The sequence below is a fragment of the Virgibacillus halodenitrificans genome (genome assembly GCF_001878675.1).
GTDB classification, from domain to species: domain Bacteria; phylum Bacillota; class Bacilli; order Bacillales; family Amphibacillaceae; genus Virgibacillus_Q; species Virgibacillus_Q halodenitrificans.
The window spans coordinates 979,310-1,036,980 of record NZ_CP017962.1 but is presented as its reverse complement, the minus strand read 5'-3'; the positions used below and the strand labels follow the sequence as shown (position 1 = coordinate 1,036,980).

The 57,671-nt window shown below is 37.2% G+C and carries 66 protein-coding genes (2 of these 66 running past the window's edge); 9 read left to right on the top strand and 57 right to left on the bottom strand.

What is annotated here, in order from left to right:
* From BME96_RS05320 to BME96_RS05290, 7 genes are all read right to left on the bottom strand, one after another.
* Positions 1 to 236, bottom strand: the start of a protein-coding gene (locus tag BME96_RS05320) for a hypothetical protein (RefSeq protein WP_071648507.1). 289 nt of this gene lie to the left of the window's left edge; the window shows 236 of its 525 coding nt (coding positions 1-236); the start codon lies at positions 234 to 236; the stop codon falls past the left edge of the window.
* 233 nt (positions 237 to 469) lie between these two features.
* A complete protein-coding gene (tnpB, locus tag BME96_RS05315) occupies positions 470 to 1,603 on the bottom strand; it encodes an IS200/IS605 family element RNA-guided endonuclease TnpB (RefSeq protein ID WP_071648506.1) in 1,134 nt (377 codons plus the stop codon).
* 10 nt (positions 1,604 to 1,613) lie between these two features.
* Positions 1,614 to 2,012: an IS200/IS605 family transposase gene (tnpA, locus tag BME96_RS05310; RefSeq protein WP_060678139.1), complete on the bottom strand. Its 399-nt coding sequence runs from the start codon at positions 2,010 to 2,012 to the stop codon at positions 1,614 to 1,616.
* Between the two features lie 82 nt (positions 2,013 to 2,094).
* Positions 2,095 to 2,655 (bottom strand): GNAT family N-acetyltransferase, encoded by a 561-nt coding sequence (locus BME96_RS05305; protein WP_231478672.1) that lies wholly within the window; start codon positions 2,653 to 2,655, stop codon positions 2,095 to 2,097.
* A gap of 51 nt (positions 2,656 to 2,706) precedes the next feature.
* Entirely contained in the window at positions 2,707 to 3,270 is a 564-nt protein-coding gene (locus tag BME96_RS05300; RefSeq protein WP_077357093.1) for a GNAT family N-acetyltransferase, read from the bottom strand.
* A 66-nt stretch (positions 3,271 to 3,336) separates the two neighbouring features.
* A complete protein-coding gene (locus BME96_RS05295) occupies positions 3,337 to 4,191 on the bottom strand; it encodes an alpha/beta fold hydrolase (RefSeq protein ID WP_231478671.1) in 855 nt (284 codons plus the stop codon).
* Between the two features lie 52 nt (positions 4,192 to 4,243).
* Entirely contained in the window at positions 4,244 to 4,633 is a 390-nt protein-coding gene (locus BME96_RS05290) for a glyoxalase/bleomycin resistance/extradiol dioxygenase family protein (protein WP_071648504.1), read from the bottom strand.
* 363 nt (positions 4,634 to 4,996) lie between these two features.
* Between BME96_RS05290 and BME96_RS05285 the strand changes: the two genes are divergently transcribed.
* Positions 4,997 to 5,866: a DMT family transporter gene (locus tag BME96_RS05285; protein ID WP_071648503.1), complete on the top strand. Its 870-nt coding sequence runs from the start codon at positions 4,997 to 4,999 to the stop codon at positions 5,864 to 5,866.
* Positions 5,867 to 6,090: 224 nt separating this feature from the next.
* On the opposite strand, the gene BME96_RS19765 is transcribed toward BME96_RS05285, so the two are convergent.
* The 22 genes from BME96_RS19765 to tnpB (BME96_RS05195) all read right to left on the bottom strand — a co-directional run bounded on the left by BME96_RS19765 (position 6,091) and on the right by tnpB (BME96_RS05195) (position 23,208).
* Positions 6,091 to 6,261, bottom strand: a complete 171-nt coding sequence (locus BME96_RS19765; RefSeq protein WP_189777346.1) for a hypothetical protein — start codon at positions 6,259 to 6,261, stop codon at positions 6,091 to 6,093.
* 38 nt (positions 6,262 to 6,299) lie between these two features.
* On the bottom strand, positions 6,300 to 6,728 hold the full coding sequence (locus BME96_RS05280) for an RDD family protein (protein ID WP_071648502.1): 429 nt from the start codon (positions 6,726 to 6,728) through the stop codon (positions 6,300 to 6,302).
* A gap of 98 nt (positions 6,729 to 6,826) precedes the next feature.
* Positions 6,827 to 7,240: a hypothetical protein gene (locus BME96_RS05275; protein ID WP_071648501.1), complete on the bottom strand. Its 414-nt coding sequence runs from the start codon at positions 7,238 to 7,240 to the stop codon at positions 6,827 to 6,829.
* Between the two features lie 244 nt (positions 7,241 to 7,484).
* Positions 7,485 to 8,087 carry a DedA family protein gene (locus BME96_RS05270; protein WP_060678647.1) on the bottom strand — a complete coding sequence of 201 codons (603 nt, stop codon included), beginning with the start codon at positions 8,085 to 8,087 and terminating at the stop codon, positions 7,485 to 7,487.
* Between the two features lie 56 nt (positions 8,088 to 8,143).
* Complete coding sequence (locus BME96_RS05265; protein WP_060678646.1) at positions 8,144 to 8,608, bottom strand: VanZ family protein; 465 nt, start codon at positions 8,606 to 8,608, stop codon at positions 8,144 to 8,146.
* A gap of 95 nt (positions 8,609 to 8,703) precedes the next feature.
* Positions 8,704 to 9,003 (bottom strand): TIGR04104 family putative zinc finger protein, encoded by a 300-nt coding sequence (locus BME96_RS05260; protein WP_071648500.1) that lies wholly within the window; start codon positions 9,001 to 9,003, stop codon positions 8,704 to 8,706.
* A gap of 117 nt (positions 9,004 to 9,120) precedes the next feature.
* Positions 9,121 to 9,648, bottom strand: a complete 528-nt coding sequence (locus BME96_RS05255; RefSeq protein ID WP_071648499.1) for a GNAT family N-acetyltransferase — start codon at positions 9,646 to 9,648, stop codon at positions 9,121 to 9,123.
* A 152-nt stretch (positions 9,649 to 9,800) separates the two neighbouring features.
* Positions 9,801 to 10,409 carry an MOSC domain-containing protein gene (locus BME96_RS05250; protein ID WP_071649959.1) on the bottom strand — a complete coding sequence of 203 codons (609 nt, stop codon included), beginning with the start codon at positions 10,407 to 10,409 and terminating at the stop codon, positions 9,801 to 9,803.
* Positions 10,410 to 10,602: 193 nt separating this feature from the next.
* Complete coding sequence (locus BME96_RS05245) at positions 10,603 to 11,049, bottom strand: effector binding domain-containing protein (protein WP_071648498.1); 447 nt, start codon at positions 11,047 to 11,049, stop codon at positions 10,603 to 10,605.
* A gap of 383 nt (positions 11,050 to 11,432) precedes the next feature.
* On the bottom strand, positions 11,433 to 13,427 hold the full coding sequence (locus BME96_RS05240) for a beta-N-acetylhexosaminidase (protein WP_071648497.1): 1,995 nt from the start codon (positions 13,425 to 13,427) through the stop codon (positions 11,433 to 11,435).
* Positions 13,428 to 13,712: 285 nt separating this feature from the next.
* The gene (locus BME96_RS05235) at positions 13,713 to 14,966 is read right to left on the bottom strand and encodes an aminopeptidase (protein WP_071648496.1); all 1,254 of its coding nucleotides are present in this window, start codon (positions 14,964 to 14,966) and stop codon (positions 13,713 to 13,715) included.
* Between the two features lie 375 nt (positions 14,967 to 15,341).
* A complete protein-coding gene (locus BME96_RS05230; protein WP_060678640.1) occupies positions 15,342 to 15,863 on the bottom strand; it encodes a GNAT family N-acetyltransferase in 522 nt (173 codons plus the stop codon).
* Between the two features lie 204 nt (positions 15,864 to 16,067).
* A complete protein-coding gene (locus BME96_RS19520) occupies positions 16,068 to 16,226 on the bottom strand; it encodes a hypothetical protein (protein ID WP_156035950.1) in 159 nt (52 codons plus the stop codon).
* 56 nt (positions 16,227 to 16,282) lie between these two features.
* Positions 16,283 to 17,125, bottom strand: a complete 843-nt coding sequence (gene xerA / locus BME96_RS05225; RefSeq protein WP_071648495.1) for a site-specific tyrosine recombinase/integron integrase — start codon at positions 17,123 to 17,125, stop codon at positions 16,283 to 16,285.
* A gap of 146 nt (positions 17,126 to 17,271) precedes the next feature.
* The gene (locus BME96_RS05220; RefSeq protein ID WP_060678638.1) at positions 17,272 to 17,505 is read right to left on the bottom strand and encodes a YczI family protein; all 234 of its coding nucleotides are present in this window, start codon (positions 17,503 to 17,505) and stop codon (positions 17,272 to 17,274) included.
* 470 nt (positions 17,506 to 17,975) lie between these two features.
* Positions 17,976 to 18,254 carry a hypothetical protein gene (locus BME96_RS05215; protein WP_060678637.1) on the bottom strand — a complete coding sequence of 93 codons (279 nt, stop codon included), beginning with the start codon at positions 18,252 to 18,254 and terminating at the stop codon, positions 17,976 to 17,978.
* A 377-nt stretch (positions 18,255 to 18,631) separates the two neighbouring features.
* A complete protein-coding gene (locus BME96_RS20145) occupies positions 18,632 to 18,691 on the bottom strand; it encodes a hypothetical protein (protein ID WP_408068411.1) in 60 nt (19 codons plus the stop codon).
* 236 nt (positions 18,692 to 18,927) lie between these two features.
* Positions 18,928 to 19,401 carry a hypothetical protein gene (locus tag BME96_RS05210; protein ID WP_060678636.1) on the bottom strand — a complete coding sequence of 158 codons (474 nt, stop codon included), beginning with the start codon at positions 19,399 to 19,401 and terminating at the stop codon, positions 18,928 to 18,930.
* A 135-nt stretch (positions 19,402 to 19,536) separates the two neighbouring features.
* The gene (gene tet(L) / locus BME96_RS05205; RefSeq protein ID WP_031944040.1) at positions 19,537 to 20,919 is read right to left on the bottom strand and encodes a tetracycline efflux MFS transporter Tet(L); all 1,383 of its coding nucleotides are present in this window, start codon (positions 20,917 to 20,919) and stop codon (positions 19,537 to 19,539) included.
* Between the two features lie 33 nt (positions 20,920 to 20,952).
* A complete protein-coding gene (locus tag BME96_RS20140) occupies positions 20,953 to 21,015 on the bottom strand; it encodes a tetracycline resistance efflux system leader peptide (protein WP_013762478.1) in 63 nt (20 codons plus the stop codon).
* Positions 21,016 to 21,188: 173 nt separating this feature from the next.
* Entirely contained in the window at positions 21,189 to 21,620 is a 432-nt protein-coding gene (locus tag BME96_RS05200; protein WP_157360424.1) for a hypothetical protein, read from the bottom strand.
* A 415-nt stretch (positions 21,621 to 22,035) separates the two neighbouring features.
* Positions 22,036 to 23,208 carry an IS200/IS605 family element RNA-guided endonuclease TnpB gene (tnpB, locus tag BME96_RS05195; protein ID WP_071648494.1) on the bottom strand — a complete coding sequence of 391 codons (1,173 nt, stop codon included), beginning with the start codon at positions 23,206 to 23,208 and terminating at the stop codon, positions 22,036 to 22,038.
* Positions 23,209 to 23,293: 85 nt separating this feature from the next.
* Here tnpB (BME96_RS05195) and BME96_RS19760 point away from each other — a divergent pair, with 85 nt between their 5' ends.
* On the top strand, positions 23,294 to 23,443 hold the full coding sequence (locus BME96_RS19760; RefSeq protein WP_019379196.1) for a ribbon-helix-helix domain-containing protein: 150 nt from the start codon (positions 23,294 to 23,296) through the stop codon (positions 23,441 to 23,443).
* Positions 23,444 to 23,594: 151 nt separating this feature from the next.
* Here BME96_RS19760 and BME96_RS05190 read toward each other — a convergent pair whose 3' ends face one another.
* From BME96_RS05190 to BME96_RS05095, 20 genes are all read right to left on the bottom strand, one after another.
* The gene (locus tag BME96_RS05190) at positions 23,595 to 24,194 is read right to left on the bottom strand and encodes a hypothetical protein (protein ID WP_071648493.1); all 600 of its coding nucleotides are present in this window, start codon (positions 24,192 to 24,194) and stop codon (positions 23,595 to 23,597) included.
* A 64-nt stretch (positions 24,195 to 24,258) separates the two neighbouring features.
* Positions 24,259 to 24,546 (bottom strand): TIGR04104 family putative zinc finger protein, encoded by a 288-nt coding sequence (locus BME96_RS05185; protein WP_071648492.1) that lies wholly within the window; start codon positions 24,544 to 24,546, stop codon positions 24,259 to 24,261.
* 11 nt (positions 24,547 to 24,557) lie between these two features.
* On the bottom strand, positions 24,558 to 24,773 hold the full coding sequence (locus tag BME96_RS05180; protein ID WP_071648491.1) for a glycosyl transferase: 216 nt from the start codon (positions 24,771 to 24,773) through the stop codon (positions 24,558 to 24,560).
* Positions 24,774 to 24,906: 133 nt separating this feature from the next.
* Positions 24,907 to 25,767, bottom strand: coding sequence for a hypothetical protein (locus tag BME96_RS05175; RefSeq protein WP_071648490.1), 861 nt, complete (start codon positions 25,765 to 25,767; stop codon positions 24,907 to 24,909).
* Positions 25,760 to 26,701 carry a WD40/YVTN/BNR-like repeat-containing protein gene (locus BME96_RS05170; protein ID WP_071648489.1) on the bottom strand — a complete coding sequence of 314 codons (942 nt, stop codon included), beginning with the start codon at positions 26,699 to 26,701 and terminating at the stop codon, positions 25,760 to 25,762. Before BME96_RS05170 ends, BME96_RS05175 begins: the two co-directional genes overlap by 8 nt.
* A gap of 383 nt (positions 26,702 to 27,084) precedes the next feature.
* Positions 27,085 to 28,596, bottom strand: a complete 1,512-nt coding sequence (locus BME96_RS05165) for a malate:quinone oxidoreductase (RefSeq protein ID WP_026041349.1) — start codon at positions 28,594 to 28,596, stop codon at positions 27,085 to 27,087.
* Positions 28,597 to 28,842: 246 nt separating this feature from the next.
* Positions 28,843 to 29,250, bottom strand: a complete 408-nt coding sequence (locus BME96_RS05160) for an NUDIX hydrolase (RefSeq protein ID WP_071648488.1) — start codon at positions 29,248 to 29,250, stop codon at positions 28,843 to 28,845.
* Positions 29,251 to 29,307: 57 nt separating this feature from the next.
* Entirely contained in the window at positions 29,308 to 29,808 is a 501-nt protein-coding gene (locus BME96_RS05155; RefSeq protein ID WP_071648487.1) for a hypothetical protein, read from the bottom strand.
* Between the two features lie 435 nt (positions 29,809 to 30,243).
* On the bottom strand, positions 30,244 to 31,596 hold the full coding sequence (locus tag BME96_RS05150) for a tripartite tricarboxylate transporter permease (protein WP_071648486.1): 1,353 nt from the start codon (positions 31,594 to 31,596) through the stop codon (positions 30,244 to 30,246).
* A complete protein-coding gene (locus BME96_RS05145; RefSeq protein WP_019376574.1) occupies positions 31,596 to 31,835 on the bottom strand; it encodes a hypothetical protein in 240 nt (79 codons plus the stop codon). The genes BME96_RS05150 and BME96_RS05145 overlap by 1 nt, the downstream gene beginning before the upstream one ends.
* 143 nt (positions 31,836 to 31,978) lie before the next feature.
* Entirely contained in the window at positions 31,979 to 32,530 is a 552-nt protein-coding gene (locus tag BME96_RS05140; RefSeq protein WP_019376573.1) for a hypothetical protein, read from the bottom strand.
* A 195-nt stretch (positions 32,531 to 32,725) separates the two neighbouring features.
* Entirely contained in the window at positions 32,726 to 33,862 is a 1,137-nt protein-coding gene (locus tag BME96_RS05135; protein WP_071648485.1) for a Ger(x)C family spore germination protein, read from the bottom strand.
* Positions 33,859 to 34,941, bottom strand: coding sequence for a GerAB/ArcD/ProY family transporter (locus tag BME96_RS05130; protein WP_071648484.1), 1,083 nt, complete (start codon positions 34,939 to 34,941; stop codon positions 33,859 to 33,861). The genes BME96_RS05135 and BME96_RS05130 overlap by 4 nt, the downstream gene beginning before the upstream one ends.
* Positions 34,934 to 36,478 (bottom strand): spore germination protein, encoded by a 1,545-nt coding sequence (locus tag BME96_RS05125; protein ID WP_071648483.1) that lies wholly within the window; start codon positions 36,476 to 36,478, stop codon positions 34,934 to 34,936. Before BME96_RS05125 ends, BME96_RS05130 begins: the two co-directional genes overlap by 8 nt.
* Before the next feature lie 440 nt (positions 36,479 to 36,918).
* Positions 36,919 to 38,361 carry a glycogen synthase GlgA gene (glgA, locus tag BME96_RS05120; RefSeq protein WP_071648482.1) on the bottom strand — a complete coding sequence of 481 codons (1,443 nt, stop codon included), beginning with the start codon at positions 38,359 to 38,361 and terminating at the stop codon, positions 36,919 to 36,921.
* A 12-nt stretch (positions 38,362 to 38,373) separates the two neighbouring features.
* Positions 38,374 to 39,480, bottom strand: coding sequence for a glucose-1-phosphate adenylyltransferase subunit GlgD (gene glgD, locus BME96_RS05115; protein WP_019376568.1), 1,107 nt, complete (start codon positions 39,478 to 39,480; stop codon positions 38,374 to 38,376).
* Between the two features lie 21 nt (positions 39,481 to 39,501).
* Complete coding sequence (locus tag BME96_RS05110; RefSeq protein ID WP_071648481.1) at positions 39,502 to 40,659, bottom strand: glucose-1-phosphate adenylyltransferase; 1,158 nt, start codon at positions 40,657 to 40,659, stop codon at positions 39,502 to 39,504.
* Between the two features lie 12 nt (positions 40,660 to 40,671).
* Positions 40,672 to 42,582, bottom strand: a complete 1,911-nt coding sequence (gene glgB, locus BME96_RS05105) for a 1,4-alpha-glucan branching protein GlgB (protein WP_071649958.1) — start codon at positions 42,580 to 42,582, stop codon at positions 40,672 to 40,674.
* Between the two features lie 407 nt (positions 42,583 to 42,989).
* On the bottom strand, positions 42,990 to 44,042 hold the full coding sequence (locus BME96_RS05100) for a glycoside hydrolase family 15 protein (RefSeq protein WP_408068406.1): 1,053 nt from the start codon (positions 44,040 to 44,042) through the stop codon (positions 42,990 to 42,992).
* 166 nt (positions 44,043 to 44,208) lie between these two features.
* Complete coding sequence (locus tag BME96_RS05095) at positions 44,209 to 44,808, bottom strand: hypothetical protein (protein ID WP_019376564.1); 600 nt, start codon at positions 44,806 to 44,808, stop codon at positions 44,209 to 44,211.
* Positions 44,809 to 45,025: 217 nt separating this feature from the next.
* Here BME96_RS05095 and BME96_RS05090 point away from each other — a divergent pair, with 217 nt between their 5' ends.
* The 4 genes from BME96_RS05090 to BME96_RS05070 all read left to right on the top strand — a co-directional run bounded on the left by BME96_RS05090 (position 45,026) and on the right by BME96_RS05070 (position 48,497).
* Positions 45,026 to 46,636 (top strand): FAD-dependent monooxygenase, encoded by a 1,611-nt coding sequence (locus BME96_RS05090; protein WP_071648479.1) that lies wholly within the window; start codon positions 45,026 to 45,028, stop codon positions 46,634 to 46,636.
* A gap of 352 nt (positions 46,637 to 46,988) precedes the next feature.
* Entirely contained in the window at positions 46,989 to 47,528 is a 540-nt protein-coding gene (locus tag BME96_RS05080; protein ID WP_060680061.1) for a GNAT family N-acetyltransferase, read from the top strand.
* Positions 47,519 to 48,055 carry a GNAT family N-acetyltransferase gene (locus BME96_RS05075; RefSeq protein ID WP_231478670.1) on the top strand — a complete coding sequence of 179 codons (537 nt, stop codon included), beginning with the start codon at positions 47,519 to 47,521 and terminating at the stop codon, positions 48,053 to 48,055. Before BME96_RS05080 ends, BME96_RS05075 begins: the two co-directional genes overlap by 10 nt.
* Before the next feature lie 64 nt (positions 48,056 to 48,119).
* Positions 48,120 to 48,497: a VOC family protein gene (locus tag BME96_RS05070; RefSeq protein ID WP_019376559.1), complete on the top strand. Its 378-nt coding sequence runs from the start codon at positions 48,120 to 48,122 to the stop codon at positions 48,495 to 48,497.
* A 132-nt stretch (positions 48,498 to 48,629) separates the two neighbouring features.
* On the opposite strand, the gene BME96_RS05065 is transcribed toward BME96_RS05070, so the two are convergent.
* Together BME96_RS05065 and BME96_RS05060 are read right to left on the bottom strand one after the other, a co-directional pair.
* The gene (locus BME96_RS05065; RefSeq protein ID WP_060680059.1) at positions 48,630 to 49,643 is read right to left on the bottom strand and encodes an NADP-dependent oxidoreductase; all 1,014 of its coding nucleotides are present in this window, start codon (positions 49,641 to 49,643) and stop codon (positions 48,630 to 48,632) included.
* 128 nt (positions 49,644 to 49,771) lie between these two features.
* Complete coding sequence (locus tag BME96_RS05060) at positions 49,772 to 50,602, bottom strand: glycerophosphodiester phosphodiesterase (protein WP_060680057.1); 831 nt, start codon at positions 50,600 to 50,602, stop codon at positions 49,772 to 49,774.
* 205 nt (positions 50,603 to 50,807) lie between these two features.
* On the opposite strand from BME96_RS05060, the gene BME96_RS05055 reads away from it, so the two are divergent.
* Positions 50,808 to 51,257, top strand: coding sequence for a hypothetical protein (locus BME96_RS05055; RefSeq protein ID WP_060680056.1), 450 nt, complete (start codon positions 50,808 to 50,810; stop codon positions 51,255 to 51,257).
* Positions 51,258 to 51,339: 82 nt separating this feature from the next.
* Here BME96_RS05055 and BME96_RS05050 read toward each other — a convergent pair whose 3' ends face one another.
* Positions 51,340 to 51,621 carry a hypothetical protein gene (locus BME96_RS05050; protein ID WP_060680053.1) on the bottom strand — a complete coding sequence of 94 codons (282 nt, stop codon included), beginning with the start codon at positions 51,619 to 51,621 and terminating at the stop codon, positions 51,340 to 51,342.
* 30 nt (positions 51,622 to 51,651) lie between these two features.
* On the opposite strand from BME96_RS05050, the gene BME96_RS05045 reads away from it, so the two are divergent.
* A complete protein-coding gene (locus BME96_RS05045; protein ID WP_060680051.1) occupies positions 51,652 to 52,185 on the top strand; it encodes a GNAT family N-acetyltransferase in 534 nt (177 codons plus the stop codon).
* 195 nt (positions 52,186 to 52,380) lie between these two features.
* Entirely contained in the window at positions 52,381 to 53,937 is a 1,557-nt protein-coding gene (gene abc-f / locus BME96_RS05040) for a ribosomal protection-like ABC-F family protein (protein ID WP_060680049.1), read from the top strand.
* Positions 53,938 to 54,219: 282 nt separating this feature from the next.
* Here abc-f and BME96_RS05035 read toward each other — a convergent pair whose 3' ends face one another.
* The 5 genes from BME96_RS05035 to BME96_RS05015 form a co-directional block, all read right to left on the bottom strand.
* Positions 54,220 to 54,627, bottom strand: a complete 408-nt coding sequence (locus tag BME96_RS05035; protein ID WP_019376552.1) for a KGG domain-containing protein — start codon at positions 54,625 to 54,627, stop codon at positions 54,220 to 54,222.
* Between the two features lie 92 nt (positions 54,628 to 54,719).
* Positions 54,720 to 54,899, bottom strand: coding sequence for a YjzC family protein (locus BME96_RS05030; protein WP_019376551.1), 180 nt, complete (start codon positions 54,897 to 54,899; stop codon positions 54,720 to 54,722).
* Between the two features lie 142 nt (positions 54,900 to 55,041).
* Positions 55,042 to 56,430 (bottom strand): OmpA family protein, encoded by a 1,389-nt coding sequence (locus BME96_RS05025; RefSeq protein ID WP_071648478.1) that lies wholly within the window; start codon positions 56,428 to 56,430, stop codon positions 55,042 to 55,044.
* Positions 56,431 to 56,464: 34 nt separating this feature from the next.
* On the bottom strand, positions 56,465 to 56,803 hold the full coding sequence (locus BME96_RS05020) for a hypothetical protein (RefSeq protein WP_071648477.1): 339 nt from the start codon (positions 56,801 to 56,803) through the stop codon (positions 56,465 to 56,467).
* Position 56,804: 1 nt separating this feature from the next.
* Positions 56,805 to 57,671, bottom strand: partial view of a DUF6792 domain-containing protein gene (locus tag BME96_RS05015; RefSeq protein WP_071648476.1) — the end only. Its footprint extends 981 nt past the window's final position; only the last 867 of its 1,848 coding nucleotides appear in the window; the start codon falls outside the window, past its right edge; it ends in the stop codon at positions 56,805 to 56,807.

The window sequence follows — 57,671 nt, the reverse complement described above, 5'->3', positions numbered from 1 at the left end:
TTTTTAATAGAACAAAAGCCAACATATGCCCACTTAATACGGAAATCCATCCTACCAATATGAAACGTCTTTGTATTACTCGGCTCAATTGGACCAAGAAAAACCATTGCCCGCTCTTTTGAAATCAGTATGCCACCAATTCCATGCCCAATCTCGTGAAGTAACGTAGTTAATGGTAGAACCACAATCCAGAATATAACTATTAGTACGATCTCTATAGCATCAAATCCCATCATGCTTCCTCCCCCTCAGTCCTCCACAGTCAATCTAACACCAAATACGTAACAAATCAGATGAAACGACAATATCTCAAGGAATTGAACTACTCACCACTTAACACCCCCTTTGGGTTGTTTGAAGTGGGAGATTCTTGGGAATAGAGCGTACTTATTGACGTATTTCTTTGCCAACAGAGGTTTCTCTTATTGACCAAGCTATCCCCGTAGATTCCTACGGTTTTGTATTTTATTCACGCCAAAACCAAGGTTCTTAAGCCTTCAGCTAGGATATTTTTGCTGGCATTTATATCTCTATCGTGATGTTTATGACAAACAGAACAAGTCCAATCTCTTATTTCAAGAGATTTCTTGCCATCTTGGTGTCCGCAATCGGAACATACTTGACTAGACGGGAACCACCTATTTATTTTCACGATTGTTTTACCGTACCAATTCGCTTTGTATTCTAATTTAGACACAAAAGCAGACCATGACACGTCAGAAATTGATTTTGCTAACTTATGATTGCGTAACATTCCTTTGGTATTCAAGTCTTCGATACAGACAATATCGTGGTTTTTGATTATTTCCGTACTTAACTTGTTAAGGAAATCGTTACGTTGGTTCATTACTCTTTCGTGTAACCTAGCAACTTTACGTTTTTGCTTCTGATAATTTTTAGCATCAAAAAGGTTAATACCATTGTTTTTAGCATTTAATGCACGTCTTGACAGTTTCCTCTGTTCACGTTTCAGTTTCTTTTCTATTTTTATTGTGAACTTATTGTTGTTAATCCTGCGACCATCGGAAAGAATGGCAAAATCAGTAATGCCTAGGTCTATACCGATAGATGATTCCGTTTTCTCCAGTGGCTGTACGTCTGTTTCGGCTAAAATGGATACAAAGTATTTGCCACTAGGATTTCGTCTAACAGTAGCATTAAGGATACGACCATGTACTTCACGACTTTTAGCAAAGCGAACAAGACCAAGTTTAGGTAACTTGATGCTATTGTCTACAATAGCAATATTATTATTTGTTTCTTTAGTCGTGTAGGATTGTACGTTATTCTTTTTAGACTTGAAGCGTGGTGCTTTATTTTGTTTCTTGAAGAACCGTGTATATGAATCAGCTAGATTTTTAAGTGAGGATTGAAGGGCAATGCTATCAACTTCTTTTAGCCATACCAATTCGCTTTTTAATTTTGTTAATTCGGAAGAACAAGAATTATAAGTTAATCCTTTGCCTGTTTCTTTGTATGTATCGTTCCATTGCCCTAAAAAGCGATTGAATACGAAACGACTACATCCGATTGTTTTAGCAATTAGAATTTCCTGTTCTTTGGTAGGGTAGATACGGAATTTGTATGCCTTGTTGACTAACATTGTTTTCACCTCATTTCATTCCTTGATTTTCAATATATTTCTTAACTACATTGATGGGAGAACCGCCAGTAGTTAGTAAGCAAAAACTTCTTGACCAAAACATTTCTTTCCACAACTTTTTTCTAACTTGCGGAAAGTCTTTTTTGATTAATCGTGAACTAGCACTTTTATAAGCATTAATGAACTTTGATAATTCCGTGTTAGGATGTGCTTTGAACAGGATGTGCACATGGTCTTTATCATGATTCCACTCAACTAGAGAGATATTATATTTTTCGCCTAGCTTTACAAACATATCTTTAGCAAAGTCAGATACTTTGTCATCAAAGACTTCTCTACGATATTTCACAACTAGCACAAGATGATAATACATCGAGAATACTGAATGATTATTACTGTCCAATTTCATTTTACTATCAGCCTTTCATTTATATAAGACTGATTATACTATTAAGGTATGAAGCAAGCAAAAAAAAACCTTAGGCTATCGCCTAACCGACATTCATCTCCCACCTATCGTTGAGCTTCGTCATACACACGACTGAGGAGGGAGTCTTCTGTCGGAAAACGATAAAATTTCCCCCTTCTTCATTTCCGTATCCTTGTTTTTCAAATTGGAAGGTAAACCCTTTTGCTTCATAAAAAGGGATACCCATTGTATTTCCTTTTTGGACGGAAACCCATTGCTTCATGGCTCCAAAACTTTTCTGTTGCGCAGTAATCGCATTCAATATTTGCGTGCCAATTCCTTCATTTTTCCTATCGGGATCCATATATAATACATAGACCTCTCCAGTAGCCTTATCAATCATGCCTCCACCACCAGCGCCTAACACCTTGTCACCATCGACAGCGACAAAATAGCCACCCCAATATCTGTTAGTTTCCTTCACTTCTTTTAAAATGCGATTTGTATTATAAAACTCGTCCACGATTCTATGTATGTAACCCTCAGGGTGTGAAGAACCATACGTTGCCCAGTAACCATCCATACATACTTTTGCTATTCCGTCAACATGGCTTTCGTTTGCTTTTATAACTTCTATTGCCACTTTTTCCACTTCTTTCTATCAATAGTTGGGAAGCCATCTACCACACCCTGCTTATTTTGCATTCAGAAAATAAACCAGGTTGTCTGTCCACTCCTCGAATTCATAGATAAACCCTTTTCTAGTACATTCAAATTCCATTCCTGCACTTTCCGCTAATTTGATGGATGGTTGGTTATCAATATTTATATGTGCTTCTACTCGATGAAAATGAAGTTCTTTAAAAGCAAGACTCAATGCTTCTTTAACTGCTTCCTTACCATAGCCGTTTCTCCAATATTGATTATGAATGGTGTAACCAAGAAGTCCCCATTGGAATTCGTCTCTCATTATGGTACTTAGCTCAACCTTACCAATATGCTTCTGATCAGATTTTCGAAAGACACCAAAAACATAAGCCTCATCTCGATCAGCTAATTGTTGAAGCTTGGTAATTACATCTTCATTAAATTTTTGTGGCGTCCAACCATGCATATCCATTTTATTTCCATCGTATTTATGCTGGGAAGGAAGTCTGTTTCGAAAACCTTCCATCCAGCGTTCATAATCCTGGTTTTGAAGTGGTCGAATTATCAATCTATCTGTTTCTGATTTAATATTGTGTATTTCTGGCTTCAATAAAACATCTCCCTAGTGTGAATTTCTCTATAATTCCCCTTTTAAAATTTCCTTTTTTAAACAAAACTAATTTAAAAACCCTTTTATATCCGCTAAAAGAGATTGATCGCTCCAATGTACGTAATGGCCACTTTTCACTGGGCGATAAATGATTGGCAATCGATCATTTCTTTGAATCTTTTTTATGTATTTACATGTATTTTCTTGCTCCTCCATATCAACACCTGTAAATGTGGCATATGCCAAATAGGTAGGTACCTTAATATGTTTAAGCAATCTCGGAATATTAAGATTGTAGTAACCAAACAGAAGATTTAATCCATCTGTCGTCATATTTACGTTTTCTTTCAGAGCTTTTCTCACATAAGAACTTTCATCAATAGCAACCAGCTCACAAAACTGTTTCACACGTTTATCAAAATCTTCATCTTCCTCATTTGAACTTGCAAACAATGGTCTCAGTAGTTTTAGAAATGAATTTCCAAATAGTGCCGCCATGACGTTTAATACAGGAAAGGAATAGGCAAAAACACCAAATTCTGTCTTAGGGATTCTTGGCATAGGCTTGTGACCTTGATCAAGCAGAACAAGCTTCTTTATTTTTTCTGGATAATGTTTTGCAAATGCTAACAGAACCCCTCCTCCCAAGGAATGGCCTATAAAGCTTGCTTTATCAATATTTTTTTGATCCAAATACCCTTTTAACCATTTTGCCATAGCTAGTGAAGTGACTCTACCTTGTATCCCGAGTCCCCTGCCAAACCCTGGCAAGTCCAACATATGGGTCTCGAAATTATCTTGCAGATAGTCAGCGATAATAAGCCCTTCATTCCCTGTAAAACCAGCTGCAGGAAGAAAAATCAATTTATCTCCCTTTCCTATTATTTCTGAATAATAATCATACAAAATAGCATTTTCCATCCTTATCTGACCATCTATTTAACAGTAATTTCCCTAATTTTTTAACCTACTTCTATATTTTTTCATAAATTTCGATTAGTGAGCCTGCAGGATCTCTAAAGTGAGCTACCTTAATCCCCCATTCCTTTTGATCCGTAGGTGTTGTAATAAACTTCACCCTGCTATTCAATTCTTGATATGTCTCTTCAACGTTTTTTACTTTAAAAATTAGAGCTGTTCTATCAACCTGCTCAGCATTCGAAGTATAATCCTCTCCTAAGGCTTCTACCATCTGTTTACAATCAAAAACACCCAGGGTAGCACTATTAAATTTGAAGTCAGCATAATTAGAATTTTCGTCTCCCCAAGTGACCTCAAATCCTAATACATCTCTATAAAACAAAAAGCATTCTCTGTAATTATCTACAAGTAACCGAGTGTGGGTAAATTCCAATAAAAGCACCTCATCTTTTTTACATTCATTTAAATTAGACCTTATAACGAAGAGGAAAAATTTTTGTTCATGTCCCTGTTTTCAATGAAATTTTTAATTACTATACTATTAATTTAACTTTAACATAAAAGGTAATATTTAGAATCCGCATTAAATCTTATACTTCTTAGAGATAATTTCCAAATACAGGTTAAGGATCTCCTCTTTACCTCGTTACTTATTATGTGACTGTGACATTGTAGGTTTAGGTATCCGAATTAAAAGGAAACACTTTTGTACACTTTTATTAACTATGCTCAAATTCAACCGTCGATTTAACCTATTTTAGTTACATTCTATTTCTAATAGAAGAACAATCGAAGGAGGTACAAGATGAAATACACGGGTGTAGGATTGGTTATGCTGGCAGCTATATGCTGGGGCATAAGTGGGGGAATTGCCGATATTTTAATGACGAGAGGCTGGAATCCTATTGTAATTTCATTTTACAGAGGAGCTATTGGGTTTATATGCTTTTTCGCATGGTTTATCTTTCGTTTTAGAGAAAATAAGAGCACATCCAGTCGTCTATACTTATGGTCCATAGTTGCTGGTATTGGTGTAGCAGGAAATTTCACGCTTTATTTTCTAAGTATCGAATCTTCAAGCGTGGCCGTTGCAGCTACATTAATGTACACTGCACCTGTGTTTGTTCTTTTAATCTCTTTTTTACTACGTATAGAACGTTCCTCTTGGTTTAAATGGGGATGCATTTTTAGTGTGCTTATAGGAATAATTTTACTTACAGGCACCTACAATACCAATTCAGGGACAGTAAGTTTTCTCGGATTGGCAGCTGGGCTTTCTGCGGGTCTATCATATACTTTGTTTATATTCGGTTTTAAAAATGCCTCTTCCATAGGTAAAACGCAGACTACGTTAACCCTCGCCTTTTTTTCATTTTGTCTCATTCTTTTTCTATTTGTTGATAAAAATGAAGCCGCTACTGTATTGACGTCTGGCGATATAGGTTGGTTTCTTTTACTTGGAATCTTGGGTGCCGGAATTTCATTTATATTTTATGTAATTGGGATACGTAAGACTGCCCCTACAACTGCTTCAATGGTTGCCATGGTAGAACCAGTAACAGCTTCATTATTTGGTGTCTTGCTGTTAGGAGATCAACTGACTCTCATTCAATTTTTTGGAATGGTAATTATCCTAGCTACAATCACTATCCTTAGTGTAAAACAGTCTAATTGAGGGAGTCTAAAAAGTGTAAGTACTTACTTAACAACTTATAATCTACACCTCACTTAGGGGGAGCTGAGCCTATATTGCAACAGCTTTGCAACAGACTTAGCCAATCTCCACTTTCTAAAGGCCTACTTTTTCAGCACAATCGGCTGTTTATTTCTCCGTTCCATGTAAAAACCTCGCTGTATGAATCGTTATGCATCTATGCGTATCTGCAATATCCTTCCCATCTATCGGTCTTTTTCTGGCAACTTTTCCATCAACACTAATATAAGCGTTGCTAATGGACCAAGCAATAAAGAAATGAAAAACCAATTCAGACCCGATCTATTTTTACCTTGTGCCAACCCAGCATTAATAAGCATTAGCGTTCCCCAACCAACGAAATATTGATCTTCCACTGTATTCCTCCTCTGGCTATTCTTTTCTGAAGCTTTTACTATTGGCGCTTTTTAGGTGGCTCTGTTGTTACATAGGTCTGTGCAATTAAATCATGAATGGTACGCTTATCTTCTCTTATACCGATCATAAACGCACTTATGATTAAACCTATTCCCAATGTTAAAATGTAGATGATACCTCCCAAAATATCTCTTAGTAGCATCGTACCAATACCGACCCTTTTTCCATCTACCCTAACAATACGATTGCCCGCCATTCTTCTACCTAGAGTGTATCCATACCAGATGATGGGTAATAAAATACCATATATTAGCCCTGCATAATCAATTGGATAGATGATTTCAGAATCATAGAATTTCCCATAAATAAAGTACGAAATAATTCCAACACCTATAAAAATAATCAGTGAATCTAAAACTCTAGCTAAAAATCTATTTTGAAAGCCTGCTGGATTAGTAATAGTCATATCTATATCTTCCTCCTTTTTCCCATAAAAAGGAATTGGTAGTCGCTTACAATTTAAAACTTGTTACTTACAAACATCACTTAATGAAACTAAACTGCTTACTCACTAGAAAATTCAATGGTTTCTTCAAAGCTTTCACCTGCAACAGTCTCCCACATCACTGTAATTGTTATGTCCTCGACTTTATCAGGTAACACATCAACATTGTCATCAGGAAGACTAACGGACAATTGGAAAGTGGTCTCCTCTTCTTTTATATTTCTTCTATTACCAGATCCACCTACACTAAATGTTTCGGGATAATTGATTTCATAAGAAAGACTCTTCAGTTGCTCACTGCCAATGTATTCCATTTCCCCCTTTCCTACTTGCTCGTGCTCACCTATTTCATAAGCTATCCTGGAGCTCCAATTTTGGCTCTCTCCCTGAACATTTATCACCTTCTGACCAGAGCAACCGACGGTGAATAACAGGGTTAGTAATACAAAAGTTGAAATTAATTTTCTACCCATATCCAAACCTCCTTCAGGTTGATTAGATAATAAAGTGTTCTCTTATCTTAAAAAAGTTACCGGGTAATAGTTAACATTTTAAATAATCAGATATTTAACATTATGTTTAGCTATTTTTCTTATATACATAGCAATGATTCAGCCTGATATATAGAGTGGGCTATTTTAGCCGTTGTTCATCACTAAATATAGCCCTTAAAAATACTTACGAAATTTTCCAGTAAAAGGTTTCACTAATTAAGCCTTACCTTCTTCTTTTTATAAATAGGTACAATAAAATAGCAACAAGTAAAAGCAATACAACGTAAATCACTTTGGAGTAGATTCCCATATATTCTACGACTACTTCCCAGGAATTGCCTAGAGACGCACCTAAATTCACAAGAACAATATTCCAAATCAAAGTACCTAGCGTAGTGAATAAAAGAAACAAACCAACATTCATATTTGACATCCCAGCAGGAATAGAAATCAAACTTCGTATTAATGGAACGAAACGGCAGAAAAAGACTGTCCAAGGACCGTATTTATCAAACCATCTATCCGCCTTATGGATATCCTTTTTTGTTATTCGAAGAACGTGCCCCCATCTATCAACAATCTTTTCTAACTTTGCGACATCAAGTTGCAGACCTATCATGTACAGAATAATAGCTCCTACGACCGAACCAGCCGTTGCTGAGGTAATTACTCCTATTACGCTCAGCTTAGAGGTGGTTGTCATAAAGCCTCCGAACGTCAATATGACTTCAGACGGGATTGGGGGAAAAATATTTTCAAGGGCGATGAGAAACATAATCCCCATATAACCAAATTCACTCATAATATCTGTTAACCAATTTTCCATACGCTTCCCCTTTTACATTACTCCTCGTGCATCCGATTTTTTAGTTTACTCCAATGCTAGTTTAGTAGTTTTTGAATATATTTCGTCTTCCATATTGCAAAGCCAATTAAAGCTCCAATCATATTCAGGATAAAATCATCGATATCAAAGCTTCCTCTTCTTGTTACTAATTGAATCACTTCAATGAAAAATAACAAGACAATCATGGAAAGGACAAATCTACCTAGTCCTGCTATTTTCTTAATAAGAAATGGCAGGTAAATACCCATTGGCAAAAACATAAATAAATTACCAACGAGGTTTTTAATCGGAATATTCCTATTCATACTATTATCAACGAACGCCGTAAAATATGTATTAATCGTTTTAAAGGGAACAAAATTTGAAGAGGTTTTCATGTATTCCAAAAGCGTTAGGTCTGTATACAAATAACCTCTGTTCCCTATAAACAACAGTATTACCAATGCAACTAGATAAAACATAAAGCTAATTTTTAAAATAACCTTTATGAACTTTTCCACTTTCTTCCTCACTTCTATCTGAATTATAGTTGATTTATTAATAACAATTAATGTAAAGCTCCAGCTTCATACTTTTTTTCCTGCCATGCCCATTCTTACAACGTGGTTTTTGTATTAGAAAGAGAAGTGATGAAAGGGCGAACGAGTTGCTGTACCGTAAAGATTCCCACTGCATATAAAAAGATGTTAACGAGTGATGGCTGATCCATATTTTTACCAGTCACTAATGTAAAAATAAGAACTAAACTTATGATCACGTCTATTGCCTGGCTTTTTTTAGTAGAGTATTGTTTTTCATGACAATTGGGACATCTCATCCCTTTCCTAAGCCTAAGCTGTTCTATGGTTGTTTGGCCATACGTCCATTTATAGTTACAGTTCTCACATACAGGCATATGTATCCCTTCTTATCTCAATAATATCTACCAAATTGTCTGATCCTCAAGAACTTATTTAATTAAAAAGTGCGTCCAATTTTTGAGAAATTGTTATTATTGACGTTATTTAACTTATCATTTATTTAAATCTGTAAGCAACATCCCATACACAATGCTATCTGTCCATTCCCCTTTATTCCAAAAATCTTGTATAAAATGAGCTTCTTTTCTCATACCTATACGCTCACATAATTTTTTTGACGCTACGTTTCTAGCATCAAGGTTAGCTTGTATTCGATGAACATTAAATTCATTGAATAGATTTTCGGCTAAACTTCTTGTGGCTTCAGTTGCATAGCCCTTACCTGACACTGTATTTAAAAAACTGAAACCAATTTCAACAGTATCCTTCATATCGGTGTACCATACTGATAGATCACCAATTACTTTAGTACCATTTACAACTGCCAAACTCAATACTGATTCCTTTGTTAGTGCACTATTATCTAACTTCTTATTAAACTCTTTCTCAAGATTTTCGACTGTCCACCTATCATGCAAAAGATATTTACATGTATTATTGTTATTGTAAATATTAAATACATCATCTATATCATTACTTTCAAATGGCCTAATTAATAATCTTTCAGTGTAAATCTTCAAAGAAACTCCTCCTTTGAATGTGAAATATTTAGTGACTTAGCCGCCTCTTTAGTCTGTTAAATATCATACAATAGAAAATCCTGGGCTCTTTTTATTCAAATGTAGGCCCGGTGAGTCCTTCCCAGTATGTAAATTAAACCATTCGTATATTCTTAGAGATGGACAAGCTTACTTAATCGGCTTTCGAAGGTTTCTTTTAACTCTGTCGCCAACTCCTCTACGGCTAAAACCTTTCTCATTCCTTCCACATTCTTTTGGCTTCGGAAGTAAATCTCATTGCTATAAAGAACAGATACCTGTTTTGGATGAGGATCCAATAATGTAATTCGAGAATCCTGACGCACAATGCCTTCTTCTAAAACCCGGCATAAATAGCCGGTAAAACCTGTTTGTATCATTCTCTTTAGTAGAGAAGGATTATTCGTTCTCTTTGTAATCGTACTGCATGGAATTCTGCTTTGAGTGATTTGGATGACTGCCTCTCCAATACGAAAAATATCCCCTAAATGTACATCTTTTTCAAGCATATTCGTAACAGTTACATTTTCACCAAAATTCGCTTGAGGCAAGGGCTTTCCAAATTCCTTTTCCCAATGCGCATAATGTTCAAAGGGATATACACATACGGCACGATCAGGCCCACCATGATACCGCAAGTCTGCAACATCATCTCCATAGAAGCCCCCCTTGTGTAAGAATGCTTCATCTGTTGCTTGTTTACAAATTCCCGTTTTTATTTCTTTATCCTCCTCGTACTTCATTACTTTCGGTAAACCAATAGAAAAACCCTTTAACTCTCTTACTAAAGTATCTTGCAATTGCTTGCACACCTCCAGATTAATAGTTTATTGCTTGTTCCCATAAACGCGCCATCTAATTGAATAACTCATCAGCTTCTTAGCTACTCTGCTTAAAAAGTAAGAAACTCATAAAATTAATACATTTAGATATTATCTATAGATGTATTGGTAAATAAATTACTACTTCCTCATCACTATTATCCATAGGATGATAGGTTTCCACAATATAAGACTCTAAATTCCTTTTATAACCCTTGTCATATGCCCCCTTTAATAAATATCTATATAGGTTATCAATATTAATTATTTTCCCCTTGGTCGTGAGATATGTTTGGGAGGTTTCAATATAATCCATTCCAACTGGAATATTTTTCAGAGGCTCATTAACAATAATTCCAACATAATAGTGACCTTCCAGATGTTTAGCATCCCTTTTCGGTTCAAAAAGAGCTATTTCAGTACCCGAATGATTTTCAACTTCATCTAAACGAGTTAGAAATTCCCGGGCAAGTTTTGGAACTTCTGTATCGAGGTTGGCATAGACTCCACTACCTTTTATACCTACAACTCTAAAGATTTCGTTAACCTTTCTGCATTCCATCGGTATCCCCCATTTTTTGTAAATATTCAAAATATGATTATTGCAAAAATCATAAAATTTATTATAACTTCGTTTTACTTAATAGGTTTCCTGAACAAAATGGCTTGATTCAAGCATACCTTTTATTTCATAATTTGTACTTACCTATTCTGAAAGAACATTTATTTAATCTTATAAAAGCATATGCACAAAGGCTTACAATCTAAGTTTCCTCAATTATAACATTTCCCGTGTTTACTCCAATGTTTATATTTTGGCATCCATTTTCGCTTTTCCAGCCTCGCCCCAGAATCTCCCTCATGAAAAAAAGCTAACATTCTTTTTCAGAATGCTAGCTCCAAAATATGTTTGAAAAACCTCGGGAAATAAAAGATGCCCAATAACTATTCCCATTCTTCTATTAAAGCATCGGTATTAGCGATTAAAGTGTTGTATGCATTTTCGAATAGTAGTGTCTTTTCCTGCATACGACCAAGCAATGACTTATAGTCTCTTAAGTGCTTGACGATTTTATCACCGAATTGTTTATCCTCGAAATGACTCACTACTTTCAGGTGAACTGTAAGCTGGTGAACAGCTTTACGGTCAATCTCCCCTTTATCAAATAGTTGCTCTACGAGTGCCTGTAAATCGGCAACATTTTCCGCTTTTTCTATAGGTTTTACAGATTGTACGTCAGGCAATTCACTTCCTTTTTCAAAACCAGCAACGTTCCCAAGTTTTTCATAGTTTTCTTGGAAAGCAACAAAATTCTCAATGTCATTGCTCGAGGTATTCCAGGACTTAGAGGCTAAAGAACGTAATTCATCGGCAATATCTTCAGTGATAACGTCCTCTCCAACCAAATCCGGATTATCACTCCATATTGCTAATGCTGCACCTTTAATAAAAGGTGAATCATCATCCACAGTATTTGCTTGGAATTTTCCAGGTGTCCATTCTTCATATATTCTTTTATCTTGATTTAGATAATCAAATGAATGTTGCTTACGTCCATCATCTGGTTTTTCATTCCTTAACACATAATAGAAATAACTTGCATTCATATTGTATATATCTTCATGACCTCTTTTCACAAATGCGCTTAGTGGAGCAATGCTGCGATTCCAACCCATTTGTGACCAAAAATCAATTCCTATATAATCGTGCATATCTACTTTTTGCTTTGGTTCAACTGGTTCCCACGAATTTTTATCTGTTTCTCCATAGTAAATGGCATCATTAAAAATTCTCGGCTTGAATCCACCCTCATACACGTGGGCTGCTATATCATTAATGTAGTTAGCCATTGCGTCTTTCCATATATAATTTTCACCTAATGTTTCCTTTGCATACTCATTTAAAACTGGCTTATAGTCTGAAATAAATGGGTACCTATCGAATTCCATATATTCATCAGCGCCTATATGGAAATCAGTACTACCCTCAAATAGATCCATGTATTCAGTATAAAGCTTTTTGACATACTCTACTGCTTCGGGATTTGTAATATCTAAAGCGACCTTGCTATGGTTTCCGTATTTATCAACTTGTCCAAACTCAGGATGAACTTTTAAAATATGCTCTGTATGCCCTGGTGTATCTAAAGAAGGGATGATTTTAATTCCATATTTATTGGCTTCTGCTATAATTTCTCTGATTTCATCTTTTGTTAAATAGCCATCTTTTGAAACGATTGCAGGATCTGTTTCACTTTCTATTCTAAAGCCCATATTTTCCGAGAAGTGAAGTTGAATCGCATTCATTTTAAAATAAGACATTTCTCTTATATGTTGGATAATCCATTCTTTGGTTATATATTTTCTTGCCATATCTAAATGAACTCTGCGTTCTCTTAATTCAGGATAATCAATAATTGTGCCAGAAACCAGCGTATTGTTGTTCGTAATCATTAAATGCTGAATTGTGCGTAAAGCATGCAACGCGGCATTTTCCGAAGCAGCTACTATTTTTACGCCATCATCGTCAATTTCAATCTTATAGGCTTCTTCACTATTACTTTCTTCTGTAATTTGGCTGTTGTTCGCTAATGTTATAACAATATCTTGGGGTGTTACTTCCGAATTCTCAGCATATACTTTCTCAATTTCTGATTTTGCAGGAATTCCTTTTTCTAATAACTCAGCTGATACTAATTCTACAACTTCTTTAAGTCGTTTATTTTCTATGTATTTATCCGTAGCTGGAATTACAAATCTAGTAGATTCATCCATTTTCCAGGTCGAATAATTGGAATCGGTTTCATACGATTGTAGAATTGGTAATACTGAGCTTGCTAATTCCTCATTTAGTGATTTTTCCTCCTCAGCAAAAGCTGGGGTTACAAGTGTAGAGAAGATAAGGAAAAATGACAAAACAACCATTGTAATATTTCTCAAAGTAATTCCTCCTAATTTTTTTGAGAATTCATCCTCATTTAGTACAAACCATGTACAAAACAGCGAACGCTTCTACAGTAGCTTTATACTCAATTCACCACCTCTAATTTGAAATACATAACTAAAAAAAATTTACTTGTCAGCATGTCCATTCGAACTAGTAATATGTAAATTAGTATAATTATTTTAATGTTAGCACTCCATTGTGGGGAGGACAATGGTCATTTTAACTCATTATTTTCACACTCACCTTCATCTCTTAGTTAATACTAAAGAAGAGCAAAATTAGAATTGAAAATCACCATCTTGCATTAGCAGGATTTCAGTCCCATCTTTTTTAATTCCCGTAACTTCCATATCTTCGCTCCCAAAGGTAACATTGACTAACAAGATTGAAGTATTAAGTCCTGCTTCCTTCAACTCTTTCTCTGATAGGTTGCTGCCATTTTGAAGATTGGATGGGGAGGCGTTGCCGATTCCAATATGGCAGGCTGTATTTTCATCGAATAAGGTATTGTAAAAAAGAGTATCTGCCTGGCCAAGAGGCGATTTATTAGAGACTAAGGCAATTTCACCTAAATAATGTGAACCTTCGTCTGTTTCGATAAGATTCCGTAACACTTCATCTCCCTTTGCGGCATAATAGTCGGTAATCCTTCCATCCTTAAAAACCAGGTAAAAGTCATCGATGATGCTTCCCTCATAAATAAGTGGTTTTGTGCCCACTAGCTTACCGTTCACCTTATTTTTATGGGGTGCAGAAAATATTTCTTCCGTAGGTATGTTTGGAAAGAAAGGGAGCCCTTCTTCATCTATAACCCCACCACCGATAAAGCAATGATTTTCAGGCATGCCAATTAATAAATTAGTTCCTAGACTATTTTTAAAATGCAATGCTTCAAATTGGTTGTCATTTAGAAATTTTTTCCGGGACTCAAAAGCTCTGTCATGATTTGTCCAGTCTCTTATTGGATTTTCTCCATCTGCCCGAGCTCCCTGTAAGATCACTTGCCATAAGGATTGTAGCGCTTCTTCTTTACGCAAGTCGGGAAATACTTTGGTTGCCCATTGGAGAGATGGAACAGTTAGAAGACACCAACGCAACTTGTGAGATCTAATCTTTGCGTGATGCTCCTGCAATTTCGTACGTGAGGCCTTTTGGAACCGACTCATTCGTTCTGTAGAGACATCCTTAAAGACATCTAGGTTTTCAGAAATAATATGGATGTAAGCAACTCCAGCATCGTCCCACTCATTAAAGCGGGCAGCCTCCCAGTCAGGAATATGGTCGATGGCATCGTCTGCTGCATGTAGATAAAATTCTTTAACAGACTGTTCATCTGTCCAATCCATCACTACATTAGAAGCTCCTGCCCCATATGCTGCTTTTTGGATTAGATGTACAAAAGGGGCATTTTTAATATCACTATGAATAATGACTAATTGATTCTTCTGCACATTTACACCAGCACGCACAGCTAGCTGTGCGTATTTTTTCAACTGTTCTTCGCTTACAAGCTCATATATTCCTTTAATCATCACACATAGCTCCTTACTTTTTTATTGCATACAAGCCATCTGACTAAAAATCGCATTATTAAAATAACTTTTTACACCCAGAGCTCCAGATCCTGGCCCTTTTTTAAACAATGTAAGTTAATAATAATGATATAACTAAACTTTGTATAACCACCACAAGAAAAGTTTTTTTATCGAGTCTAGTTCTATTTACAATTAATCTTTGTCCTATGTAACTTAGAATTAAAACTATAAAAAAAGTAATAATTAAACTGAAAAGGAATTCCTGTAACAAAGCTAACTCTCCGTACTTTTGTATTCATTAGAATTACCCAAAAAAGCTCTGTTAAGGAGCAATCCTCATACAACAAATGCGAATATGTTGGAATTTGCTCTTTATAGATACTTCTCCATTCGGATATCTGACCACATACTCCCTTGATAATAGGTGAAATCTTTTATAAGTCCAATCTGCTTATAACCAAGCCTCTGATATAATTTCTGACCTGCTTTGTTAAATTCAAACACACCTAATTCAATACGTTTAAGCCCTTGTGCCTTCATCTGTTTTTCCAAATATTGAATCGCTGTATAACCTATGCCTTTCCCCCGGCCATCCGATTCACCTATCGTTATTCCTAACCATCCAGTTCCAGGAACCTTTCTATAAAGATGGCTTGGATCAATCATATAATTCATCTCACCGATCAAATAGTCATTATCGTATATTAGATAAATATATTGGTGCTTTAAACGATTTTCCAAAGCTTCTAACGTAAGGGGTTCTTGACGTTCTAATTCTGATTGATCTTGGTTTGGCCGAGTTAAGTAAACTAAATCAGGATCATTTTCCCAACGATTAAAAACATCTACAATTGCTGGAGATGGTTTTGTTAATTTTATAAAATTAATACCCATTGTACACTTCCTTTACTGATCAACCAAAAAATCTTAAATAATCGTTGTTTTATGGTTTTCTATGACATAGGACGTTCTACGGAAAAAGGATTATCATTAAATTACTTTGCAATTCCTTATGCTGCAATACCACTAGTTAGGTAAAGATGGGCTCCTTATTTAACTTTGATATTAACAGGGACAAGTGAAAATAGATATTAGATGCTACAAAGCCCACCAGGAGGAATTTCCGCCTAGTAAAAGAGCATCTTTAGCCATATATTTTTCTTTAATTTTGTCGAGCACCTTTTTCCTATCTTCTTCACTCAACATATCAATTTCCTTTATAATTATTTCGGGGAGGGGCATATAACGCACCTCCATTAAGTTTTGCTCTTATTTCCCCTTATATGTTCGGTAACATAAATGTTCCTGTGGTTCTAAAAATATTTACTATAAAAGTCATGTCTTAATTTCCCACTAAGATGCGCATAGATCCTTGTTGTTTCACTTTTTTCATGCCCAAGAAGACTTTGAATCACTTCGAGTGGAGCGCCATTATCAACCATATGCGTTGCATAGCTGTGCCTCAATTGGTGTGGGTGAATCGTTTTTTTGATACCAGCCCTATTGGAAATACGTTTAATAACATATCTTAGTGAATCCACACTCATACGACTCTTGGGGTTACGTTCAGTAACGAATAAACAATCTTCCTCATCATTGCGTTTCTCAAGATACCTTTTCAACCAAATACTACAGCGTATATTAAAATAAACTTCCCTTTCTTTATCTCCTTTCCCGTGTACGATGACGGAATTTCCTGGGAAATTAATATCTTCCCTGTTTAACTTTGCAACTTCTCCAATTCTGCAGCCAGTTGAGTAGAAAAACTCGAATAAAGCATTTTCCATCGGAGTGTGACACCCTTCGCGAAGATGTTCAATTTCAAGTTTGGAAAGAAACTTTGGAATTCTTTGACCTAGCTTAGGTTCTTTAAGTTTTGCAGCTGGATTCTTCGAAATATACCCTTCCTCATGGGCCCATTTAAATAACGACTTAATGAATCGTATACGATGCCCTAAACTAGAGGGTTTTAAGTGTTCTCCTGCTTCAATTAAGTATTGCTTCAAATGATCTGTGTTAATTTCATTCATTCTACTATCTCCGAAATAACGCTTTAAAAGGTTACACTGAAACCTGTACATTTTCAAAGTAAGCGAAGAATAGCCTTCAATTCTCTTATCAGAATGATACTTCTCCCATGCTTCAGACAACAACAATTTTCCACGCCTCCATACTATGAATCAATTAAACTGATTCTAGTATGGTCTACTTAAACATCATTTATTCAACAATAGAAGCAACATTCCTAGATTGATGGTGAAAATTCAGTTTAGGCGCCTTCTCTATTTAAGATAAGCGCCCATTAACTTAATAAGAATCCTTGAACTGTAACGAACAAAGTAAATAGAGAAGTTACCAAGAGTAGCCAACCATACGCCTTTCTATCTTCTTTAAATTCCTGAATACTCATTACTAGAAACATTAGACCTAAGGACAACATCATATAATTTTGGAATTGAAAATTTCCTGTAATAAGTCCATATGCTGCAAAAGCAATGCCTAATACAGCAAATATAAATTGTAGAATTCTTAGCAACAGATCACCCCTTCTAATTCACCAAACTGGTCCCAACAATGGCAAATGGGGAGCTATCATTTATTACAGACCGCCCTTTAGCTAAACAAAATTAACGTTTCTCTAAGCCTTTTTCTTTTCTAATTCCAGTCTTTTTCGTTCCAACTCTAATCTTTCTTGTTCTTTCACCTTAAAATGTTTGTTGGTAGAGTAGATGCCCATTATCAAGCTAACTACCACCACAATTGCTATCAGTATAATAAATAATTCCAAGCTTTTAAAGCGATTTTCAACGAACCATTTAAACATCTTCAGTGATTGGAGTATAATGCAATCGGGCACAAATCTTAAAGAAGCTGCTGCCTATATTGTAAAACAGGCCCAGATTGTGAAGTAGTTCGTGTCTGAAAGTAGTGGGTTAGTTATTATTGGGGGTAGGATATGTAAGGATATTACTCAATTCATCAAGAGCAGTTTGTGACCAATAGACATTATAAGTTTTGCTCACTTTCGAACTCCCTAATTGTATTCCGAAGATATTTTAGTCCTTGCTCTTGATTGTAAATACGTCCATTTATGCGATCTTCTTGACTTTTCTGTACTTGGCGGATGAGTACCTTATCCCCGGTAAATAGGTCTAAATCAAATTGATCAATGGCTTCTTTTTCTCGTTTCATGTTTAGATATCCAATAAAATCATATACTTCAGCTGCATCTTCTTCGTGAATATTGTCAATTAACTGTTTTAACTCTTCACGATTAACGCTCATTTTAAACACCGCCTTGTATTTACTAACATCATTATATCATGTGAATGCATCATTTACATAACTCCTTCTAGTGTCTAAATTTCCTCCCCTTTTCCTATGTTTAAACTGAATTACTTGTAACTTCAACATAATGGTTCAATTTTGCACTTTATACGATAATCGTACCTTTTCTGGAATAATTTTATTAAATGATAAACTCAGATGTTTTCTTTTTGTTGAAAAAAGGGTATAGTAAGATTAGATGTTGAATAAAATGAAAATGACCGAAGATGTGCAACCATCTCCGGTCTAACAATAGCTTGATTCCCTACAAGGGGGATCGGCACTGTTAAGAATGGAAATCCACCCAAAATGAGCCGTACACTCAAGGGTGGATTTTATTTTTTGTCATTTTTGTCTGACATAATTGCAACTATTAACGCTCCGAAGCTAATCATCACGATTAATCCCTCTGCAACTGTCATTAGCACCACCCCCTTTCGGGAGTGCGCCGATCCACCCTTGATTCAATCAATTATGCTATTGTTCTTTAATTATAGCACCGAATAACCTACACTTGAATTATTTGTTAAAAATAATAAAGCATATTCCTAAAATATAGAAGTTACACTTACGATTTCCCGCAACTGCACCCTTTTCTGGAATAATATTATAAGATCTAGATGTCCGTTAGTTAAACAAGTTCATTTAGACGACAATTTAAATATCCTTCAATATCTGGTGCACCTGTTGGATTGTTTAATATTTGATCCACCCAACTATCTCTCTCAAAACTAAGCACCTTTAGGTCCCAACAACAGGCTATCAGTCCTTTAGGAGTAACATATTCAAAATTACCAGGTTCCTCATGTGGTCCAACATAAACATGGTGCATTAATTCATTTTCATTTGTCCACCAATCAATAAAAATAAAACTTGCACCCTCTCCTTCATGAACACCGATAAAACCTGCTCCATAGTGTGTATTAGTTACACTTGGAACGGGGAGTATATCCATTGCTGTCTCCTTTGCCCTTTCCACAAGTTTTTTCCTCGGATAATCTCCTGTAGACGAAATGCCATACACCTTCATTTTCCACCCTTCATACTCCCATAATTCCAAGAAACTTATAGGCCTAGGAGTGTACGCTTCCTTTAAATCAATCAAAATCTCTCCATCCCCCTTTTTATTACCAGGATCCGTTATTCCAAAAATGGCCCAATTCAGGCACAGTGGTGGTTATTCAACAACTGCGCCCGATTGCTTAAGAAAGCGAGAAGTCATTTAATTTATCTCTGGTATTCAACTTTTAAATTGAATTTGTCTTCGTTTATATACATTCAAGGTGATCAGCCAACTAGTGACAACGACTCCTGTAAAAAGGAATAGCATATTACTATACAAGTAAGTGGATTGATCAAGGTCCATAGGTAGCAACTTCTGATTCAGCAAGCGTACAGATAATAAACCACCAACAATTGCAATACCTGTTCCCTCTGATAAAAAGCTGGTAAAATTAAGCAAACTCATTCCGGCACCAGCTTCCTTTTGTTTCAAACTACTTGAAACAATTGTAGATATAACTGTTTTGGTGAATGACAGCCCACCAAAAACAAAAACTAATATAATTGTCAGTAACCATGGTGTTACTTCTAAAAAAAAGGCAGCAATTAAAAAGCTAACGGAAAGAAATGTAACTCCAATGGTTAACACGTACAATGGACCTTTTCTATCAACAAGTAATCCACCAATGTAACCGAAGATAATAACGCTCATTGTTCCAGGGAAAATAATCACACTGCCAATTGCAGCAGTGCTTAGTTGATGTACATCTTTCATCATGTAAGGAACCATAGAGATAAACCCTGCTACTGTACCAAATATAAGTCCTCCACAAAGGACACCAATTATAAAAGAAATATTTTTCCCCAGTGCAGGTTCAACAAAAGGTTCTGTTACTTTCCTAATATGTTTTACAAATATCAGGAATGACAGAATACTGATGATCAGAAAAGAAATGTTATAAGATGTTGTAAACAACATAAAAAATACAATGCCTACAGACATTAGTATAATTCCTTTGATATCAAAATGACCTTTTATCCTTACTTCTTTCTTTAATAATTTCATAAGAAACGGAACAGTGATAATTGTTATCATAGGAATGAGTAGAAGATAGGACCAATGAATATAATGGGCTATCATTCCACCAATCGCTGGACCGACTCCTTCTCCCATGGCTACTATCGATCCAATAAGACCAAATGCTTTACCCCTATTTTCCTTTGGAATATAGCGCGCAACTACAACCATTACGAGTGCTGGAAATGCAGCTGCACCAGCCCCTTGAATAAAACGAGCCATAATAAGTAAGGAAAAGAAAGAATGGCCAACAAACCCAATTACCGACCCGAAACAATTTATTATAATTCCAAATAGGAGTAACCTTTTGATGCCTAATTGATCAGATAGCTTTCCATATACAGCTGTTCCAATGGAAAAGGTTAACATAAAGGCTGTGTTCACCCAGTTTGTACTCGCAGGTGGTTTATTAAAATCATTTGCAATATCAGGTAATGAGACGTTCAAAACCATTTCATTTAATACGCTAAAAAAAGATAGAACGCAAAGCCAAATTAAAATTTGGTTGTGTCGTAAATTTGATTGTGAATAAGACGTATTCACATTTCGCCCTCCAATAATGAGGGTAGACGCAGTTTATAGGGCTAATGATACGTTTCCCTCTTTTAATTGAACCCTGTTACATTCATTGCACTTCATAATTAATGCCTCCTAATCTTGATTGAAACATTTTACCACATACAGACTAAGTTTTAAATTCAGTTTTCATCACTTATTCCGTTAAATGGCCCGTTTGTTGCACAATAGACTTTTAATAACTTACCATAATTCATACCTTTTTTCACAAGCATTTTACCCGTTATTCTAGATTCCTACTTCAAATCATCAGTAACTTTAAATACTGCACTATATATACCTTGAACATTATCTCGTATAATTTCACTATCCTGGATAGGGTAGGAAAATTTCCAACTACGGTATTCTTTCTCTCCGCCTACATACAAAATTCCAGAGATAAAATTTTGTGTATCGTCAATTTTTTCAGCTGTTTGCTCGTAAGATTCCGGATTCTCCATTTTTATAAAAGGAACGTGACTTGCTTTTGATTCTACAAAAAAGAATGGCATTTCTTTATCTCTGTACATTTCAATATATTTTTCTTTGGACGCTTCAGATAAATGCTCCTTCATAATAAAAACTGCATCGTATTTATCAGTTGGAGTGTTATAGAGTTCTTCTAACGATATTTCACTAAAGTTTAACTGTTTCTCTCTCACATCAGGTTCTTTGCCGACCACTGCCAATTCTAATGATGTCCCCTCATAAGGTTCTTCCATGTTTTTAGCATGTGTTTGACAAGACACCAAAAAAATAACATTTAGCAGCAGAACTACCTTATATAGTTTATGGATAATTAATCCTCCTTTTCAGTTCTCCGCAATTACCTAATCCCATGTTATGGCATAGAAGTCCACCACTAATTTTCATCCTTTTTCTTATACAAACTTATTCCCAATATAAAAAGCAAAATAAGAAATACAATTGTAGTAAGCAAGCCAATGTTATTCCAATTTATTTCACCTGAACGGATTATATCCTAAGCGATCATACCTACAAATACGCCTAACATTGCAATTGAACTACCCACCACTTATCGACCTTACGGTGTGATTGAAGTGGGAGATTCCTAAGAACACCAACCTAACGGTTAGTTTTGGATTAGGCTATCCCCGCAGTTCCTGCGGTTAATCGTAATGCTTCGTTACGAAGATTGATACTTGCGTTAATATCTCTTTGGTGATGCGTTTTGCACATCGGACACTCCCATTCACGCAAAGCAAGTTTTTTAACGTCTTTATGCTTGTGACCACAATTGGAACACAGCTGACTTGAAGCAAAATTTTTAGCTGCAGTCACAACTTGTTTTCCGTACCATTTCGCTTTATATTCAAGCATCTTTCTGAACTCGGACCATGAGACTTCACTAATCGCCTTTGCAAGATGTTGATTCTTTAACATATTCTTAATATACAAATCTTCAATCCCAATGATGTCGTGGTTTTTGACAATATCAGTAGAGATTTTATCCAACATATCTTTTCTAGCATTTGCTATCTTTTCGTGAAGTCGAGCCACTTTTGTTTTTTGTTTTTTCCAATTCGAAGAACCAACTTTTCGCCTTGAAAGCACACGCTGAGCTCTTACTAACTTTTCTTCTAACGAACGGAAAAACTTTGGATTTGCATATACGGTTCCATCTGAAAGCGTAGCAAAATCTTTCAACCCGACATCAACACCGATTGCCGAACCCGTCTTTTCAAAGACTTCAACTTCTGTTTCAGCTAAAATCGAAATGAAATATTTGCCCGAAGGATTACGTCTAATTGTTGCGTTCATAATTCTGCCTTCCACTTCACGACTTTTAGCAAAACGAACAAGACCTAATTTCGGCAATTTAACATGCTTATCCAAAACAGCAATATTTCCATTCACCCATTTCGTTGTATAGGATTGAACAGGATTCTTTTTGGATTTGAAACGAGGTTCACCGTTTTGCTTTTTATAATATCTTGTGTACGAATCGTTAACGATTTCCACCGATTTTTGAAGGGCAATACTATCCACTTCTTTTAAAAATGAATAGTGCTTCTTTAGTTCGCGAACAGCTTTAATGGATTGGTTTTTATTGAAAAACTCCCCTTTCCAATTGTTTTCAGTGAGTTGACCGTTCTGCACCATTTCATTGGCGATATGCCAATAAGCGTCTTTGGTTTTTTGCTTCCCAACAAAATAGTTGTAGACAAAGCGGGAACATCCAATTGTTTTGTTAATCAGTTCCATTTGTTTTTTGGTTGGATAGATGCGGAATTTGTACGCTTTTTTTGCTAACATTGATTTTCACCTTCCTTTCATGTATTATTTTAATATACAATAAGTATACTATATATTATTTTAATAACAACATAGGAGGTTTAAAATGTCACAGGTTTTAAATATGCGTTATCCAAAAGCACTATTGAAACGAATTGATGATTTTAAAGAAAAAAAGGGGTTTACGACTCGTACCCAAACGATTATCTACCTCATCCAATACGCTCTCGAACAGTCGGACAATCGAGATAGCTGAAGCTATCCCTTGTCCGAAGGCGATTCACCCCCCCACTTACTCATTGGGATTTGCCCTTCACATTCCTTGAAGATGGGGGTTTTCTCGCCTATTTTAGATAAAAATGTTCTTAATCTTTTGTACAACTAATCCCTTCCTTTTTCAGCTAAAATTAATTTCTCCTTCGTTTTAATACCATCCTGTACCCGCCACCCAGCAACAAGAACATTATTGCCAAATAAATAAAAAACCCTAGATTAGTACTCTCATTAGATTCATCGTTCACATTGACAGATACTTGGTTGGTTGGCTTCTTTCCATCACCTAGTTCTGTCAAATCCTCTGTGGCCTCTGTTAACGCGGTAGTTCTGGAGCATAAGCTGACATGAAGCTTATCATCCTTTTTCGTTGCATATACTAGATACGAATTGTTTACTTTAAATTCAAACCCACAGCTTGCCGAATCTCTCTCTGTATAAACAATCACTTCTGTTTCATTTATTCCTTTCCACGTCATATCTACTTTAAGAACCGTGACAATTTGATCTGCTGATGATTGAATTAGATTATTTTCGTTTTCATCTATTTGTTTGATAACTTTACCAGAGAACACTGCTGAACTGCGTTTTAGTTCTTCTTTTGGGGGGCCGGGCTCCAGACATGAGCATGCATCACTAGTTGTCGGATAAATAGATAATGCAAAAATAAAAATTATCAGATAAGTAATTGCATGGAAAGACAATTGTAGCTTTCTTTTTCTCCTCTTCAACATAAATCTCCTTCCTCTATTTTGTCTAAAGAATGGAAAACATAGCTTTCCAACCATCTCATGGCACTTACCAATAGGGTTCCTTCTCATTAGACAACTCCAATATAAATGGATAACAAGCAAGTATGATAGCTACTAATAAGAAAGTTGTAATGGCTATCATTACAAACGAAAGCTGGAACCAGACATTAATTGGTAATAGAAGTAACGGGATAAGCATAAACATACTACTTTTCATTCTAGAAGAAGCAGACTCGTATTGTTTTACTCCACAATAAGGACATGTTAATTTAAATAATGTTTTGATCGTTTGACCCCAGGACCACGGCTTTCCACAGTTTTGACATGCCGGCATATTGGCACCTCCTATCTTTCTGTATTTTTTCTTAGTTCAATAAGACCAATACTGAATACAAGTGTACCAATCAGCATAAAGGAATGGATAAATCCGTTAAGGATAGATGGATATTCACCAGTAAGAGACTGGTCTAGATACACTATATCAACCATTTTCTCTCCTAAAGTCACACTTAATAATATAATAATTAACCCTGAGATAAAACATGAGAGTTGTTTACTCATCATATGTCCCCCCTCTAAGAAAGTAATTCAGCAGAAATTCACATTTCGAATGATATACTCCTTCATATTAACATAATATTCCATTATTAAGTTTAATTTCATAAAAAAAGATCATCACAAAGGATGACCTTTTTTATTCATATTCACCTTGATACTCCAGCAAAATTGGTTCACTTTCCTCTAAGGATGCTTTATATAGCACGATATTTCCTACTGTTTTCTTGGAAGCATCTGCATGTACCTCGAAATTTTCCTTTAAGGCAATTGTCCATACAGCTTCATGATCTTTTTTCAGAACAATAGCCAGGGTTCCGAATTGTTCGATATAATCCCATTCAAATACTTCCGTTTCACCATTATGAGTAATTGAAATACCTTCTTGATTATTTATCACTTTTGTATCCTTGGCTTGCCAGACTCCGTGTGTTTGTCCTCCTACATAATAGTAAGACGTCCCACTGCCTCGATCTCCATATGTTGCAATAAATTGCTGAATGGATTTGTCTGTTGCTTTGTACGTAAATGCTGCCACATCCTTGGCTAACCATTCTACTTGATATTCTCCATCTATTTTAAAAGATAAGCGTTCTTTTGGTCGTGCCAAAATCCCATAATAAGAACGATAATATACAGCTTCCTTTGTTTGCCCATCCTGCTTAATGGAGAGTACGTGCTGCCAATTTGGTGAAACGCTTAAAATATTTTTTGTGTCTTCCATTCTGTTCACAAGCAATATACCATTAGCAATAACAAACAAACCAAAAATAATAGTGAAGCTTATCGTAATTTTTTTCGTTGGTTTTAGTAAAAGCCAAATGGAAAGCATAAGACAAATAACTATAACCATATTTAAAATATAAAATAACCGATCATCTACGTAGGAAGCATCATAGCGTGCCTGGACAAACAAGCTCCCCATTTGCAAACAAAAAAATCCCAACGTGATCAGTAGAAGTACCCAGCCAAACACCTTCCTGCTTTTATTTTTATTCATTTGGCTGCACCTCCTTAGAAAAATCCCATGTCTTCCCATTATCTTTGGAAATAAATTTACCTTTGACCTTTCCTCCCAAATAATCTCCATTCGGCCCTTGATTTACTAATATGGCTAAATGATCTTCCTCCTTAACAGGCATTTCTGCTGTAACAAATACAGGTTCATATTTTTCTGGCATTTGAAAGCTTGCCATTTCCCACGATTCACCCGCATCCTCTGTAACATAAAGGTCCGGTTGGTCAGGGTTAATCGTTCCATAAGATAGAAACCCTGTTTTTTCATTTATAAACGCTCCGTCGGATACCAGCCTTGTTGTTCCTGGTGTATTTGTCTGGTACCAAGTCTTTCCGCCATCCTCGGAAATATATGGCTGTGTGCCCTCCTGTGACATGGTTCTTCCACCAGACAAAATGACGTAAGCAAATTGATCATTTACAAAGTCTACTTTTCTAAATCGTAAAGCTGGAAAGGACTCAGTGACAATATTTTTTTCCCATGTCTTCCCCTGATCCTCAGAATAAACGATGCCAACCGTTTGGGCTTCCCAGTTTGTGCCTTCTGCGTAAAGGAAAGCAGCCCGCTTCTCAGTAAGTATATAGCTGGTGTCAATGAGTGATTGCTTGTTTCCATTGTATTCTCCTGCAAACAGTTTATCTTTTTCCACCGGGACGGTAACCCAGCTTTCTCCCTTGTCATAGGTAATATGCAGCTTTTCATTTTGCAAGGAATAACTTATCTCATCTCCATCTACTGGCCACAAATCTTCTTGTTGTGGTTCTGTTTGTGTAGTTGCGTTGGAGCTATCTTCAGGTTCTCCCGTATCCATTTGGTATTGAGGGAGTGTGTCCTCGTCTCTGTTTTCATATATAAACATTCCTGCAATCAAACCGATCAGTATGATACTTCCCAAACCTATAATTAGTGTTTTCATGAGACCTCCCCTTATTTTTAAGAATTAGTTGATGTTAGAGAAAAATACTTATATTATTTTAAAAACTGAAGTAGTGGTGTATCGGCAGTAAATGAAGATTATCCGCAGAAACCTGGTTATTTCAGCAGTAGAGGAGATTAATCTTCCGCAGGTAAAAACAATCGGCCGTAGAAAAAATTAATCCGCCGTACATCAATTTAATCAGCAGTAAAACAAGTTAATCCGCAATAGCCAAACTTAATCAGCAGTAAATTAAGTATATCCGCCGCAGACTCCAGTAATCAGCAATAAAAGCGGCGGCGATCCCGCCACAGAACAGCTTTATCAAAAATCTTTAAAAAAGAACCTTCCTTCAAATATAGAAGAAAGGTTCTTTACTACAATCAGTTGAATACAGCTTGCTTGCCCTCTTTTTCAGTTAAGCCAAGTGCTTTTGCTGTTGTTTTATGAATATCCTTTAGAAGCTCTGGATGATCCATTAAAGATAGTCCATAAGAAGGGACCATTTCTTTAATTTTTGGTTCCCATGCTTCCATATACTGCGGGTAGCAACGATTCAGCACATCAAGCATGACGTGCACAGCAGTAGATGCTCCTGGAGATGCGCCTAGTAATGCTGCAATAGAGCCATCTTCTGAAGTAATTACTTCTGTACCAAATTGCAATGTGCCCTTACCGCCAACTTCTGTATCCTTAATTACTTGGACACGCTGACCTGCAACAACTAAATCCCAATCCTTACTCTGCGCGTCAGGAATAAATTCACGCAACTCTTCCATCCGTTTTTCCTTGGATTGCATGACTTGTGTAATCAAATATTTAGTTAGCGGCATTTGTTTCGCACCAGCTGCAAGCATGGTGAAAACGTTATTCGGTTTTACCGATGTAGCTAAATCAAACAATGACCCTGTTTTTAAGAATTTTGGTGAGAAGCCTGCATATGGACCGAACAATAAGGAACGCTTCCCATCAATATAACGCGTATCCAAATGTGGTACAGACATTGGTGGTGCACCAACTTTGGCCTTTCCATATACCTTTGCATTATGCTTCTCAATAATTTCCGGATTATTACACACCATGAATAAACCACTTACCGGGAAGCCGCCAATATGTCTTCCTTCAGGTATGCCGCTTTTTTGTAATAAATGAAGACTTCCTCCACCGCCGCCAATAAAGACGAACTTGGATGTATGGAATTCCAATTTATCATTTTCCATATCATGTACTCTTACTTCCCATTTGCCGTCACTGGTCCGCTTAACGTCTTCTACACTATGCTTATAGTTGATCTCGACATTCTTGCTCTGTAAATGTTCAAATAACATGCGAGTCAATGCCCCAAAGTTTACATCTGTTCCTGTATCCATTTTCGTAGCTGCAATTGCCTCGTTTGATGGGCGGTCCTGCATAATAAGCGGTAACCATTCCACCAATGTTTTTGGATCATCGGAATATTCCATTCCCTCAAAAAGAGGATTGTTTGATAGTGCTTTAAATCGTTTCTTTAAAAAAGTTACATTGTCTTCTCCCTGCACTAAGCTCATATGCGGTAAAGACATAATAAATTGCTGTGGATCACCAATCAGATTATTGTTGACGAGATAAGCCCAAAACTGTTTTGAAACCTGAAATTGCTCATTCACTTTAATCGCTTTACTAATATCCATCGTTCCATCCGGTTTTTCGGATGTATAGTTAAGCTCACATAATGCAGAATGCCCTGTACCTGCATTATTCCATACATTGGAACTCTCTTCCCCCGCTTTATCCAGTTTTTCAAAAACGGTGATGTCCCATTCAGGTACTAACTCTTTCAGAAGGGTTCCCAATGTAGCACTCATGATGCCTGCGCCAATTAAAATGACTTCTGTCTCAGTTACTCTGTTGCTCATTTTTATCAACCTTTTCCCCTAAAATTTGCAGAAAGTATGTAGGTTTAAACACGTTGCTGTAATACTTACGCGTCCAACCTCCCCCATCTCCCTTTTAACATAAATTCTAACCTCTAAAAGCATATCATAGTATTATATAATAAGTAATAGTTTCACCACTTCCTATTATATGCTTTTTGTTTCGAATTGAAAACCTACAAAACTTCTTATTTCGGGGTACTACTTTCTATATCTGCATTTAACTCCTTAAAATGATATGTAAAAAGGTTGGCACTCCAGGTTAAGACAACTCTCTATTCGTTCTCTGAAATTCTTCCATGTCACCATTTCTAAGCCTTCTTTTATGGGGAAATATCCCACTTTTAAGCTTTCCGGGCTTGTTGTTGGCACACCACCAACCGGCTTTCCCATGAATAAAGTATTGCATATAGAATTACTCACATTCTGGTAAATTCCACAAAACTTTGTAATTTCTATGTCAATTCCTGATTCCTCTTTTGTCTCCCGGATAGCCGCTTCTTCTAAAGATTCTCCCTCTTCCACCTGTCCGCCAGGCATTTCCCATCCACGTCTAGGTCCTTTAATCAGCAAAATTTCATTATGCTCATTTAAGACGATGGTTGCAGCAGAAACAATATGTTTTGGTGCAGACATAAAACCCCTCCTTATTAGCCAACTCTTATTCTAGTTTCTTTACCGTTTATTCTAAGTTTATGATGTTGTTGTACTGCCTTCTTTTGTTTTACTGTACAAAGTAATCGTTTCCTCTGCGTCTTTCTTTTTCTGTTTATCCCACCATTTCACAACGATATAAATTCTATTAACATCCTCAAGTGAAATTGGCTCACCCTTTGCATTTAAATATTCGCCGCCTTCCACCTTTCCGGTTGTTTTTTCTGCTATATTTACTTCTTTGCCAGAAACCGAGCCAGAATGTACTGTTATATCCTTCTCATTAATTACTGCGTGTGTATCAAAATGAAAGAAATCTGTATAATATTCTTGTTCCCCCTTCATACTTAACACGCCATGACCCGCTTCGAAGTAATTAGGTGATATTTTCACTTCATACTCATTCACATCCCATTTCGCACTATTTCCTTTTAAAAGCAAATGAAAATTCGTCTCTGCTTCTTCCTTAGTACAGGCATTTAGGGGGATAAGAATAATTAATAAACAAAATAATAGACTTATTTTTATTAATTTCTTCATTATACACATCCTTCCATTTATATTAACTTTACTCATTTAAATTCCTATTATTTCTTTCGTTTTAAGTAATTAGGTCTGCAAAAACATCGAAATAATTTATCAACATCCACACCCTAATATTAACATAATATTCCACAAGTGTGAGTGAAGATTCAGAACTTATAACAGAAATTTTTATTAAATCAATTATTTATATAAGTTATCTATTGAATTGAGATAATATCAAGACATAAATTAGTCTTACCGTGACAAAACAGGCTTGAACCGAGACATTTTATTAGCTTACCGCAACACCCACCTATCTACCCGCGACTAATTCACTCCTATCCGCGACACCACGCACCCTATCCGAGACAAAATCAACAATTTACAGCTTTGAAACAATTAAAAAAAGCCGTCAATCATAGATCAACGGCTATTATCTTCTGTAGTTGGTTACATAAACAATCCAAGGAGCCATGGTGCTGCATAAAGAACCATAAACATAACTCCATAATTCACTCCATTTTTATATAGAAGGCCGGAGACTAGCGCAACTACAAGCGTACCTAAAATGTTAATCCAGCCAGCATCCATATATGCGAGCATGACGACAAGCCCAGCGAAAAGTCCAATTAACGCTTCATGTGGTATGTATTTGAACACAAAAGCACAAATTTGGCTGGCATACTTTATCGTAATGTAGAAAGTGATGACAATCGCAATCACTGCACCAATTATTGTTGCAGTCATAATTTCTCCCATGGATAAAATATGGTGAATATTGTGTTCCGGTGTAAATACGGGTGGAGCATTAAATAATCCAGCTGCCGGTCCGATCGCCATTGGGGATAGCGGTAATCCAATCGCAATGAGCGGAACCAATGTACCCGAGATGTAGGAAGCATTTGTCAAACCATCCATTGTGGAAATTGCCCTAGATGCTCGTTGAACGGGATCCTTTATATGGCGTGTCAAAAATTCACCTAAAAATACAGTCATCCCAACAGGAGAAAGGAAAAATGTTACTGTACCAATTAAACTCCCGAGTGCAGATGTCGCTGATTCTTTATTTGTAAGTATTTTAAACGGATTGGGGAATCCTTTTTCTTTTTTTGATTTTTTTAACGTAATTTCCTTGTTACCTAGGCCGGGAAGGCTGTTTCGATGTTTTTTACTTAATAACGAAAATAAGCTAAATGCAATTGGTCCAATCGTAATACCGAGGAAGAAGGAAACAAAAACAGTGGAATCCTCCGGAATAATATCCAGTCCCCAGTATAAGTGGCGCAAACCTTGTATAAGCAAGGCAAATGGCACAATGATGAGTAATGACAACAATTTATTTTTGGCCATCAACGCGAGAAATACAGCACCAAGGAAAAATATTAATCCTGCATAGCTGCTTATCGTATCTGCATAAGGAAGGATCAGCTTAGCAATCAAAAAGCTTGCTGGTATGGACACAATCGTACCAATGACAGAACCGGAGGACATTTTTTTAATACTTACATCTGGCATGCCATGCTGTTTCAAAATCATTGCATGCTCCACCATTGGTGCTGCCATTACACCTCCAGGGATACCCGCAACTGCTACCGGGATGGAATCCGTAAGCTTTTTCGCAACTATCGCTGCAATAAAGAATGACAAAATAACATATGGACTAACTCCTACTAAAGCAAGTGCAATAGTCACTGGTGCGAGCACCGCTGTTTCATCCGTACCTGGTGCAATACCAATTAGTGTATATAAAAGCGCTCCGCCCATACTGGCTAGAATCATTTGAATAATAATAGCTGTATCCATCATTTATCCTCCTCCCCGAGAACGGTAATCCGGCGTTTAGGTTTTATCAGGATACTGCTTATAATGAAGCCAATCACACCACCGATTAGTCCTAGTATGAGTGGCTGAGGAGCATCTCCTAGTGCCAAGATGTATCCACCGAGCGCAAAAACAATACATAAGACCATGGATAGCAGTAAGTCTCGTAACTTAACGTTATCTCCCCATATTTCGATATAGTTTTTATCTTCTTTGTGCAAGGGTTAGCACCTCCATCATAAAAGTGTTCCAGTGGTATTATTTTAATCGAAATGGAGAAATTTTGCATTTAAAACCGAATTTTTGTTGTATATTACTATTTTTAAGCAATAAAAAAACACGCATTTCTCTGCGTGTTTTTTTCCTAGTTAATTTCCTTGGCTAAATTCGGAGCATGTAATCCAGCATCTTCAAATACCGGAGTCAATTTTTCATTTGTTGCATTAATTTTTTCTTCTGCTGCTGCAACGTCAATTTCTTCTTCGCCAAGTGCTTTTGCGTATGCTTCGTAAGCACCTTTTAATTCTGCCAAAGCATCATTAAATGTAGCTGTTTTATCTTCATCCAGATCTTCTACTTTGATACCTTCAATTGCTGTAACAGCTTCTTCTGCTGCAGTTATAGCATCTTCTTTTGTTGTTTCAATTGTAGCTTCAGCCTCTGGATTATTTACAGATTCCACGTACATGTTAATTTTTGTTTGATATGGACGAACTGTTTTGGCAACATTTAGGTAATTGCTTAAAAGCGCCTTTTTAATTGCTGCTTCGTCATTTTCTCCATCATCTTTCTTTTCTGCAGTTTCCTCTGCATTTGTATCTCCACCATTTGAGCTATCTGTGTTATTTTGTGTCTGGCCACATGCTGTTAACACAAGAGCCAATAGCATAGCGAATAGTATGAAAATTTTCTTCATGGAATTGTACCCCCTTTTAATCAATACATTAAGTAGTCTATACGCAAGATGTGCAAAAGTAAATACAGTAGTGAAATGTTCTAAAACTTAAAAAAGGGTGATATTTTTAATTTTTCAATTAAAATTTCTGCTAATGGTTATCGGAACTCGGAGTTTAGCCATCTTTTGTTCTTTTAAAAAACATCCTTGAAGTAATCAATAAATCCCCCCTGTTTCTGTAATGGTTACTTGAAAGGTTGGATTAATCTTCAACTTTTTAAAATAATCCTCATGTAATTCCCTCTGAGATAATTGTTTTGCATGGTAAGCTAACAAATCTCTGCCATAGCCAAATACATCTGAATTAACTTCCTGCAATTTTGTAATAACCTCATCAGCATCTTTATAGAGTCTTTCTTTTATTACCTTTTCTAACTCATCTGCCTTTTCTTTCTTATATAGGTGATCTGAAGCATATTCCTGTATTTGTACTTCCAGTTGAATATGCAGATCAACAATAAATTGACCTGCTGAAGCATCATACGTTATATTTTTCTTTGTATCTGCATCAGAAATAATTACAGAAACATAATTGTATAACCAATTCTCTTTCTCTTGGTTGTCTACTTTAAATGTGAGTTCAATATTTTTTCCACGTTCCTCAGCCAAAATCATCATCATCTTTGATTGATGACCGGTGAGATTTTCGCCAGTATAGCTGCGTTTATTGAATAAAGCGAGTCCATCTAATTCTACCCCCTCGTTCTCTTCATCATAGCGAAGGAGTGGCAAACCAAAATCCCTGCCCTCATCAAACAATTGGGTACAAACCGTTTGAATCGATTGCTTCGGTATCGTTCCATTGCGTTCTTCATTATCTAATAATTCCTCAATATACTCTATAATTAAAGTTTGTTCTTTTTGTTGGATTCGATATATTTCTTCCACATTACCTTTTACTACTCCAAGCTTGGCACCAAGCGGGCTTCTTGGGTCTCGATAAAAGGAATCAAGGAAGGGGTAAATATCTATTTTAGCTAAATCTTCACTCAGTAATATCATTCTTGCTTTTCCTTCTGCAAAATCACCTGAAATACGCTTATTCAATAGGCTACGCTGCTCTCTGACCGTTGTGCCGTTAACGCTAACGATTTCGTTGGCAATTCCAGCCTTCGGATCTTTGGGAACAGAACGAATTACTACGGTTTCCCTTAACTTATTATCCTCACCTCGATCATATCCAATTCCATAAATCAGACGGTTTTCCTTTAACATTTGCTGATCCCAACAGCCTGTGAGGGTTAGTAACATAACTGGTATAAGTATTAACAATATGCGTTGCTGCCTTTTCATTTGCCCCGCTCCTTCCTAATAAAAGAGAGAAATAGTAATAAAAGTGGAAGAACAAAGATAAATAGGTAGCTCGCATTAGATATCACTCGTACATAGTTTACAATCCCATAAATATCTTTATTTGAAAAAAATAGTACTGCAATGATTAAAAGAACGCACCATCCAACCATCGGTGCATGTGATTTCCTCTTAAAGATTGTTGTTACTCCCAATGAAGCCACATATAGGTACATAACCAAAGTTGTGACAATACTTACAAACCACACAGATATAAATAAAAGATCAATTCTCTCTACCAAATCAAACTGAAAGGATTTAAGCATGTAAAGCACCGGCTCAGGAATTAACTTAATTTCTGCAGGACTAAACACCGTTATCGTAATCAATACGATAAGTGTATACAGTATAGTAACAAATGCATTTGCAGCCACGACGATGCTATAACGTCTAAATCTTTCATCGATAAATGGAAAAAGCACCAGCAATAATTCAAATCCAAGCATTGAGTTTGTAACTTCTTTAATGCCTTTCGCAATATTTCCTATACCCGTTTGGCCTACAGGTAGTACAAAACGAATGTCAAAAGAGACTAATGCAGGAACCAAAATAAAGATAAGTAAGATAACAAACATGGCAGTAAATGTATAAAATCGAGCGATAACTTTAATATTGTCTTTTGCAAGGTAATATGCTACTCCAAGAACTAATACGTAAATTACAAGATGTGGAGTTTTAAATAATACCCAGCGTTTTAATATATCAGTAAACAATAAGGTAGTTAAAAACACCATACTCAAAAAATATATACTGTACGCAATGTTAATTAAACTTCCTAGATATTTACCAACAAGTTTTGGAGCAAATTCATATAGCGTTTGAGATTTGAAACGAGTTGCCAGCAACCAGATAATGGTAACAAGTAATTGAATACTTAAACCTGCAAACAAAACAGATATCCAACCATCACCCTTCGCAATATGATGGACATCTCGTGGTAAAGACAGAATACCAATCCCAATTTGTACCTGTACTAAAATGGAAAACGTAGCCCACCAAGTCAAAATGCCTTTATTATTCATTTTTCTCATCCCATTCTCGCGGATTCTTCGACTGAGTAGCACGATAAGCAGCCTGAGCATCCTTTGGTCTGCTATTGAGCATCCAAGTTGGAAAACGAATGATTGTATCTTTTAATTCTTTCCATCTTAGCGGTGCAAACGGTGCAAAATAAGGAGAACCGAAAGACTCCAGTTTGCATAAATGAATAACAATAATCAAAAACCCAATTACAATTCCTATTAATCCAAACAAAGCAGCCGCAAGCATTAATGGGAAGCTTAGCAATCGAATGGTTGTGCTCATTTCCGTTGAAGGCATAATGAATGATGAAATAGCTGTAATTGCTATAACAATAATCATCATATTTGAAACAAGGTTTGCATCAACTACCGCATTTCCGATTACCAATCCACCTACAACTCCAATGGTTTGGGCAACTGGATTTGGCAGCCGGATCGTCGCCTCTCTAATTAGTTCCAAAGTTACTGCCATAAATATCGCCTCTAACAGAGGTGGCACAGGTATGGGTTCCAGAGAAGATTTAATTGCAAATAATAATTCAACAGGCACGGATTCATAGTGGAAAGAAACCACAGCAATATAAAGGGCAGGCAATCCGATCGTTACAAAAAAACTAAATACGCGAATAAACCTGTAAAATGAACCGATCATTACTCTGCCGTTATAGTCATCAGGAGACTGAAAAAAGGAAATTAAAGTAGAAGGTGCGATCAAGCATGTTGGCGTTCCATTCATCATAATGCCTACCCTCCCATCCATTAAGTTAGCAATAAGACGATCCGGCCTTTCCGTATTTAGAGTTTGTGGGAATGGTGAATAGGTTCGATCTTCTATATATTCCTGTATATATCCAGGTATTTGTATAATATCCGCTGATATGGATTGTAGACGTTCTTTTACTTTTGTGATCAGCTCTTTATTTGCAAGATCATCGAAATACATAATAGCTACTTTTGTGGAAACCGTCTTTCCAAGTGTAATATATTCGACCTTTAGCTTCGGATTTTGCACTTGGTTTCTTATTATATTGATATTTGTATTTAAATCCTCAATAAACCCAATATGTGCTCCCCTGATAACCTGTTCATTAAATGGCTCTTCTGGCGGGCGATTATTTTGCTTACTTACCTTTATAAGTGTAACCTTGCTTGACTTGGGTAGAAGAAAAGCACAAAAGCCACTTGTAAGGGCTTGTACAACGTCTGGCAGTTTCATTGATTCTTTTAAATCAAGTGCTGTAATAACTTCCATTATTGGTTGTTCTTGCGCTTGCTTAATCGGTTTAATAATATGATTTTCAATTAACTCGTTATCTACGAGTGTTTCTAAATACAAGAGAAACCCACTTTTACCGTTCCAATTAATTGTTTTACATACTAAATCAGCAGTATCCGCAAAGGATTCTTTTATTATTGAAATATTTTTATGTAAATCATTTGATAATGTCTGATCAGAAACAGATTTAGTTTGATAGGGGCGCGTCTCATTTTTAAATGCATTTTTTTCTTTGTTTTTTTTTGAAAAGATATTAAACATAAAAATTTCCTTTCCAAATGTCCTTTACCTTCAGCATGCTCAATGGTGGAAGGTAATATTCAACATAGAACTAGTTATTCTTTTTGGACGTGGAATAGATTTTCTGATTTGTAGTAGAGATGGAAGTTTTTTGGGATGGGGGTGGATCATAAGAGGGGTTGGCTCTCTCATTTGAATGCTGTGCTTTCTCATTTGATTGCTACGCTCTCTCATTTGAATACTGTGCCCTCTCATATAAACGCCGGCTCTCTCATTTAGGTGCTGTGCTCTCTCATATAAAGGCTCGCTCTCTCATTTGGGTGCTGTGCTCTCTCATATAAAGGCTAACTCTCTCATTTGGATGCTGTGCTTTCTCATATAAAGGCCGGGTCTCTCATATAAAGAGTGGCTCTCTCATTTGAATGCTGTGCTCCCACCTTCCACCAAAAAAACAGCCATTCTTACATGGCTGTTTTCTCTTTTACTAATGACTCATATAGCTTTACATATGCTTGGGCTGAGGTGTTCCAGCTGAAGTCCTGGCTCATTGCTCTCTCAACCAACTGCTTCCATTTGCCCGGCTGATAACGGAATAGACCTACTGCCTGCTCTAAAACATACAGCATATCATGGGCATTATAGTTGGTGAAAGTAAACCCGTAGCCTGTATCTCGTAGTACATCATAGGCTGTAACGGTGTCCTTCAAACCACCCGTTTTCCTGACAATTGGTATGGTTCCATAGCGTAGCGCCAGCAGCTGGCCGATGCCACATGGTTCGAATTGAGATGGCATGAGAAACAGATCGGAGCCTGCATAAATTTGCCTTGCCAATTCTTCATCAAAAAATAATTGCACCCTTAACTGCTCCGGGTATTCGTCAGCAAGCTTCCGGAAAGCCTGCTCATACTGTTCCTCTCCTGTCCCAAGCAAGATAAACTGTACACCTTGCCCTAGAATTTCACGAAAAACATGGAGCACCAAATCGATGCCCTTTTGCTCAACAAGTCTTGTTACCATGGAAATCACAGGAATAGTACAATCAACAGCAAGATCCAGCTTTTCTTGTAATCGCAGCTTATTTGCTTGTTTCCCCTCAGCATCATCATACGACTGAAAAATATACGGGTCTATCTTCGGATTATACTCCACAGTATCAATACCATTTACAATCCCGTGCAGTAAATCCTCACGGGTGCGCAAAAAGCCGTCCAATTGCTCCCCGTAATATGGCTGTCGAATTTCCTCTGCATAGGTTGGGCTTACAGTTGTAATCAGATCTGCATATGCAAGCCCCGCTTTTAAATAGCTGACATTCCCATGGAATTCAAGTCCATTCATATGGAAATATAAATCACTTAAATCCAATAAGTCGAAAAGTACCGCCTTTGGATAAACGCCTTGATAACGCAGGTTATGAATAGTAAAAACAGTCTTAATATCTGTATAGAATGGATGATTACTATAATGAGCTTTCAGCAATACACTAATCAGACCTGTTTGCCAATCATGGCAGTGAATGATATCAGGCTTCCTATTCAGGTAGGGTAAAGCTTCCAGCACAGCACGAGAGAAAAAGGCAAATCGTTCACCATCATCAAAAAATCCGTAACTACCATGCCGTTTAAAATAATATTCATTATCAAGAAAGTAATAGGTAATATTGTCTTTTTCCAATTTTTCAATACCGCAATATTGAGTTCGCCAGCCGACAGGTACTTTCATTTGAGCTACATTTTCCATCTCCTGTTTCAAGGAAAACGGCAAATCTTCATACTTTGGCAGCATGACACTTACCTCTAAACCTTGTTTCAAAAGCGCTTTTGGTAATGCTCCAACAACATCGCCAAGTCCACCTGTTTTAATAAATGGCGCACACTCTGATGCCGCAAAAAGTACATACATTTTTATCCCCCACTATCGTATAGCCGCCTTTTCAATTACATGAATTTTGCCAGCTTCTGTGTTCTTTTGTTCGTTTATCAGTTTGACATGTTTATCTGCGATGATTCCATCAATCTCCACGTCTACTCCAATTTCCCCTCGTTGCATGATAATACTATTCTTTACCACAGCACCCTTATGTACTTTTACCCCACGAAATAAAACACTGTTTTCAACTGTTCCTTCAATTTCACAACCGTTAGCAACCAGAGAATTGCTCACATTGGATGTAGCAGTATATGTTGCCGGTGCTTCATGCTTTACTTTTGTATAGATTTCGCCTTGTTTATAAAAATAATCATGAATGATTTCTGGGTTTAGAAAATCCATATTGCTTTTATAGTAGCTTTCGTTAGAATGAATAAATGGCAAATGCCCTGTAAATGCATAGCCTTGAATATTTAATTTATGCTGGTTTGCCTTCACTACATCTTTTAAAAAATCATATTCCTCCTGCTCCACACAGCGCTCAACGAGTTTGATAAACAATGCCTTATCTAAAATATACGTTTCCAAACAAACATGCGCTCCAGGAAGTGGTGCTGTGAATAAATCGATATCCAAAAGACTACCATCGCGGAGCATACGACATTGGTGATAGATAGGCTTTTCCACTGGCTCTCCCTCATAATCTTTATATAAAATGGTAATGTCTGCTTGTTTTTTTCTGTGAGCATCTACCGCTTCACTGTAGTCAATTTTTCCAACATGATGGCCTGGAGAAATAACGATCAGATCTGCTTTCGTTTGTTTAAATACTTGTATATGCTCATGAAATTGCTGTAAATCTCCTTTCACTTTTTTATCTGGACTAACAGGTGGAAGGATATGCAGCCCTCCATTCCTCCTGTCCAGGTCCCATTCTCTCCCTGAGCCAAGATGGTCCATGATGGAGCGGTGTTTTGCTTTGGTAAAAACGACCACATCCGTAATTTCCGAATGAATAAAGTTAGATAACGTGAAATCGATTAAACGATACCTGCCCGCAAAAGGGACGGAAGCAAGACAGCGATGCTTTGTCAGTTCTTTTAAAAAAGGTTTATCATTTACCAGATTAATTACCCCAAGTACATTTTTCATTCGCATGTCATTCCTTTCTCATCATGGCAGCGTGTTTTCCAGTTTAGAAAGCATCAGCTGCTGCTCCCCATATAACGTGATTTCCTTTGATTGATTTTCAGTGCCGATCACAGAACAGTCAGCAATTACAGAATGAGGCGCAATAATAGCATTTTCAATCCGGACATTATTGCCAATGGATACGTTTGGCATAATCACAGAATTCCTTATTAGACTACCTTTACCGACCGAAACATTATAAGAAACAACCGAGCCTTCCACCCTTCCGAAAATCATCGTTCCTTCATTTATGAGCGATCGCTCAATCTTCGCCCATGGTGAAATATATTGTGGTGGATTATTCGCATTTCCTGCATAAATACGCCAGTCCGGGTCATCAAGTGTAAAGCCATCCGTTTTATGCAACAGATCCATATTTGCTTCCCATAGACTGCGAATTGTCCCGACATCTTTCCAATATCCATCGAAAGCATATGTATACAGGTGTTTTTTATCACCAAGCATTCGTGGAATAATATCTTTCCCAAAGTCATGGGATGATAGTTCATTGACTGCATCTTCTTCCAAATAGCGTTTCAGTAGCTTCCAATTAAAAAGATACACCCCCATGGAAGCAAGATTACTTTCTGGCACATCTGGCTTTTCTTCAAATTCGGTGATTTTCCCTTGCTGATCTACATTCATTATTCCAAAACGGCTCGCTTCTTCCCACGGCACCTCAATAACCGCAATCGTTGCATCTGCATGTTTTTGTGTATGGGCATCAAGCAGCTTCGTGTAATCCATTTTATAAATATGATCACCTGAAATAACGAGGACATATTCAGGATTATGCTGGTCGATAAAGCGAATGTTTTGATATACAGCATCGGCTGTTCCTTCAAACCAATGTCCACCGTCCTTGGCCTGGTATGGCGGAAGTACAGAGACTCCTCCAATATTCCGATCCAGATCCCATGCTTTCCCATTACCGACATAATCATTTAACAAATGTGGCTGATATTGTGTAAGCACCCCTACTGTATCAATCCCCGAATGGGTGCAGTTGCTTAAAGTAAAATCAATAATCCGGTATTTTCCTCCGAAAGGGACAGCTGGTTTTGCCAGTGCGTTTGTCAACTGGCCGAGCCGTGTCCCCTGCCCCCCGGCAAGTAACATTGCAAGCCATTTTTTACTCATTGTGTAACACTCCTAACCTTTTCTGTATTTCTGCTTCCGTTGTATTGGTTTCTTCGTAAAAACCACCATTCCTAGCGGTGGAACTGTTACCTCCATGCTGTATGGCTGATTATGGTATGGCATTTTTTCAACAAGTAATTTCCCTGTATTCTGTTGACCAGAGCCACCAAATTCCTTTGCATCACTGTTAAAGCTTTCTTGAAAAACGCCTGCAGCTGGTACACCGATCCGATAATTCAAATAAACAGTTGAACTGAAATTACAGACAACAATACAATAATCTCCCCTTCGCTTCCCCTTACGTATGAAACTTATGACACGACCTGAGGAATTATGCGGGTCAATCCATTCAAAACCTTCTTGTTTATGATCGAGTCGCCACAATGAACGGTTGCTTCTGTAAAAATGAATAAGGTGTTTAAAATAATGATGGAATTCTGTGTGAGAATCATAGTCCAATAGATTCCAGTCAAGCTGCTCCAAATCCTTCCATTCATCGAATTGAGCAAATTCACTCCCCATAAACAATAACTTTTTCCCCGGGTGTGTCATTAAATAGCCACAAAGTACGCGTAGATTAGCAAACTTCTGCCAATAATCTCCCGACATCTTGTTAACAAGTGATCTTTTACCGTAAACAAGCTCATCATGGGAAAAGGGCAATACGAAATTTTCCGAGAAAGCGTACATAAAAGAAAATGTAAGTAAATGATGATGGTGACTCCGCTCCGTTTCCTCCATTTGCATATAGCGAAGCACATCATTCGCCCAGCCCATATTCCACTTATAATTAAAACCAAGACCACCAGCAGAGGTTGGGGATGTAACAAGAGGATAATCGGTCGCTTCTTCCGCAATCATGAGTATATGCGGATATTGGGCAAAAATGACTTCATTTAATTTTTTTATAAAAGCAATTGCTTCCAAATTCTCCGGTCCGCCATAAGCATTGGTTACCGGCACAGCCAGTGTATTATCATGATTCAAATAGATCATAGAGGAAACTGCATCAACACGAAAACCGTCAATATGATATTCCTCCAGCCAAAACATTGCATTGGAAATGAGAAAACTAACTACTTCCGGCTTATTAAAATCGAAATTGCACGTTCCCCAATTTGGGCGTTCGGCCATATCCAATTCTCTTGGTTCATACAATGGTGTTCCATCAAATTGCCGTAGACCAGGATCGTCTTTACAAAAATGTAAAGGCACCCAATCCATAATGACACCTAGGCCTGCTTGGTGACACTGATCTACCAAATATTTAAAATCCTCTGGTGAGCCATAACGGCTTGTCACTGAATAGAAGCCTGTAATCTGATAGCCCCATGATCTGTCAAAAGGGTGCTCCATTAAGGGCATAAATTGAATATGTGTATAACCAATGGAAGCAACGTAAGAAATCAATTCATCTGCAAGCTCCCTGTATGTATAAAATTTTCCGTTCTCCTTCTTCTTCCAAGATCCTGCATGCATTTCGTAAATTACCATCGGTTCCTGATAGTGATCCCGCTTTTTTCGATTGGTCTCCCATTTTACATCCTGCCATTCATAGCCTCCCAGCTGGTGAATAATTGATGCAGTATTTGGACGTGTTTCCGATGCAAACGCATACGGATCTGCTTTTTGAATAAGATCCCCTGAAGGTGTATGAATTTCGTATTTATATAGATCTCCTTCTTTAAGATCCGTGATAAAACCAAACCAAACACCGGAAGCATCCATCCGTTCGAGTGGATCATTCTCCCCTTTCCAGTTATTAAAATCACCCACCACGTTTACCTGAAGTGCATTTGGAGCCCATACCGCAAATCGGACACCACGTTGTTTCTGATGTGCAGTTATATGTGCACCAAGCATCCTGTAACTCTTATATAATGTACCTTCATGAAATAAATAACGTTCAAATTCTCCTGGCATGACGTCGTCTGTTTCTTTTATTACACTCGATTTCTCTGTCTTCACAAGCTGATTCTCCTTCAACTAATCTCTTTTATTCTATATCTCTAAATTCCATGCGAAAATTGCGATTCCTTCAAAGATAATTGACTAGTTTTCAGAAGCATTGTCGAAAAAAATTTAAGTCTTTTTTGCAGAGTATCAATGAGCTTAATTAACAATCTGTAATTAATAAAGATCACATTGCTAATGTTAGGATGCATACTTTATCATGTAAATTCATAGTAGGAGGAAATTGCGGACTAGTGGAAATCAAGTAATCAGCAGCAGAGCATAATTATCCGCCGCAGAATCATTGAATAAACCCGCCATATACATCAGAACCACAAAAAAACAGATGCTGCCCAACTGGGTGCATCTGTTTTTTCTTACACATACTGTTCTTGTGTATTCATGACTTCGATCTTTTCCAAGAATAAATACGATAATGCTACAGACCAGGCAAGTGGAGTGTTGCCGTTCGGTTGATTGATTCCACCAATAAATAGCTCTGGGATCTCCCAATTATCTGGTATGTTGCCAATTGTTTTCCCCACATATTCCATTGCACGATCTTTCATTCCGAGCTCCATATAACAAAGGCCGAGCCATGGAAAACCAAATGTCCACTCTGCTTCGCTTCCTTCATTATAATAACGATCATTTTCATAACGGATGACGCCATGTGTTCGTTCCAATCTACTTGTGACACGAGACAGTATTTCTAATGCCATTTCACGCTCAACGATTTGATAAGGATAGATCAACGAAAGTAAAGCTAAATCCGCTTCCTTTGTCTTACTTTCATTTGGCAACAGCTCTTTTAAGGTTTGCTCACCTTTTTGAATCAGTTCTTCTTTCACTGTGACCAGCAGCTTCACAGCCCGGAGACCAGCAACAGCTGCGCCAACACTGGAGGCATGTACCTCCATATTTTCTTCCCACATGCCATTGTCTTCCGCATGCCAGTATTCCACACACTCTAAATAATCCACAAGCTTTTGAATAATACGTAAATCATGCTCATCCCGTATTACCTGCTGCCCGTGCTTGTGTCCTTCACCAACGCCCCAGAGAAAAGCACCAATGGCATCATTCTGCGCATGTCCCCACTCGACATCCAATTCTTTTAGATCCTTGGAATATCTTGCATGAATATACTCATAAAGCTGTACAGGCTTTTGCTTACGATGGATATCAATTTTCCATTCATAGGTTTTAAAAATATCAAACAAGGCTTGATATGCTTTTTCAAAGCGATCGGATCGTTGAAACAGAAATGGCAATACCGTATAGCATACATCTCTGATCCAGACATAACTATAGTCAGAGGAAAGACTTGCGGTATAAGCGCCATTTGGCAGTCGCATACGATCAAGCATTTCCAGTGCTTTTAACCTATCCACGTCAAAATCCCTCCCAAGAAAATTATTTATCTCCATTGTTAACATTCCCTAATTTTTTAAACATGGAACCTTGTAAGCGGTTACGTTTAGATATAGAAAAGCTTACTAAATAAATAGCAGCTTCGTCCCTATAGTGTATGAAGGAAGGGGAAATTTGTGTAAATAGCTATATCCATAAGCCTGCTTTCATTTATAACCTATATTACTTCTTTATTTCCGAACCATTCAATGCATCCGGATAAATCATTTTATCAAAAACCTCTCCTGTACCCTCGTTTTCAAGCTTTATTGTAACTTCACTATCATTTATGTCCTCACCACTAAACATTTGATAATACATACCAGCAGTACCAAGAGATAGTGTCGCAAATCCATCAAAACCTTCTTTATACTTTTCTTCGTCAACGATCATGGTAAATTCAGAAAAGCGTTCGTTGTGATAAATATCTTTAATAGAAGGCGTGCTTTCACTTTGTTTTATTTTATCGATTTTTTCCTTTAAATCTTTTTCCAAATCCTTCAATAAATTCTTGTGTTGTTCTGTTGTCATCGCAAAAGTGACAGAACCATCTTGGTTTTGCGTTACATCTTCCACATTATTTTTTTCCGCTTCCATAAACGCGTCATCAAGTAACCTTTCCTCCTCAAAGAAAAACGCCGGGAGAGTGACTTGAACTTCCGCCTCTTTTTTTTCTTGATCCATGCTCTTTTGCTCTTCTTTTTGTTCATTATTATTTCCAGTGAATAGAAAAAACACGATTATAATTATTGCCAGGATTAATAGGATTTTAAGAAACTTCATACATTCAACCCCTTTCAGCATGGAAATCTTCGTTTAATGCGAACAACTTTCTACTTTCTATACTGAGATAGAGAATAGTTTTAGTCAATTTAAATACTCTTAAGTAAAATATTTTTTACATAACTTTAACAATATTTTTCCCTACTTCTGTCATTTATCCTTTGTTTTTCTTTTCAGGTGTAGGGTAAATTAGTACTAATTAAGGGAGGCATTGATCATGAAACAGACGCATACAGAGGTACTGATTATTGGTGCAGGTCCTACCGGCTTAATGCTGGCTAATATGCTCCATACATATGGGATTAATTTTAGAATCATCGATAAAAAGCAAGGTCCTTCTCGTTATTCAAAGGCTCTCGGTATTCATCCACGCGCAATGGAAATAATGGAGTTAGCCGGACTTTCCGCTCCTTTTCTAAAACATGGGTTTTTAGCTAAACATGCTCAGCTTTATTCAAACAACAAGCCACTTTTCCGCATTAATTTTTCATTATTAAATCGCGATACAGACTATTCCTTTTTAAATATTATCCCTCAACGGGAAACAGAACTTATTTTAGAAAATCATTTGCCACCAAAAAAGGTAGAAAGAGGTAAAAGGCTAACGAATCTTATTCAGGAGCATAATGGAGTAAAAGCTTTAATACAAGGACAAACAGAGGAAGAAATTAGCGCTCGGTTTGTGGTTGGCTGTGATGGTGCGCATAGTTCCACACGAAAAATACTACAAATGCCATTTGAGGGTAAGTCAGAAGGAGTTAGCGTCATGCTTGGTGATGTTAAGCTCAAACAATCGCCATTCCGTGAATACTTAAACTTAATCAGCAACAAAAATGGGCTCCTGTTTGTCGCTCCGTTTAAAGGAGAATATACAAGGATCATCGTTATTGACCTAACAAAACAAGATCGACATTTCCCAAGCAAAGTAGACATGAATACATTTCGAGCTTCCATTTCACATGTTTATGGTGAATCGTTGGAAATTGAGGATCCCTACTGGTTATCCGGGCTAACAACATCCCATCGCCATGCTGCTTCTTATCGGGATGGAAATGTTCTTCTCGCAGGAGATGCTGCCCATGTGCACAATCCGGTTGGTGGGCAAGGGATGAATATTGGTTTCCAGGATGCAGTAAACATAGCATGGAAGCTTGCCTATGTAATTAAAAATAATTTCAACCCTACACTACTTGATTCTTACCAACAAGAAAGAAAACCCATTGCAGCGGAGATTATTAAAAAAACGAGTCGGATGATTAACGTAATTTCCATGAATGAGCCATGGGCTATTCAAACAAGAAACAACATGATGAAATTATTATTGCAACGGACTCTGCTTCAAAAAAAGGTGATGAAAAATCTTTCCCAGCTTACCCATGATTATACCGGCACAGCATACAGTAAACATATCCTAAAGCTAACCGGAAAGCCTGCTGGTGTGCGTGTACCACCGTGTCTTATAGTTACAGCTACTTGGGAAAATATAAACGTTTATGAGCTACTTCGCAGTGGAGAATGTCTCTGCCTTGTCTATGGCAATGAACACTTTTTTCGAAAGAAGCAAACAGTTTTACAAAGAGCAATGGAGACCTTTAATAAAGAATGCGGCAACATTTTAAGGCCAGTATTTTTATTAAATAATGAGTCTAGAGAAAAGTTAGATGAGAGCGAGAACGTGTTCATTGATTTATATGATGAAGCAAAAGAGAAATTAGATTTACAGTTGTATGATGTTCTCGTTATTCGACCAGATGCACATACACTATTTCACACATCTATACGGAATGTTGAGGCTGTAAAAAAAGCTTTAAATTATTATTTCAGGTGAGACGGTGTACGCTGTGTTGCTGGGGACGAGTTGGTTGGCCAGGATGCGACGTTCGCTCTTTTGGGTGAGATGTTGGCTGTCGCGGGGCGTGAGCTTGTTGTCTCGGATGAGGTGCTTACTGTTGCGGGTGGCATGCTTGCTGTCGCGGATGGCATGCTTGCTGTCGCGGATGGGATGTTGGCTGTCGCGGAACCTGTGCTTGTTGTCGCGGGGCGGGAGCTTGCTGTCGCGGGGTGTGGAGCTGTTGACGCGGTAAAGTATATTTTGTTCACCATTTTTAGTAACTAGTTGTATATAATATCCTGATAATTTGGTATACTACGATCAATCATTTTAAATTGGGGGATATTCTATGTTTACACAGTATATTAATGATGACATCTCATTGAAGCTACTTGAAAAACAGGATGCGCAGGAATTATTTATCCTAGTAGATAAAAATCGCAACTACTTAAAACAATGGCTTCCGTGGGTAGATAACATGAAACAGGAAGAGGATTATGAACCGGTTATTGACATGTGGCTAAACCAGTTTTCTTCCCACAACGGCTTTCAAGCTGGCATCTTATATAAGGGAGAACTGACAGGCATGGTTGGTTTCCACGGTATTGATCGGGCTAATAAGAAAACCAGCATCGGGTACTGGTTAGGAGAAAACTACCAAGGGAATGGAATTATGACAATTGCTGTAAAGGCCCTTATTGACCAAGCATTTCATGAATATGGACTAAACCGTGTGGAAATTCAGTGTGGTGTTGATAATAAAAAGAGCAGAAGTATTCCAGAGCGACTTGGTTTTAAACAGGATGGTGTCGTGCGAGATGCAGAGTATTTATATGATCATTTTCACGACTGCGTTTTATACAGTATGCTGGCAAAGGAATGGGAGTAATTTTGCTTTCAGGTGCCGGAAGATTTCATATGTTGGAAACCGCTCGTTGTAGATTGGTAGACATTTCAGAACAAGACTATGGACATGTAAAACAATTGTATAGCAATAAAGAAGTGCGAAAATTTTTAGGTGGGCCGATTCAAGAAGCTTCTATTAAAAATAGCTTTGCAAAAATGCTCACCTCTAGCACTTCAGATGTGCACCTTACCGTTAAAGAAAAAAACACAGATCAATTTATCGGACTTATTTCTTTAGATATGCACCATGATGGTATATCTACAGAGGTTTCTTATCAATTTCTTCCTTTTTGGTGGGGAAAAGGCATCGCCAGAGAGGTCGTAGCAAAATTAATTGACTATGCTTTTAATGAGATGCAGATCTCTCAGCTAGTTGCCGAGACGCAAGCAGCTAATCAAAGGTCATGTGCCCTACTGGAAAGCGTCGGCATGCAAGTAAAGGAAACAGTATTCCGTTTTGGCAGGGAACAGTTCATTTATTGTCTAAATAACAAAAAACTATTGAAATAATTGAAGAACTTTTACTCGCTTTGTAGAAAATCTATATTAAGCAACTCTTTCAGGGGGGATTATTTTGCAAACACAGCCCATAAAAAATCAAATGAATGGTATCTTCGTACATGTTAGCAATTTGAAAAAGTCAGTCCAATGGTATGCAGATATACTAGGCCTTGACGTTGATTTAGAGAAAGTAAACTCACCTGTATACAATATCCCCGTTAATGGAACTACTTCCCTTACGCTTGATGATCACACCTTTGACCCAACATTCGAGCATATCGTCAGTCCGAGCCCGCTCTTCAACTTCTTTGCACCGGATATCGAGGCAGCCTATACATCTATTAAAATGAAAGAAGTGGATATTGTCAGGGAAATAGAATGGGTAGAACAGACAGCATGGTTTAATATTAAAGATCCGGATGGAAATGTTATCATGATTTGTAATTGTTAGTTGAAACGACTTTGAAATTTATAAAAAACAGAAGCACCCGAGTTTGGCGCTTCTGTTTTTTTATTTATGTTGCTTTAAGGCAGGGACTTCCGGTCTCCCCAGTCACACTCAAATATCCTTCAGACTGCTAAATTATTCTTCCTCTGCAACTTTTACTAACTGCTTTCCAATATTCTCTCCGGTAAACAAACCAAGAAACGCATCTGGGATTGTTTTAAAACCTTCCTTAATTGTTTCTTCAAATTTTAATTCTCCATTAGAAACACCTTCAGCGAGAAATTTGTATGCTTCACCAAATTGGTCAGCAAAATCACCAACGATAAATCCTTGCATTTTAGCATGTGATTTAATTAAAAATGGTTGGATCCGCAGACCAATATCTTGTTCACCTTCCTTTAAATTGTAGGAAGAAATAGCACCACATACTGGAATACGCGCAAAGTCATTTAGCAATGGCCAAACCGCATCGCCAATTTCTCCTCCAACATTTTCATAATACACATCTATCCCGTTTGGACATGCTTCTTTTAATTGCTGCTGCACGTCTCCTTTCTTATATTCTACAGCTGCATCATAGCCTAACTCTTCGGTTATATAAGCAGCCTTCTTCTCTGAGCCAACAATTCCAACAACGCGCGCTCCTGCTTTTTTGGCAAGCTGACCAGCAATTTGCCCGACTGCACCTGCAGCACCAGAAACAACGACAGTTTCACCTTTTTTTGGTCCACCAATATGCATCATACCAAAGTAAGCTGTTAACCCCGGCATCCCAAGTGCTCCTAATGCCACGCTCGGATTAAGGCCATTTGTATCAACCTTGCTGACCGTGTCTGGCTGTACTACAAGATACTCTTGAAATGGCAGATTTCCTCGTACAATATCCCCTTTTTCAAGTTGGTCTGTCTTTGACTCAACCACTTGTGCGACGACGCCACCCGCAAGCGGCTCTCCAACCTGAAATGGTTCAATGTAGGAATCTCTATCTGACATTCTGCCACGCATGTATGGATCAACAGAAACATACAGTGTTTTTAATAATACTTGCCCATCATTCGCTTCACCGACTTCTACCTCTTTAAATTGAAATGTATTTTCATCAGGCAATCCATTTGGACGTTCATGTAAAATTAACTGTTCTTGTTTCATTTATATAACCTCCTGTAATTCTTTCAGACTAGCTTATTACTTAATGAATGTACCCTGATTAATAGAAGGTTAATCATACGCATTGTTTAAAAAAATCTTCTAAAGCCAGCGTTCTTAAATTAATATAGTTATTTAACTGGATGCTGATATACATATTCAGGGAAATCAGTAATAATTCCATCAACCCCCAGTTGTAATAAATTATCTGCTTGTTCTTGGATTCTGACCGTATATGGATACATTTTCATATCATGTGTATGGACCCGCTGAAGTAATTCAGGTGATACAATATTTAGGTTCGGATTAAAAAAATCAGCATACGTTGCAAATTTTGCTAGCTGCTCGTCCGTCACATCCTTCCAACTCATACCAGCTAGTACTCCATGCGGAATATCTGGCAATAACTCTTTAGAAGCTTGTACTGATGTATGGTTAAAAGATTGGATGATAATCTTGTTGTTATTTGGACGATCCATATTGCGTTCCTTTAAAACCTTCGCCACTTTTTCTTCAATACCGGGGTATAGCTCAGGTGATTTTAATTCTATTAATATACCAATTTTTCCTCTATACGTATCAATAACCTCTTCAAATGTGGGAATTCTCTCTCCCGAAAAAGTATTGCTAAACCAGCTTCCTGCATCTAACTGCTCTACTTGTTCCAATGTTAAATCTTTAATATTTCCTACACCATTTGTAGTGCGATTTACAGTAGTATCATGAATGACAACTAGTTCCCCATCTTTTGTCATTTGTACATCAATTTCAATATAATCTGCCTTCATTTTAAAAGCTTTGTCAAATGCCGCCATCGTATTTTCAGGCGCATGTCCGGAGGCCCCGCGGTGGGCAACGTTTGCTACCTGAGATTTTGAATCATTACTTGCAGCAAATGCAGGAACAGTGAACATACCTATCAACAGGATTAACGCGAAAAGAATAGAAAAAGTATACCTCATAATCTAACACTCTCCTTTACTTTAATTAACTACAAGTATAAAGATAGTTTATTAATTAAATGTTAACTGAAAATAAAGTATTATAAACAAATGTATAAGTATTAAAAATGAGACTTCTTTCTCTTACTTTATTACTTACTCTTATTGGTATTTCATCTTCAGCCAATGCTATAATGAAGAAAAATAACTAACATCCGGAGGTAACATGCTAACATTTGAAGAAAAACTAGCTATAATTGAATCATTTACTGAATTGACCCGGCATGATGTGTCGCTTGGACGCGTGAATTTTCATTATGAAGGAAGTATAGTGGAGAAGAAGATTGTCGTATACCGACTGCATCCAAATGGAAATGGATTTGTTTATACAGGGGAGATGACCGACACCTATCCTACTGATTCCAAAGGGATGACAAACATTCGCGACTTTAACGAAAAGGATCTTCGCCAAATTATTGAACAGTCCATCGCTTCTCTTTCTGAACAGGAACCGTTAAAGGAAAATTGGATGGATGAGGAAGGAAATACACTAACTTTAATCCATGAATATGAAACCTGGGATATATATGCAGGCAATATGCTGGATGCCACCTATCCAACTTACAATGGCGCTGCAGATTATTTGCAACAAGAAGGATTTTCCAAGAAAAATTAGTGTTTCATCTTATAAAAAAAATAAGGGGTTACAAGCCTACCTGTAATCCTTTATTTCAACCAAAAATATCTCAATTTTTCTACTATAATAATGAAAGAGAGTTTTCCATTCTCAGCATCGCCAAATCTGATCGCCGAACATATCCAATAAGTTCATTAACCGAGACTGGAATCAGATGAACCGAGACATGACATGAGCTGTTCGAGACTGGCTGCTCCCCATCCGCGACAGCAAGCTCCCTGCCCGAGACAACAGACCTCTCAGCCGCGACAGCAAACGCACCAGCCGAGACAACAAGCACCCTGACCGCGACAACCCCCCATCCATCAAAGGCCCTCCCCCTTTCAATAAAAATAAATTCCATACTTGACCAGCCAATTAAGGAGGCAGACCTATGTTTTCTTCAGAAAGAGTATATTTACGCAAAATGGAAAAGAGTGATACAGAACAGTATCACACATGGAGAATGGACATGGATGTAATGAACTCCACCAGTCTATTTTTGGATACATATACGTTTAAAGAAACAAGTGACTTTGTAGAAATTCGCATGCTCGATTCCAGTTCCTCCAAGAGCTATATTATTATGGAAAGGACGCAGCAAATTCCCATCGGGGTCACTTCACTCATTAATCTTGATTTAAAAAATCGAAACGCGGAATGTATTATTGATATCGGTGAAAAGAATTATTGGGGGAAAGGCTATGGAAAAGAAGCGCTGCAATTACTGCTCACCTATGCATTTCATGAGCTAAATTTGCATCGCGTCTCCTTACAGGTCTTTTCCTTTAATACAAGAGCAATTCAATTGTACGAAAAATTAGGTTTTGTTGAAGAAGGGGAATGTCGCGAAGCGCTATACCGAAATGGGGAATGGCATGACATCATTCAGATGGGTATGCTAAAAAAAGAGTTTTTCCAAGCATAAGAATTGCCACTTCAACATTTGATACACTTAACAAGAGGCTGTATATGTCTTCCAAGCTCTTATTATTAAAGGGATCCAGCTGACATAACAACAACAAAACCAGTTGAATAGATACTTGGCAATCTTCCCTATCCTTTTTATGCAATGACCTTTATAATAGATAAGATGAATTTAAAAAGAAAAGGTGTTTGAACGATGAGTTTATTAACAGTAAATAATTTAAGCCACGGATTCGGGGATCGTGCTATTTTTGATGATGTGTCTTTTCGTCTATTGCAAGGAGAACATATTGGATTGATCGGAGCCAATGGTGAAGGTAAATCCACTTTTATGAACATTATTACTAAAAAATTGGAGCCTGATGCAGGAACCGTTAGCTGGTCCAAGCATGTACGGGTTGGCTATTTAGATCAGCATGCTGCGCTAAAACAAGGTATGACCATACGTGATGTTTTGCGAACTGCATTTCAATACTTGTATGATATGGAAGCAGAGATGAATGCGCTCTTCGCAAAAATGGCAGAAGTTAGTCCTGAAGAATTGGAAGAGATATTAGAAGAAACAGGTAGAATTCAGGATGCACTTACGAACAATGACTTTTATATCATTGATGCAAAAGTGGAGGAAGTTGCCAACGGACTAGGGCTTGATGATTTCGGCCTGGAGCGTGATGTCCACGATTTAAGCGGAGGACAACGAACAAAAGTATTGCTTGCTAAGCTACTTTTGGAAAAGCCGGACATACTCCTGCTTGATGAGCCGACTAACTATTTGGATGTTGAGCATATTGAATGGCTGCGAAATTATCTCATCGCCTATGAGCATGCTTTCATCCTTATCTCCCATGATATTCCATTTTTAAATAGTGTTATCAATTTAATTTATCATATGGAAAACCAGCAAATCACCAGATACCCAGGTGATTATGATGAATTCTTACGTGTTTACGAAATGAAAAAGCAACAAATGGAAGCAGCTTATAAAAAGCAACAAAAGGAAATTGCTAATCTAAAGGATTTTGTTGCAAGAAATAAAGCTAATGCAGCTACAAGCAAAATGGCTATGTCCCGCCAGAAAAAACTTGATAAAATGGATGTCATTGAATTAGATGCAGAAAAGCCAAAGCCGAAATTTGAATTTAAGCGGGCACGTACACCAGGTAAGTATTTATTTGAGACAAAGGATTTGGTCATCGGGTATGATGAGCCACTTTCCAATAAATTGAACCTTAGCATGGAACGTGGTCAGAAGGTTGCCCTTTCTGGCGCCAATGGTATTGGAAAAACAACGCTTCTGAAAAGTATTTTGGGTGAAATTCCTGCCCTTCAAGGATCTGTAGAGCTTGGGGAGCATTTGTCTATTGGATATTTTGAACAGGAAATGAAAACAGACAGCAATAAAACCTGTCTGGAAGAAATTTGGGATGAATTCCCTCATATGAATCAATATGAAGTGCGAGCAGCTTTAGCTCGCTGTGGCCTGACTACAAAGCATATTGAAAGTAAAGTAAAAGTGTTAAGTGGTGGAGAAAAGGCAAAAGTCCGACTCTGTAAGCTGATTAACATGGAAACCAATTTACTCGTATTAGATGAACCAACCAACCATTTAGACCAGGATGCAAAAGAAGAATTAAAAAGAGCGCTAAAGGAATACAAGGGTAGTGTGCTCTTAATCTCCCACGAACCTCATTTTTATGAAGATATTGTAACAGAAGTATGGAACGGGGAAAATTGGACAACGAAGGTATTTTAACTGGGATTAGGGGACGGGGGCTCTCTCATCTGTGAAGGCTGCTTTCTCATCTTAGGGCAGGATTCTCTCATTTCTGAGGGTTGCTCTCTCACCTTTGGGCAGGACTCTCTCATCTCAGAAGGTTGCTCTCTCATCTTGAGGCAGGACTCTCTCATTTCAGAGGGCTGCTCTCTCATATTCGGAAAGTATCTCTCAAATGAAATAGCATATCTCTCATTTAAACGCAAAAAAGGAAAAGGAGCAGCACCTTTTCCTTTTTTGCATGTTTTATGGTTGAACGAATTAATTATTTTTGTTATCCTTTTGTTGTTGGCGACCTCGCACGTTGCCACCTTTTTGACCGATCTCTTCATAGAATTCCTGATCATGGTTCTTTGAGGTTGTTTCTCCGCCTTTTTGGCCAATCTCTTCATAGAACTCCTGATCATGATTCTGTGAAGTGGTCTTTCCACCTTTTTGACCGATCTCTTCATAAAATTCCTGATCATGGTTTTTGGAAGTTTTTTCTCCGCCTTTTTTACCAATATCTTCATAAAATTCTTGATCATGATTCTTAGAAGTTGTATTTCCACCTTTTTGACCGATCTCTTCATAAAATTCCTGGTCATGATTACGTGCTGTAGTTTGTCCACCTTTTTTACCTGCTTCTTCTACACCCATCTTGTTGTTCTTCTTGTTATTATTAGCCATTCTAAGCAGCTCCTTTCTGATTTATGTGTGGCTTGTACTACTTTTGTTTCACTGGAATTCACTTGCAAAACGTAAAAATCTCTTAATTCATGTTAAGCTTTTACCCAATATGCAGCTTCATTGGAAGTTGGTGATGGAGGAAATTGCTCTCCTTGATCCATATCAATAGTTGTATTGTCGTTGCTCGAAGAACCTCCATTCACCAAGCTGTCCACTTTATACTTGCCGTTTTCCGGTGCGTTTTCACCTGTTTTGAACTTAATGTCTGCCATTTTCATCCACCTCCGTAATTTTTTGGAAAGAATATGTCTTTCTAATCAGTATGTATCCTCTTCCTTAAAAGATTAAACACCTTTTTCCTTCAATAGTTTTATATTGGCAGAAGACATTTTCTATAAAGAAAAACCAACTCCCTTAAGAGTCGGTTTCCTTTGGATTTATCACAATTTCTACTCGGCGGTTTTTCTCCTGGCCGTCTTCATCTTTGTTAGAAGCAATTGGCTTGGTATCCCCATATCCTTGTTTTTCAACTTGCAGACCATTCAGATCTCCATTCTTTTTCAAGTAGTTCCACACTGCATCTGCCCGTTCTTTTGATAGTTCTTGATTGTAATCTGAATCACCTACATTATCTGTATGACCATTTATTTGAATGTCTGTTCCTTCCTCTAATTCCTGTAAATCCTGTATTACTTTATCCAAGATTTTCTTTGCTTCTGGTTTTAATTCACTTTTATCAAAATCAAATAATAAATGATCTGGCATCTGCATTTTTACTTCCTCTTCATTAACCGTTAACCCTACATCCTCTGCTGGATCAAAGTTCGGCGCATCTATCTCTACAATGTATTCGAGATACTTGTCATCTTTATCGTTTTTAACGAGATTGCCTTTCCATTTTTCCCCTTGCTCTCCATATGCTGACACAAAATCATCCCAGCTGTTATTTTTTGGTTTGACCTGGATTGGCATATACATACCTTGCTTAAGCTGATGATAAGGAACACGTAATTCAAAGGTACCATCTGGATTCACCCTTGTATGTCCAAAAGAAAATGCATCGATAATTCCGGATGCTTTCCGTAAATTTCCACCGACCTGCGTACCCTCTACTAAATTGCTTTTTCCATGAAAATATAAGTAGCGATGGTCACTATCTACCTTTGCTTCCATCCACACATTAGTGTCCCCGTAATTCTCCGGTTCTTTCTCCCATTTTGGGATTTCGATCGGAATGGTGTATGGCATTGGCAGATCTGCATTAATATAAAATTCCGTTTTTACTTCAAACTCCCCATGATTCTCTGTTTTATATTTTTGAGGACCAGTAACCTTTTCTAAATTCTCTCCATAATGCTTTTTCGTTTCATCTTTTGTATTGTATAATTTCAATTTCACAGTGGTACTTTTACTTATGCCGTCAAACTCAAAGGTAAAGCTACCATCTTCCTGAACTTCTGCCTTATTAATAAAATTGGATGAAGCAAATCCACTATCAGTGACACCACTCGAATAAATGAACGTTCCTGGAAGAAGATTGCTTTCTCCATCGATGATAACACTCTCTTCTTTAATGCTTGCTTTACCGGACAGCTCCACTTTCATGTCTCCGAGATTATTTTTTCCATCCGTACCCTTATCCTCTAAGTTATCAGTATCCGATGCTTCCTCTGCTTTTTCATCCATGTCTTTCTTCATTTCTTTCGATTGCGCTGTTTCTGTGCCTTCAGCTTTTTCAGCTTCTTCTCCACCACAGCCAGTCATCCAGATAACTAGAAATAAAAACAAAATAAGCTTTTTCATCATCATAACCTCCTTTCTGCAAGTAACACTTCAATTATGCGGAAGGTGTGTCCTCATAAGTAATTGTCATCCGCTGTGTCTTCATATCATCAATCTGATCATCTAACGTGTTAGAAATTCTAGTAATCTCTCTCTCTAATTGACTCAGCAAATTCTCATTCTTATCTCTAAACGTTTTTGTCTTTTGCTGCATTGCCTCAACAACTTCTCCTTTTTGTTCCTCGTTAATGATTATTCCATTTACCAATGTAAAGAAGTCTTTATCCAAGGTTTCCAAGTTATTCTTATTCAGCATAAGCGTATCTTTTTTATGAGAAAAATCTTCACTTGCAAGAATGCGCTCACTTACTGTAATGGAGTGTTCTTCTCCCATGTTATAACCTCCCCGCTAAATCAAAAAGTGTAGCAATATGATCATCTTTATCGAACAAAGCTTCAATAGCTTTTCGGTAATTTTCAATATACGTAAAACCTTCTTCAACTGATTCTCTTAAACTGGTAATCTCTGTATCTAAATCCGCATTCGTCAGTGGATAAAATACATCATGGACTTGTATTCCTCTCACTGTCTTATCCAATCTTGAAAAATACACATGTTTACGAAGTAAGCTTCTATAACTTCCCGGACTTCCTTCAATTTCACTAATTTTATGAACTACTTTTCGTTTTTCATCTTCAAAGCACTGAAGAATTTCTGTATTCCAGGCAAGATCCAGCTTGCCGATTTCATCTTTCTTTTCTTCAAGCAGACTTTTTCCATCTGTATACATGCGGAGGGATGCGGATATATTTACTCGAATTTCCTTTCCGCCACTGTCAGTCGTATAAACCATATCTGTACCAATATATGATTTCTTCTTATCAGACAAACCTTCAAGCATCTCAGATATACTATGGCTTTGGCCGATTGCCTCCATAGCAGCCAGCAGATCCTCATTATTTAATTCTTCGAAGCTTTCCATAATAGAATTGTAATGTCTTTTCATTTTAATAATTGCAGCCGCATCTCCACCAAGCTGTGCATAAAAATCTCCCATATCCCTTATACTTGTCAATCGGGATACGGTTTCCTGAATTCCATCCAGCTCTACCTCTATAGCTGTTAGTTCTGTTACTAATGTATTCTTCTGTTCCTCGGTAATGTAGCCAGCGTTTACTAACCTTCCAAAAATAACATCTGCATTTTCAGTAACTGTTTTTATTCTGGAAAGTACTCCTGGCAACTTATCATTCAGTCCATG

Coding starts and splice junctions, on each gene's coding strand:
- tnpB (WP_071648506.1), bottom strand. CDS start 1,603: ATGTTAGTCAACAAGGCATACAAATTCCGTATCTACCCTACCAAAGAA.
- tnpA (WP_060678139.1), bottom strand. CDS start 2,012: ATGAAATTGGACAGTAATAATCATTCAGTATTCTCGATGTATTATCAT.
- BME96_RS05295 (WP_231478671.1), bottom strand. CDS start 4,191: ATGGAAAATGCTATTTTGTATGATTATTATTCAGAAATAATAGGAAAG.
- BME96_RS05285 (WP_071648503.1), top strand. CDS start 4,997: ATGAAATACACGGGTGTAGGATTGGTTATGCTGGCAGCTATATGCTGG.
- BME96_RS05280 (WP_071648502.1), bottom strand. CDS start 6,728: ATGACTATTACTAATCCAGCAGGCTTTCAAAATAGATTTTTAGCTAGA.
- BME96_RS05275 (WP_071648501.1), bottom strand. CDS start 7,240: ATGGGTAGAAAATTAATTTCAACTTTTGTATTACTAACCCTGTTATTC.
- BME96_RS05270 (WP_060678647.1), bottom strand. CDS start 8,087: ATGGAAAATTGGTTAACAGATATTATGAGTGAATTTGGTTATATGGGG.
- BME96_RS05260 (WP_071648500.1), bottom strand. CDS start 9,003: ATGCCTGTATGTGAGAACTGTAACTATAAATGGACGTATGGCCAAACA.
- BME96_RS05250 (WP_071649959.1), bottom strand. CDS start 10,409: ATGAAGTACGAGGAGGATAAAGAAATAAAAACGGGAATTTGTAAACAA.
- BME96_RS05245 (WP_071648498.1), bottom strand. CDS start 11,049: ATGGAATGCAGAAAGGTTAACGAAATCTTTAGAGTTGTAGGTATAAAA.
- BME96_RS05235 (WP_071648496.1), bottom strand. CDS start 14,966: ATGATTAAAGGAATATATGAGCTTGTAAGCGAAGAACAGTTGAAAAAA.
- BME96_RS05230 (WP_060678640.1), bottom strand. CDS start 15,863: ATGGGTATTAATTTTATAAAATTAACAAAACCATCTCCAGCAATTGTA.
- BME96_RS19520 (WP_156035950.1), bottom strand. CDS start 16,226: ATGGAGGTGCGTTATATGCCCCTCCCCGAAATAATTATAAAGGAAATT.
- BME96_RS05215 (WP_060678637.1), bottom strand. CDS start 18,254: ATGAGCGTTAATCGTGAAGAGTTAAAACAGTTAATTGACAATATTCAC.
- tnpB (WP_071648494.1), bottom strand. CDS start 23,208: ATGTTAGCAAAAAAAGCGTACAAATTCCGCATCTATCCAACCAAAAAA.
- BME96_RS19760 (WP_019379196.1), top strand. CDS start 23,294: ATGTCACAGGTTTTAAATATGCGTTATCCAAAAGCACTATTGAAACGA.
- BME96_RS05190 (WP_071648493.1), bottom strand. CDS start 24,194: ATGTTGAAGAGGAGAAAAAGAAAGCTACAATTGTCTTTCCATGCAATT.
- BME96_RS05185 (WP_071648492.1), bottom strand. CDS start 24,546: ATGCCGGCATGTCAAAACTGTGGAAAGCCGTGGTCCTGGGGTCAAACG.
- BME96_RS05180 (WP_071648491.1), bottom strand. CDS start 24,773: ATGAGTAAACAACTCTCATGTTTTATCTCAGGGTTAATTATTATATTA.
- BME96_RS05175 (WP_071648490.1), bottom strand. CDS start 25,767: ATGAATAAAAATAAAAGCAGGAAGGTGTTTGGCTGGGTACTTCTACTG.
- BME96_RS05170 (WP_071648489.1), bottom strand. CDS start 26,701: ATGAAAACACTAATTATAGGTTTGGGAAGTATCATACTGATCGGTTTG.
- BME96_RS05165 (WP_026041349.1), bottom strand. CDS start 28,596: ATGAGCAACAGAGTAACTGAGACAGAAGTCATTTTAATTGGCGCAGGC.
- BME96_RS05160 (WP_071648488.1), bottom strand. CDS start 29,250: ATGTCTGCACCAAAACATATTGTTTCTGCTGCAACCATCGTCTTAAAT.
- BME96_RS05155 (WP_071648487.1), bottom strand. CDS start 29,808: ATGAAGAAATTAATAAAAATAAGTCTATTATTTTGTTTATTAATTATT.
- BME96_RS05150 (WP_071648486.1), bottom strand. CDS start 31,596: ATGGATACAGCTATTATTATTCAAATGATTCTAGCCAGTATGGGCGGA.
- BME96_RS05140 (WP_019376573.1), bottom strand. CDS start 32,530: ATGAAGAAAATTTTCATACTATTCGCTATGCTATTGGCTCTTGTGTTA.
- BME96_RS05135 (WP_071648485.1), bottom strand. CDS start 33,862: ATGAAAAGGCAGCAACGCATATTGTTAATACTTATACCAGTTATGTTA.
- BME96_RS05130 (WP_071648484.1), bottom strand. CDS start 34,941: ATGAATAATAAAGGCATTTTGACTTGGTGGGCTACGTTTTCCATTTTA.
- BME96_RS05125 (WP_071648483.1), bottom strand. CDS start 36,478: ATGTTTAATATCTTTTCAAAAAAAAACAAAGAAAAAAATGCATTTAAA.
- glgA (WP_071648482.1), bottom strand. CDS start 38,361: ATGTATGTACTTTTTGCGGCATCAGAGTGTGCGCCATTTATTAAAACA.
- glgD (WP_019376568.1), bottom strand. CDS start 39,480: ATGAAAAATGTACTTGGGGTAATTAATCTGGTAAATGATAAACCTTTT.
- BME96_RS05110 (WP_071648481.1), bottom strand. CDS start 40,659: ATGAGTAAAAAATGGCTTGCAATGTTACTTGCCGGGGGGCAGGGGACA.
- glgB (WP_071649958.1), bottom strand. CDS start 42,582: ATGCCAGGAGAATTTGAACGTTATTTATTTCATGAAGGTACATTATAT.
- BME96_RS05100 (WP_408068406.1), bottom strand. CDS start 44,042: ATGGAGATAAATAATTTTCTTGGGAGGGATTTTGACGTGGATAGGTTA.
- BME96_RS05095 (WP_019376564.1), bottom strand. CDS start 44,808: ATGAAGTTTCTTAAAATCCTATTAATCCTGGCAATAATTATAATCGTG.
- BME96_RS05090 (WP_071648479.1), top strand. CDS start 45,026: ATGAAACAGACGCATACAGAGGTACTGATTATTGGTGCAGGTCCTACC.
- BME96_RS05080 (WP_060680061.1), top strand. CDS start 46,989: ATGTTTACACAGTATATTAATGATGACATCTCATTGAAGCTACTTGAA.
- BME96_RS05075 (WP_231478670.1), top strand. CDS start 47,519: ATGGGAGTAATTTTGCTTTCAGGTGCCGGAAGATTTCATATGTTGGAA.
- BME96_RS05065 (WP_060680059.1), bottom strand. CDS start 49,643: ATGAAACAAGAACAGTTAATTTTACATGAACGTCCAAATGGATTGCCT.
- BME96_RS05060 (WP_060680057.1), bottom strand. CDS start 50,602: ATGAGGTATACTTTTTCTATTCTTTTCGCGTTAATCCTGTTGATAGGT.
- BME96_RS05055 (WP_060680056.1), top strand. CDS start 50,808: ATGCTAACATTTGAAGAAAAACTAGCTATAATTGAATCATTTACTGAA.
- BME96_RS05050 (WP_060680053.1), bottom strand. CDS start 51,621: ATGGAATTTATTTTTATTGAAAGGGGGAGGGCCTTTGATGGATGGGGG.
- BME96_RS05045 (WP_060680051.1), top strand. CDS start 51,652: ATGTTTTCTTCAGAAAGAGTATATTTACGCAAAATGGAAAAGAGTGAT.
- abc-f (WP_060680049.1), top strand. CDS start 52,381: ATGAGTTTATTAACAGTAAATAATTTAAGCCACGGATTCGGGGATCGT.
- BME96_RS05035 (WP_019376552.1), bottom strand. CDS start 54,627: ATGGCTAATAATAACAAGAAGAACAACAAGATGGGTGTAGAAGAAGCA.
- BME96_RS05030 (WP_019376551.1), bottom strand. CDS start 54,899: ATGGCAGACATTAAGTTCAAAACAGGTGAAAACGCACCGGAAAACGGC.
- BME96_RS05025 (WP_071648478.1), bottom strand. CDS start 56,430: ATGAAAAAGCTTATTTTGTTTTTATTTCTAGTTATCTGGATGACTGGC.
- BME96_RS05020 (WP_071648477.1), bottom strand. CDS start 56,803: ATGGGAGAAGAACACTCCATTACAGTAAGTGAGCGCATTCTTGCAAGT.